Here is a 57,671-nt window from a genome sequence, read left to right as displayed (position 1 = left end):
GCCGCCGCGAAGACGGCATACGACGCCGCCGAAGCCAAACTCAAGGGTATCGACGTCAAGACGCCCAAGACCAAGCTCGACGCCGCCAAGGGCGAGGCCGCTACTGCCCAGGCAGCTCTCGATAAGGCAAACGCCACGCTTGCTGACAGCAAGACGAAGGCAGCCGAGGCCGCTGCTCACAAGGCGAAGGCTCGCAGCGCCCGCGACGCCGCCAAGGTAAAGTCCGATCAGGCCAACGAGGCGTATGACAACGCTACTGCTTCGGTCAAGGACCTTGCCGCCAAGTGCGATGCCGCCAAGACGGATCTTGCGAACAAGCAGGGCACGCTTAACGATGCCAAGAAGGCCGACGACACTGCCCAGGCTGGCGTTGACAAGGCTCAGGCCGCAGATGTGCACGCCGCGACCGCTCTTTCGGGCGCCAAGCAGGCAGTTGCCGCCAAGACGCAGATCCTGTCCGACGCGCAGGCGAAGGCCAAGGCCGCCGAGGACGAGCTTGCCACCGCAAACAAGGCCTTCGAGCGCTTCGCCGGTGCCCAGAAGGCGGTCGACGACGCCAAGGCCGCCTATGACGCTGCCGTCGCCGGTGTCGCCGATGCCCAGAAGCAGCTCGATGCCGCCAACGAAGCCGTCGTCGATGCGAACCTCGAGATCGTCAAGGCCAAGGCCGAGCTTGCCAACGACGAGGCGCTCAAGGCCGATCTTGAGGCTGTCGACCACAAGGCATCCCTTGCCGCGGGCACGACGGGCAACGAGAAGCTGGTCAAGCTGAACGCTGCCTACGCTCGCTATAAGGCCGCCGTCGATGCCGCCGCTGGCCTCAAGGCTGCTCTGAGCGATGCCGATGCCAAGCTGTCCGATGCCAACGACGCCTATGCCGCCGCGCTTGCCGAGCTTGGCGATGCCAAGGATGCCCTGGCTGCCGCGCAGGCCGAGTACGACAAGTATCATCCCAAGGCTGAGCCGCAGGCCAAGCCTCAGGTTGCGCAGGCTGCTGCAAAGGCTCCTGTCGCCAAGAAGAAGGCAACGTCGGCCGCACTCGCCCAGACCGGTGATGACTCCGCGCTTGCGGGCGAGGTCTTCGTTATCGGCGGTATTACGCTCGTGGCTGCGGGTGTGACGCTCGGCGATCGTCGTCGCAAGCAGATGTAGCGTTTCGAGCGTAGATTCTGCAACGAACTTCGGTTCATAGCAGGAACGCTTCGATAGCTTAACCGATAAGGCCGGCGCGCTGTTAAACGCAGCGCGCCGGTCTTTCTTTGCGTTGGTATCAAAAAGCCCGGTCGGTAGCCGCGAAAGCTACCGACCGGGCAAATCGTAGGCAATATGGTTGCTGTCGAGCAACTGCTCAGCTTATCCCAGCAGGCTCAGGCCCACGGAGACAAACGCCAGGATAACGCCGACGATGGACTCGCCGCCCAGCAGGCCGCTGGCAACGACCAGGCCCTGCTCCTGGAAGGCGGCGTCCTTGGCAGCCTTCTCCTCGTCAGAAAGACCAGCGGTGGCGTCGCGGTGTGCTGCCCACTTGTCGTAGGCGAGCTTGACGCAGGAGCCCAGGAATGCCGTGAGTGACATGTAGAACGGCAGGTACACGCCCAGGCCGATCATCATGGCCGGAATGCCGAGCCAGTACATGACGATGCCGGCGATAAAGCCGCCAACGAACCACGGCACGCTCGGGATGCCCGAGACCATGGTGGCGACCACACTTGCCTGCGCGGCAACAAAGCTCTTGTCGGGGCCAAAGGCGTCCGGACCATAGGCGGTGACGAGCGCGACCATGACGGCTGCGGCGACCAGGGCACCCACGATGCCGCCAATGGCCTGGCCGATCCACTGAGCACGCGGGTTGGTGCCCAGCACGGCGCCGGCCTTAAAGTCGTTCATGACGTCGCCCGCAAGGCCGCACGCCACGGCCACGATGCCGGCGATAAAGAACAGCTTGACCTGGGCGATCTGTGCGAAGGCGGCCACGATGAGCATAACGATGAGGCCAAAGATCTCCATGGGGTCGATGCCCGTCTGGCCGCAGCTCTGTGCGCTCATGATGGTGGTGACAAAGGTGAACAGCGTGACGATGACGGCCGGAACGGGGCCAAGGTCGAGCACGATGGCGATGATCACGGCGATGGCGGCAGCGCCCAGGCCGATGATACCGGCGTCGAGCTTAAGGGAACCCGAGATGAGCGACTGCTCGTCGGTGTCGGTGGAGCTGTCGGCGGCGAGGCCGCGGACGATACCGGCGACCTGCGGCAGGATGTCCTTGAGGACGACGGCGACACCAAAGCCCATCATGAGGCCCATACCCAGGGACTTGACGATGCCCTGCGCAGTCACAACGTCGAACAGACCGGCAGCGGTGCCGCCCACAATGATGCCAAAGTTGCCCAGCAGGGCGCCGGCAAACCAGAAGGCGACGGGGGCGAAGCCCACGAGGAAGCCGACGGAGAGCAGCATGGGCGAGTTGTAGATACCAAAGGTCACGCCGGGAATGTTGAGCGTGCACAGCATGCTGGGCACAATGCCCAGGGCGTCGCGCAGCACGCTATAGATGCCGGCGATGGCCATGGAGCCAAAGAGCTGCTTGCCGGTCTTGCCGCCGGCCTCGGTCGCGCGCAGGGTCTGAGCTGCGGCGTTGCCAGTGGGGAACTCAAGCGCGGCGTCCACGATAAAGTGACGGTGGATGAGTGCCGTGGCCAGCAGGCCCAGGATAGTGCCGGCGAGTGCCACGATAAACATATCGAGCCAGCTGATCTGGTTGGCATAGCCCAGCATCCAGGCGCCCGGGATGGTAAACGCCAGACCGCCGGCGACCATGGCGCCTGCGGACATGATGGTGTGGGTGACGTTTGCCTCGTTGAGGCTGGCGTTGCCCATGAGCTTAAGGAAGAACAGCGAGATGACGGCAGCGAAGACGATTGGCCAGGGGAGTGCGCCCATCTTGAGGGCGGTGTAGGCCGAGCTTGCCGTGATGATCACGCAGCCAAGGACGCCGATGACGACGCCGCGCAGCGTGAGTTGCCCGCGCATCGAAGCGCGGTTCGAGGGATTGCTCATATAGAACTCCTTTGCGTATATCCGCTTCCCCCGGGAGCGCCGCTACGGATACGGCGCGGGAAGTCGGGTTACCAAGGGCCGCCGCGTGAGCTCGCAAACGACCGCGCACCAGTATAGCCGCAAGCCAGTCATTTTGGGATGACTGGTTTAGGTAGGCGATATACTGCTGGACAGACGAAAGGAGCGCCGACGATGCTTAATGGGTGCGCATATATATTGACGGTCGACGTGGGTAACACGTTCATTCGCTTTGGCCTGTTTGCCGAGGATTCGGCCGCGGCGCAGGAGCGCCCGCTCGCGACGTGCGAGATCACGACGCCGTCGAGCATTACGGCCGACGAAGCGCGTATGCGTCTCGCGCAGGTCACGGCCGCGCTGGCGGCCGATGCGGGCATGCCGGGCGCGCTTGTGCCCACGGCTGCCGTGCTGAGCTGTGTGGTCCCGGCGCTCGAGCGCCCGTGGAAGGCAGCACTTTCCCGTACCTGCACGGGGCGCGTGCTCACGGTGGGGCCGGGCCTCAAGACCGGTATGCCCGTGCACTACGACGATCCAGCAGAGATCGGTCCCGACCGCATCGCCGACGCCGTGGCGGCACGCGCCGTCTACGGCTCTCCCTGCATCGTGATCGACTTGGGTACCACGACCAATATCGAGGTCATCGACGCGCGCGGCACCTTTGTGGGCGGCGTCATCGCGCCGGGTCTGGCGCTTGGCGCCCGCTCGCTTTCGGCTGCTGCGGCGCGTCTGCCGCAGGTCGAGCCCTCGGCACCCACGCATGTGATCGGTCGCAACACGCGCGAGGCCATGCGTTCGGGCGTGGTTCTGGGCGAGGTGGCCCGCATCGACGGCATGCTCGACATGGTGCTCGCCGAGATGCGCGCGACCAAGGCCGCGGGGGAGGGCGACGTGCCCATCGTCATTACCGGCGACGATGCCGAGGCGCTCGCGTCGCTGGTCGGCCACAGCCTGACGGTAGACGACGCGCTGACGTTGCGAGGACTCGCCGAGCTCTACCGCATCAACCAAAAGCCCCGCCGCGTGTAAAAGTGAGGGCGCCGGTGGGACAAACGCCCCCCCACCTTTCACCTGCTACAATGGGTCAAACTATTGCGATTACGGAGGTGTCTGCCATGTCGGACGATCTTCATCAAACTTCGTCAGGCAAGCGCCTGGACGTCATTAGCTGGGACGAGTTCTTTATGAGCGTGGCCATCGCCGCACAGCGCCGCAGCAAGGACCCCAACACGCAGGTGGGTGCGTGCATCGCCAGCACCAACCACCGTATCCTTTCGGTGGGCTACAACGGTACGCCCTCGGCGCTCAACGACGACTTTTTCCCGTGGGGTACGAGCGACGACCCGCTGCAGGACAAGCACAACTACGTGGTCCATGCCGAGGCCAACGCCGTGCTCAACTACCGTGGCTCGCTCAAGGACCTCGAGGGTTCCACGGTCTACGTCACGCTGTTCCCGTGCCACGACTGCGCCAAGATTTTGGCGCAGGTGGGTGTGGGCGAGGTTGTCTACCTGGACAACAAGTACGCCGACACCGACGACGGCCGCATCAGCCGCCGCATTCTCGACTCCTGCGGTATTAGCTACCGCCAGGTTATCGTCGATGTTCACATCGGTACCGAGGGGCAGGCTCAGCAGTAGCGCGTGACAATGCCAGCTGGTAACAACAGGCAGCTAAAAGATCCCCGTCCCAAATTGACTGCTCGTGAAAGTCGTGTCCGCGCGCATGGATGGCTCGTGAGCGGGTACATGGCTGTAGTAACATAGCCCCTGTCCGCGGGCGTGCCCGCGTTATTGTGAGAAAGGAGCCCCTGTGGCTGTTAACGAAGAGCTGCTTAAGAAGGTTCTTGAAGAGATTCGCCCCAACCTGCAGGCCGACGGCGGCGATATGGAGTATGTGGGTGTTGACGACGAGGGCGTCGTCAAACTGGAGCTGCAGGGTGCCTGCGCCGGCTGCCCTATGAGCGCGCTGACCCTGTCCATGGGTATCGAGCGTATCCTCAAGGAGCATGTGCCCGGCGTTACCCGTGTCGAGCAGGTTAATGCCTCCGGCGAGACCGACGACCTGTACGACGAGTACGCGCCGTTCTAAGATGCGAAAGCTGCGGACGGCATACTCCGCATAGACGTTACGCCCAAATATGCGGCTGCGAGCGCAAGGCCCGCGGCCGCATTTGTATGTAGGGAGTAGGAGGGTCGACATGCTCAACGACTTCTACCATATGCTTGATCCCGTCGCGATTTCGGCGGGGCCCATCACGATTTACTGGTATGGTCTGGCCTATGTGGTCGGTGCCCTGCTCACGGCGGTCGTCATGTACCGCACGCAGCGTCGCTGGGGCTTTAACATCACGATTGACGACCTGACGAGTGTCGTGGTCGGCGTGGTCTTTGGCCTTATCATCGGCGCCCGTCTGTTCTACGTCATTTTCTACGGCGACGGCTACTACTGGGCGCATCTGCTCGAGATCTTTGCCACCAACGAGGGCGGCATGAGCTTCCATGGCGGTTTGGTGGGCGGCATTATCGGCGGCATCATCGTGTGCCGCATGTATAAACTCGACGCATGGACTTTGGCAGACCTTGCCGTCATAGGCGCGCCGCTGGCCTTGTGCCTGGGCCGTTGTGCCAACTTTGTCAACGGTGAGCTGTGGGGCAAGCCGACCGATCTGCCCTGGGGCGTGGTCTTCGGTGGCACCGCGGGCGATATGCCGCGTCATCCCTCCCAGCTCTACGAGGCATTTCTTGAGGGCATTGTGCTCTTTTGCATTCTGCAGGTGCTCAGCCGCAAAAAGCCGCTGCTGCCCCAGGGCACGTTTATGGGCGTGTTTGTGATGGGTTACGGCATCGTCCGCTTCCTCGTCGAGTTCGTGCGCGTGCCCGACGCCCAGCTTGGCTATCTGCTGGGCGGCGTCATCACGATGGGTCAGCTGCTGAGCCTGCCGCTCGTAATCGCGGGCCTGGCGCTCATCATCTTTGCCCGTCGCCGCAACCGTCCCCAGCGCATCTACCTCGACGCCTAACCACCACATACCACCACAAAGGGGACAGACACCTTTGTGGTGGTTTTACCGGGCAACGATGACAGAACCGTAACGTTTCCCCAGATAAAACCTGCCAAAATAAACCTGTCCCTTTTTGGCAGGTTTCTAGAAAGGCTTTCGGACTGTGAAGGATTCCGATCTCTCCACAACGGCTGCGCGCGACGCGGCCCGCATCGTCTGGTTTAAGCGCTACCCCGCCAAGCAGACGCTCGCCGCATTTTTGCTCGCGCTGTTGGCGACCACGGCGTTTTCCATCGATCCCGCCCCGGTGTCGAGCAACGCAGTCTTGGCGATTGACCCCAAAGCCTCGGGCATGCTGTACGTGTGCTACGAGGTGCTCCTCTCGTTTGCCGGCCATACCGACGCGGTCATGCTGCTTGCGCTTGCCTGCCTGCTCACGCTGCCGTTTCGCTACGTATTCTTTGGCCGTGGCGACACCTGGCGCCCATCGATTATTCTGCCGTCGCTGTTTTTCGCCATCTGCATGGTGTTCGGCCGCAGCTACGACCTCGCCGACTCGGCCGAGATTGTTCTTGGCGACAAGGCCCGCATCATCTGCGCCTGGATTGGCGGCGCGGGCTGGATGCTCCTAGCGATCGTGGCCTTCTACCTTGCCTTTGAGTGCCTGGATTGGCTGAGCTCTCGGCGCATCCCGTTTTCCGAGGCGCACTTTGGCCGCATATGGCGTGTGGCTCACGCCGTGCTCTCGGTCCATCCCTTTGCCGGGCCCTTCCTGGTGCTTATGATCGCCTGGGCGCCCACGCTCATCGCTTCGCTGCCCGGCCTTTTTATGGGAGATACGGGTGCGCAGATTCGCCAGTGGTTCAACTATCCCAACGGCACGAGCGACTACCTGCGCCTACTCAACCCCAACGTGCTGCTCAACGGGCATCATCCCGTAGTGCACACGGCCATTATCGGCTCGTGCGTTCAACTGGGGCTTTCGCTGTTCAACAGCGCTAACGCGGGCCTCATCATCTATACCTGCGCTCAATTTGTCATCACGGCTGCCTGCATGGCCTATTCCATTTCGTCGCTGCGCAAACTGGGCGTGAGCCTGCCGGTTCGCGGTGCGATCCTGCTGTTCTTTGCGTTTATGCCGATGTTCTCTAACTACGCGGCGTTGCTCACCAAAGACGTGCTCTTTGCCGACGCGTTTTTGGTGCTGCTGGTACAGACCGTCAAGTTCGTGGCATGTGGCTTGCCCCGTCGTGATGCCAATGCCGAGCGTGCGGGCGAACAGAGGCCCGTGCTCTTTGCGCGCCATGACTGGCTGCTGCTCGCTCTGGGTGCCATGGGTTCCACGTTTCTGCGCAACGGCGGCCTGGTGTTTCCCCTGGCGGCATGCGTAATCGCGGCGGCGTTTTGCGCATGGGACGCGCATGTGGCTCGTCGTGCAGTCAAGCAGGCCGGTGCTGCGCCTTCGGGCGCCATCTCGCGTTTCCGCTGGGTGGGAGTTCTTGCGGTGCTTGGACTCTGCCTTGCCTCTAATATGTACTTCACCAAGGTCTTTATGCCGGCGCACGACATTACGCCTGGTTCCAAGCGCGAAATCCTCTCGATTCCGTTCCAGCAGACGGCTCGTTTCGTCCAAAAGCACGACGGCCTCAACTCGGGTGTCAACCCTACGGTTAAGGAGGACGGCACTATCGTGGAGGCTCCTTGCGACGGCTTGGTGACCGACGATGAGCGTGCCGTGATCGACCGTGTGCTCAAGTACGACAATCTGGGCCGCCGCTACAACCCGGATAAGTCGGACGCCGTCAAAAATTGCTTTAACGAGTACGCCTCGCAGGAGGACATCAAGGCCTATTTTGAGGTCTGGGCGCAGATGCTCAAAAAGGATCCCGAGTGCTACATCTCGGCGCTCATCAATAACTACTACGGCTACTTTTATCCGAGTGCCCGCGATGCGTGGGTCTACAGCACGGCGCGCAGTGCCGAGATTATGGCGAAGCCCGATAACCTCAAGTACTTTGACTTCCATCCGGTCGATAGCAAGGTTGTGCGCTGGTGCGACCACCTGATCAACCTGTATCGCGTGGCGGTGCAGCGCATTCCGTTTATCTCGCTCACCATGAGCTCGGCCACCTATGTGTGGATTATGATCGCCGTGGTGGTCTACCTGTTGCGCCGCCATTCGTGGCGCGGGCTGGCCATTTGGGTGCCGCTGCTGGGCGTGCTCGCCGTGTGCCTGATTGGTCCGTGCAACGGCTCGACCTACATGCGCTACCTGTATCCGGTCATCGCCTGCATGCCCTTCGCCATCGGCGCCACCGTCACCCGCAGCGACTTCCTCTGGTCCTAACTTGGTGCATTGGGGTCAGGTTTCTTTGCACCAAAGGGGACATCATCACGACGCCTTCATTTTGGGGTTTATCTCGCAGGCTAGTAGGTATATCATAACGACGTTTGTTTATATTGCCCGAGCATCTGCGCTGGGCTTTAGGTCGAAACCGATAGGAGACACGTATGTCCGGACACTCTAAGTGGGCCACAACCAAGCATCGTAAGGGCGCGCAGGACGCCAAGCGTTCCGCCCTCTTCTCCAAGCTCAGCCGCAACATCACCGTTGCTGCCCGTCTCGGCGGTGACCCGCTGCCCGAGAACAACGCCAGCCTCGCCGCTGCCGTTGCCAAGGCCAAGGCTCAGTCCATGCCTAAGGACAAGATCAAGTCCGCTATCGACAAGGCTTTTGGTTCGGGTGCTGACGCCGCCGTCTACGAGAACATCGTGTACGAGGGCTACGGTCCCGCCGGTGTCGCCGTCTACGTCGACTGCCTGACCGACAACCGCAACCGTACCGCCGCTGATGTCCGTTCCGCCTTCTCCCACGCTGGTGGCAACCTGGGCACCTCCGGCTCCGTCGCCTTCCAGTTTGAGCGCAAGGGCCAGATCGTCGTCGCCAAGGAGATCCTGGACGAGAACGCCAAGAAGGAGACCATGATCGCCAACGGTGCTGCCGGTGACGAGGATGAGTTCATGATGGCCATCGCCGAGGCCGGTGGCGAGGACTACGAGGATGCCGGCGAGGAGTGGATCGTCTGGACTACTGCCAACGAGGTCATGGCTGTCTCCAAGGCGCTCGAGGAGCAGGGCGTCCAGGTCAAGGGCTCCGAGACCACCATGGTCCCGACCACCCCGACCGAGGTCTCCGGCGCCGACGCCAAGAAGGTTCAGCGCCTCATCGACCGTCTTGAGGAGCTCGACGACGTCCAGGACGTCTACAGCACCATGGACATGACCGACGAGGTCATCGCTGCCCTCGAGGAGGAGTAGCGCTCGCACGGGTTAAGCCGTGCATATCTGGGCATAATGAAGCGAGCATGCAAGCCTCGTGGAATAGATGAGCCGGATCCGCGTGCGTAGAGCACCGGACCCGGCTCTTTTATAATGATGCGAACCGTTCTGCATTTCGAGAGCCGAGATTTGAAGGGAGCGCCGCGTGCGCGTACTCAAACGAGCCCTAGCGATCGTGTATCTTGCCGCCACCATCGTGGCGCTGGGTACGCTTGTCTGCCAGTTTTGGGGGCCGTATACGTATCGCTTTATGCTGCTGATGCGCGACCCCATGCCGCGCATCGTCGTCACGGCGTGCGCCGGCGTCGTGGCGATCGGCGTGCTGGTAAGCTTTTTCCGCCTGATGTTCGCCCGTCGCGAACCGTCCTGCGTGCATCCGGCGGGGGAGCGCAATATCGAGGTTACCCTTGCGGCGCTTTCTTCGTGCGCCAGGGCTGCTGCCGAGCGTGACGACCGCGTGATGGTCGAGCATGTCGAGGCTCGCGTCCAAGGTCCCGACGATTCGCACGTTCGTTTTAAGGTCGAGGCTATCGCGCTTGACGATAAGGACGTGGCATCTCTGGCTACCGCGATGCAGCAGCGCATCGAAGAAGCCTGCGATACCATGCTCGGCGCGCCGGGTACGACCGCGCGCGTCCGTTTTTTGCCGTCCAAGACTACCGTCCAGACCGTGGAGGTTTCCGGTGAGTGATACCAATCAAGATAAGACCGCTCGTACGCCGCGCCTGACGATTGACCAGAGCGCCACGTCGGCGAGCGAACCTGTTGATTCCAAAGCAGAGGCAACCGAGTTACAAGACGCGGCAGCCGCGGATTTTGACGAGGCTATGGGTCTCATCAAGGGTACGGGCGCTGCCATCTGGAGCTATGCTGTGCGTCATCCCAACACCACGCTCGGCGCCGTCGCCGGCTTTATCCTCGCCGTGTTGGTGCTCACGTTGGGCCTGTGGGACACGCTCGTCATTGCATTCTTCGTGCTGATCGGCGCTGTGATCGGCCAAATTCGCGACGGCGAGAACGGGATCGTCAACTTCTTCGGCCGTCTGTTTAGCGGCCGCTAATATGTATTCGACTGTCGCATCCGCGGCAGGCATAAGGAGGAACCATGGCTTTTAATACGAAGGTCGATGTAGCCGATACCGAGCTCGAGGAGAACGAGGCGGTCGTCGCCGAAGCTGAGGATGTGACGCTCGAGGATGAGGCTCTCGTCGAGGCCGAGTCCGATACGGATGAGGACGACGAGGAAGCGGATGAGTCCGAGGACTCGCTGACCTATTCCAACGGCGTGATCGAGAAGATCGTTGCCATGGCCACCCGCGAGGTTCCGCACGTTCTGGGCATGAAGGGTAACCTCATGCACTTTGTGCAGGAGCAGTTTGGTGCCGAGAATCTGACCAAGGGCGTGACGGTCGAGGTCACCGACGATAATCGCGTGGTCGTCAACATCTCCGTCATCATCGAGTACGGCGCCTATGCGCCCGCGATCTTCGACGATGTCAAGGCACGTGTCACCGAGCGCCTTGCCGCGATGACCGGCCTTGAGGTGGCGGGCGTCAATCTGCGCATCGAGGACGTCATCACCCCCGAGGAGTATGAGCACCGCACCAGCCAGCACGAATAACCTTCCAAAAAGGAACAGGTTTGTTTTGGCAGGTTTTATCTGCGAAAACGTTAAACGGCCGACCGCGCAAGCAAAAGCGTGGCCGGCCGTTTTTATACGCTCCCGATGTAGTCATACCGCTCGTCTAACTGGGGGTTGCAATCCCTACGTTCCGCGTTACTCTAATGGGCGCATTGTTTCCAAATTGTTAACGAGGAGTTGCCGTAATGGCCGACGAGCACGAAACAGAAAGCAAGGCATGGGCGATTGAGGCCGCTGCGGCAGAGGCGGCGTCGCGTGCTGCCGAGGAGGTGCATCGTCCTCCCGTGGTGCCGATGGAGCGCGTGGTCGATCGCGATGTTATCGAGCGGGGCGAGCGCGCTGGTCGCAAGCGCAGCCAGGAGCCGGGCTTTCCGCGCTTTTTTGCCGAGCTCAATTTGGGCCTGATCCTCACGGCCTTTGCCATCGTTGCGTTTAAAACCCCTAATCACTTTGCTTTTGGCGGCACCTCGGGCGTGTCGGTCATTCTGTCCACGCTGTTCCCGACCCTGCCCGTCGGCGTTTTTATGTGGATTATCAATGCGGTCCTGGTCGTTCTGGGCTTTATCTTTTTGGAGCGCAAGGCAATCCTGTGGAGCGTCTTCGCCTCGTTTGCGCTGTCCGCCTATGTTTCGCTGTTTGAGCTCTTTATTCCGACCGATGTCTCGATGACGGGCGATATGTGGCTCGACCTGTGCTTTGCCGTGATTCTGCCGGCGCTCGGCAGCGCCATCGTCTTTGATATTGGTGCCTCGACGGGCGGCACGGACATCCTCGCCATGATTCTCAAACGCCGCACCACGCTTGAGATCGGCCGTGCGCTGCTGTTGGTCGATATCGGCATCGTGACCATCGCGGCCTTCTTGTACGGTCCGCGCGTCGGTCTGTACTGCGTGCTCGGCCTGTTTGCCAAGACGCTTGTGGTCGACAAGGCCATCGAGAGCATTCACCTGCGCAAAGTCTGCACGGTCATTTGTTCCGAGCCCCTTAAGGTCGAGGAGTTTATCGTCAAGCATCTCAACCGTACGGCGACTATCAGCCGCGGCTACGGTGCTTTCTCGGGCAAGTGCGTGACGGTGATTATGAGCGTGCTGAGTCGTCGCGAGGCCGTGCAACTGCGTCGCTACGCGCGCGAGATCGATCCGGGTGCCTTTATCACGATTGTCGACAGCTCCGAGATCGTCGGCAAGGGTTTCCGCGGAACGAACTAACGCAGACGTATTCAACGAACCGCCTACTGGCGCCGTGTACCTTGCAAATCGGTCATCTTTGAGTATTTGACCCCACATTGGGCAATAATGATGCTAAAGACATCGTTTGCGATCCAAGTGATTCGCTCAAGATACGAAGGGATGATTCTATGTTCTGCTCGCAGTGTGGCGCCCCCATGGGCGATAACGACAAGTTCTGCGGCGCGTGTGGTGCTCCTAATGCCGGTGCCGCTGGACCCGCTCCCCAGGGACAGCCTCAGCCCCAGCAGTTTGTTCCGCAACCGCCCGTGGCGAATGCGCCAAAGGGCTGTGTGGCTCAGGCGTTCCAAGATATGACCAAGACTCCGGGTGTGCTTCAGCGTGTATGCCAAATCGCGTTTTTGCCGGCGCTGATTTGCGTTGTGTCGGTGCTCGTGTTGTTTATTCCCGTTATTGGCGGCATTGCGGCTGCCATCGGCTTTTTGGCAGCTTGCATTGCGAGCGTGTGTGGTTCCGGCTTTGGTATCGAGTGGGGCCGTGATCTTTCGCTCAAGGTCGATGACGGCATGGACCGTCCACTCATGCGTTCCACGTCGTTTGGTCTCGGAGTCTTTTCGGGCGTTATTTCGGTCGTGCTCGAGGTTATCGCTGCCATTCCCGTTATCGGTGTAGTGCTTTCGCTGGTGGAGAGCGTGGTAATTGGCGCCGCGGGCTCGTATTCTTATTACGGCTCTTATGCGCTCGAGGCTGCGCTGTTTGGCTCGCTTGGCCTGCTTGTCCTGGCTATGATTGCCACGGCGGTCTTGGGGGTCTTCTTTAAGATGTTTGCCGACATCGCCGTGATGCACTTTGCGGTGACCGGTCGTGTGGAGAGCGCGTTTTCGCTTGATAAGGTCTGGGCGGCCTTTAAGAACAATAAGACCAAGCTGTTCTGCGCTTCGTTCCTCCCCGAGTTTTTGACGGGTCTGGTCGCTAACGTTGTCACTTGGATTCTGACGTTCGTCTTTGGCACCATTGCCTCTGTCGGTATGTATAGCTACTACTACCGTCCTACGGCTATTGAGGCGCTTGTTACCGGCGGTGGCATTACGCTCGTATTGTTCTTGGTGCTGACGGCGTTTGTCACGGTATTTCTCACGGTCTTTGGCAAGATGCTCAAGCACCGTGCCGTTGGCTATTGGGTTGCGCGCTACGCAAGCGAGTGGGCCGACGAGGACAAGGACGACGTACTGACTTTTGTGCTGCCGTTTGAGAAGAAGTCTGCTCCGGCTGGTTTTAGCGCCGACGTAGCGCCCGTATCCGATTCCGCTGCGGCGCCGGCGCCTGCGCCCGAGCCCGAGCCCGAGCCCGAGCCCGAGCCTGAGTCTGAGCCTGAGCCTGAGCCTGAGCCTGAGCCTGAGCCCGCGCCCGTGCCCGTGCCTGAGCCCGAGCCTGCGCCAAGCTCCGACGAGGACCCGCAGGACGAGTAACCCTGCCACCTGCCATTTGGGGACGGGGTAGAAACGGTAGAAATAGCGCTTGACAAATGAGCGGGGGAGGACGTGTCGAAACGTCCGCCCCCGCTTTGATATCGCGATGTGGCTATGACTGCGAGATGGCCGCGAATCGACTACTCGCCGCGCTTCTCCTCGCGGCGAGCGGCGGCACGTGCATCGTGGATGCCCTTGATCGCGGCATGGCGTGCCGTGCGGGCGTCATGGATGGCGTCGCGAGCCTCGGCGGTCGTTGCCTTGGCAGAGCGCAACTTGGCGGCCAGGTCGGGGTTGGTTTCGGCGACCGCGGTGATCGCGGGGCCGTCGAGCTCCTCTTGTGTGGGCTCGGCCAAAAAGTCGATGGCATACTGGGCGGCCACCATGGAGCCCTTTGCCAGCACAGTCTCGTCGATCTTGTAGAAGCAGGAATGTTGGGCGTACGTGGCGCCAATCTTGGGGTTGCGCGTACCTACAAAGGCGAGCACGCCCGGTACGCGGCGCAGGTACTCCGAAAAATCCTCGCCCGAAAGCGTGCCGCGGTAATGGCCTTGGCCGGTGGGGCCCAAGCATTTGATTACTGCCTGGCGGCAGCGCTCGCTCGAGGCGGCATCGTTTTCGACCTTGTAGTTGGCGATGGTGTAGTCGGTGAGCTTTGCCTCGGCGCCCAAGGCGGCCGCGGTATGCTCCACGATGCGGCGCATGAGCTCCGGCATTTCCTCGTGGGTCGAATCGCCGTAGGTGCGCACCGTGCCGGCGAGGTAGGCCGTGCCGGCGATAACGTTGCGCGCGGTGCCGCCGTGCAGCTCGCCGACGGTAATGACGGCCGGCTCGTAGGGACTGATCTCGCGCGAAACGATGGTCTGCAGAGCGTTGACGATCTCGGCGGCAACCATAACGGCGTCGTGACCGCGCTGGGGCATGGCACCGTGGCACGAGGTGCCGCGGACGTCGATGCGGAACCAGTCGGTATTGGCCATGCGCGGCCCGGGCTCGCAGCTCACGGTGCCGGCGTCGACCTCACTCCAGATGTGCGCGGCGTAGGCGCCATCGACGCCGTCGAGCACGCCCGTGCCGATCATGAGCTTGGCGCCCTGGCCGTTTTCCTCGCTGGGTTGGAAGACGATGCGGACTTCGCCGTGGATGTCGTCGGTCATATGGCGCAGGATTTGCAGCGTGCCGAGCATCATGGCGATGTGGCAGTCGTGGCCGCAGGCGTGCATGCAGCCCTCGTTGACGCTGGCAAACTCCTCGCCGGTCTGCTCGGTGACGGGCAGGGCGTCGATGTCGGCGCGCAGCAGGATGCGGCGGCGTGGCGTGCCGTCCTCGCGATAGGCGTCGGGCGCGGTGCCGCGAAGGGTTGCCACAAGGCCCGTCTTAAGGGGACGCTCGTAGGGGATATTCATGGCGTCGAGCTGGTTGGCGATGTCAGAAGTCGTGCGCTCCTCGGCAAGGCTCAGCTCCGGGTGCTTATGGAAGTGGCGGCGCTGCTTGATGATATAGGGTTCAAACTCGGTAGCGATATCTTTGATGGCTGCGGTGACGTCGTCAGCCGCGCGAGCCTCGGTCGCCGCCATAATCTGCTGTGCCTTGGTCTTCGTCATGGTCGATTTGCTCCTTGCTGGGTTGATCGCAAAATCGTACAGGCTCTCTCCAGTATGCCACCTGCCGCTAGGGCTGGTAAAGTTGCCGTTTGCCGCTTGGGGTTTTGTTACAAGGGCGGGGGAGTACACTCGGGGGTGTTGAATTTCCTGCCAGAGATGGGGATGCCCATGCAACATATCGATCGGATTATCCGCTCTAAGAACGTCTTTACCGCGCAAGACGGCATCGATACCGCCCGCGAGCTGGCGATTGCCATCGCAGGCGACCGTATCGTCGCAGTCGGTGCGCCCGATGACGTGATTGCCGCCGCGCCTGCCGCCACGCCGGTTATCGACTACGGCGAGCAGTTTGTCTGCCCCGGTTTCCATGACGCGCACCTGCACTTTTTCCATACCTCGGTCGGCTCCTCGCCGTACATGCTCATGGATATGGGCACGTCAGAGGCGGCACTGGTGCAGCATGCGCGCGAGTTTTCCCAGGACCTGCCCGATGACGCTTGGGTTGTGACGCAGGGCTGGCGCGACTACCGTTGGGACCCGCCCGAGCATCCTAGCAAGGCGTCGCTCGATGTGGCATTCCCCGATCGTCCCTGCGTTATGTATTCGGGCGACGGGCACACGCTTTGGCTCAACAGCCGTGCACTCGAGGCGCTCGGCGTCACGCGCGACAGTGAGCCGCCGGCGGGCGGCAGCTACGACAAGGACGCAAACGGCGAGCTCACGGGCATTGCTCACGAGGCAGCTGCTATGCAGCTGCTACCGCGCTGCCTTGAGTGGCTGGGCGAGGATCGCATCGCAAGCGCTTACGCCGATCAAATGAGGCGGATGGCCGAGCAGGGCATCACCTCGATATGCGATATGTCGCTCATGCCCATGCCGGGCTGCGATTTTATCCGCGATGACGTCTACGACAAACTGCAGGCAGCTGGCAAACTGGGCATCCGTGCCCATCTGTTCCCCACGTTGCTGGATGACCAATCGCGCTTAGAAGAACTGCAGACCCGCTACGCGAACAACGCGCTGCTCTCGGCGCCTGGTTTTAAGCAGTTCTTCGACGGCGTCTCGAGCGAACACACGGCCTATCTCACCGATCCCTATACCAACCCGCGCTTCCCGGGCGATCAAGGTCGCCTGACGGTTCCCGTCGAGCGCATGCGCAAGCTGGTCCTGGCGGCAGCCGAGCGCGGCCACACCGTGCGCATCCACGTTATCGGCGACGGCGCCATCCATGCCGCACTCGATATCTTTGAGGAGGCGGCAGAGCTCTACGGCTTGCCCCAGCACGGCCATAATACGCTTGAGCATTTGGAGAATCTGCTGCCCGAGGACATCGATCGTCTGCGCAAACTCAACGTCATTGCCTCGAGCCAGCCCTGTCATATCACACTCGACCCGGGTGGTCCGGAGCGCGACCTGGGCTTGGAGCGTAGCCGCATCATGTGGCCGTTTGCGACCTATAAGCAGCGCGGCATCCGCCAAGCCTTCGGCACCGATAGCCCCATCACAGCCGTTACCAGCATGAACGTGCTCTACACGGCTATCACCCGCCAAGACCCCCGCAGCCACTGGCCCGAGGGCGGTTGGCTGCCGAGCGAGCGTATCGATGCGGCAACGGCTCTGCGCAACTACACCCTGGGCAGCGCCTATGCAGCGGGCGACGAGCAAAACCTCGGCAGCCTAGAACCCGGCAAATACGCCGACCTGGTAGTCCTGGACCAAAACCCACTCACCATCGACCCCCAAGAACTCCAAGCCACCAAAGTCCAAGCCACCTACCTAGCCGGCAACCTGATCTACGAGCGCTAAGTATTCATGTCTTACCGTTAAACGCGGCTCGGGCAGCTTATTTTGGGATGGCGCTCGAGCCGCGTTTGTTTGCAAATGGGGGGTTCGTTAGGAGCGTCCCCGCCCTGCTTGATTTGGGCGCGGGGCGGAGGCGCCGCCGCCCCGCGCCCAATTTGGACAGCAGCAATGCTATCTCTAGGTGTTTTGCATACTTTCCATTACGAATTGCATAAAAAGGCTGGGATGTTCTTCCGGATCCTGATGTACCACCGTCCGCGCCGTGCAAAAAACGGAGTGCGAGCTCTGCCTGTGCCGCTGCGGCTGAGTAACGTTGCAGAGATTGACGTCATTTTGTGCTCCGGTGCGGCGTGAGGCATGCCTTTCTGTCCTGACGGGGTTTGCCTGCCGACCAAAATCGCCGGCCGAAGGCGTCCTTGGGACCAATATGGTGTGTCCGGCACGTATGCAGCCGTCCTAGTCTGCTGAATACTCCCAAAAATGCACGGTGCTCCCCAGGGGACCCGTGCGCGCAGCGAAAACCATGCACATGTCGCTATCCGCATCGCCATTTTGCTGCACTGACTTTTCTGAATGCCGGGCCCGAATTAGTTAACCTGCCTCCCGTGTGGCTCCGGAGGGGCGGGGCATAAGGTTTATCGCGAGTTCCGCACGAGCCGAAGGCCACTTAATGTGGCCTTCGTGCGAGCAGGACTGCCCGAGCAGGAAACCTTATGCCCCGCCCCTCCGGAGCCACACGGGAGGCATCGCTAAGTTATCCCCCGGCATTCAGAAAATCTAAGTGCCAAAAAATAAGATTTTTTGACTCCGTGTTGTATAACCCGCCATTCGTGGGTACCATTCAACGCGTACGCAAACAAAAAGGGTTAATTCGCGCGGCATAACCGCGCGGCCCAAAAAGGAGGAAACAAGCATGTCGTCTTTGAAGCCGCTTGCAGATCGCGTCCTGGTCAAGCCCGACGAGGCCGAGCAGAAGACCGCTTCTGGTCTGTATATCGCCAGCAACGCTCAGGAGAAGCCGCAGCGCGGCACCATCGTTGCCGTTGGCGCCGGTAAGGTCAACGACAAGGGTGAGCGCATCCCTATGGACGTTCAGGTCGGCGACGTTGTCATCTACGGTAAGTTCGGCGGCAACGAGGTCAAGGTCGACGGCGAGAAGTATCTGCTGATGCGCGCCGACGACATCTACGCCGTCGTCGAGGCCTAGTCTCGTCAGAATCTCTGATTCGTCTTTGAACGCGCCCGCCGCATAGGACTCGGAAGCGGCGACGCGAGTCACATTTCTTTTGGAGGATTACCTACCATGGCAAAGAACATTACGTTCAACACCGATGCCCGCGCTAAGCTCGCCAAGGGCGTCAACACTCTGGCCGACGCCGTTACCGTCACCATGGGCCCCAAGGGCCGTTACGTCGCTCTGCAGCGCACGTTCGGTGCCCCGACCATCACCAACGACGGCGTTTCCGTCGCTAAGGAGATTGAGCTCGAGGACAACATCGAGAACATGGGCGCCCAGCTGGTGAAGGAGGTCGCCACCAAGACCAACGACACCGTGGGTGACGGCACCACCACCGCAACCCTGCTCGCTCAGGCTATCGTCAACGACGGTCTGCGCAACGTCGCCGCCGGCGCCAACCCGCTGGCCATCCGTCGCGGCATCGACAAGGCTGTAAACGCCGCCGTCGCCGAGATGAAGAAGCAGGCCAAGCCGGTCGAGACCAAGGAGCAGATCGCTTCTGTCGGCACCATCTCCGCTGGTGACCCCGAGGTTGGCGAGAAGATCGCCGAGGCCATGGAGGTCGTGGGCAAGGACGGCGTCATCACCGTCGAGGATTCCCAGACGTTCGACATCACCATCGACACCGTCGAGGGCATGCAGTTCGACAAGGGCTACGTCTCCGCTTACTTCGTCACGGACAACGACCGCATGGAGGCCGTGATGAAGGATCCGTACATCCTCATCACCGACCAGAAGATCTCCAGCGTCCAGGACATCATGCCTGTTCTCGAGGCTGTCCAGCGCGCCGGCCGTGGCCTGCTCATCATCGCTGAGGACATCGACGGCGAGGCTCTGCCGACCCTCGTCCTCAACAAGATCCGTGGCGCTCTCAACGTCTGCGCCGTCAAGGCCCCGGGCTACGGCGATCGCCGCAAGCGCATCCTCGAGGACATCGCCGTCCTCACCGGTGGTCAGGCTGCTCTGGACGAGCTGGGCGTGAAGGTCGCTGACATCACCGCCGATATGCTCGGTACCGCTAAGTCCGTCACCATTTCCAAGGACAACACCGTTGTCGTCGGCGGCGCTGGCTCCAAGGAGGCCATTGACGCCCGTATCGCTCAGATTAAGGGCGAGATGGAGAACACCACCTCTGACTTCGACCGTGAGAAGCTCCAGGAGCGCCTGGCCAAGCTCTCCGGTGGCGTTGCCGTCATCAAGGTCGGCGCTGCTACCGAGTCCGAGCTCAAGGAGATCAAGCACCGCGTTGAGGATGCCCTGCAGGCTACCCGCGCTGCTGTCGAGGAGGGCATCGTCGCCGGCGGTGGCGTCGCCTTCATGGACGCTGCTCCTGCGCTCGATGCTGTCGAGATCGACGACCCCGAGGAGAAGATCGGCGTCGACATCGTCAAGAAGGCTCTGACCGCTCCGGTCGCCACCATCGCCAAGAACGCTGGCTTTGAGGGCGCTGTCGTGGTCGACAAGGTTGCCGAGCTGCCTGCTGGCCAGGGTCTCAACTCTGCCAATGGTGAGTGGGGCGACATGATTGAGATGGGCGTCCTCGACCCCGTCAAGGTCAGCCGCGTCACCCTGCAGAACGCTGCTTCTGTCGCCAGCCTGATCCTCATCACCGAGGCCACCGTCTCCGATGTGCCCAAAAACACTCAGCTTGAGGACGCTATCGCTGCTGCTACCGCTGGTCAGCAGGGCGGCGGTATGTACTAAGGCCGACAAGGTCTAGAACTCCCACCGGGAATCCGGGGGCGTGACGGGGGCTTCTCTCCGGAACGTCCTCGGACATGCAAAGAGGCTCCGCATCGCGCTTCGCGCTGCGGAGCCTCTCTGCGTCCTGCGGAATGTTCCGGAGAGAAGCCCCCGTCACGCCCCCGGATTCCCTGCGTTTACGGCCTTGAGGTCGGCGTGGGCGGAGGACTTGGTTGTTGGGAATACGTGTCCCGGTCGCTGTTTCGCGGCTTTGCCGCGAAAGGCGCGCTACTTTGGGATGGGTGGGGAACGTGGTTGTTGTGGCAACTGATCCCCACCACAAATTACCCTCGGCATACTTGCGCGAACGATTGCTCGTGCTACACTTGCAAGTGCTGTTTCAGGGCGGGGTGGAATTCCCCACTGGCGGTAAATCGGGCGGTGCCAAAGGGGTGCCGCGGAGCAGGCGAGGCGTCTGCGACCGAGCCGATGAGTCCGCGACCCGAGCGTGTGTTGGTTCGCATGCCGGCTGAACTGGTGAGATTCCAGTACCAACGGTTAGAGTCCGGATGAAAGAGGCAGGTGATCTTATGTCTGAACAGTCGCAGCATATCCATTTTGAGAACACGAATAGGTGGAGCACCAAACAGCTCGTTACCATGGCGCTGATGTGCGCCTTGGGCGCCCTGTTTATGTATGTGCAGCTGCCCATCCTTCCTTCGGCGCCGTTTTTGACGTATGACCCGTCGCTGGTGCCGGCGATGGTGTGTGGATTTGCGTATGGCCCTGGCGCCGGCACTGCTGTTGCCGCTATGGCGATTGTTATCCATGCGCTTACCACGGGCGATTGGGTCGGCGCACTTATGAACCTGGTGGCTACGCTGGGCTACATTCTGCCCGCGGCTATCGTGTACCAGAAGATGCATACCTATAAGGGTGCCGTGATTGGCCTAGTGTTCGGTGTCATTGCCGCTACGGCGCTGTCTATGGTCGCTAACCTTACCATTGGCGTATGGTTCTGGTATGGCTCGGTCGATGTGATCGCCCCGCTCATGATTCCTGCCGTGCTGCCGTTCAACCTCATCAAGACCGTGCTCAACTCGGTGCTGACACTTGCGGTGTACAAGGCGGTCTCTAATCTCATCACGCCCAAGAAGGACCAGGTCAAAGGCCGCGCATGATTGAGTGTCGGGGCGTTTCCTTTAGCTATGACGGTGCCACACCGGCACTCGACGGCATCGATCTGAACATCGAGGATGGCGAGTTTTTTTGCATCCTCGGCGGCAACGGGTCGGGCAAGTCGACGTTCGCCAAGCATTTGAACGCGCTGCTGCAGCCCGATACGGGAACGGTGCGCGTCAACGGCATGGTCGCGTCCGATCCCGAGCTGGTCTACGACATTCGCTCGACCGCGGGCATGGTATTCCAGAACCCGGATGATCAGCTGGTGGCGACGCTTGTCGAGGACGATGTTGCCTTTGGTCCCGAAAACCTTGGGGTGGAATCGGCCCAGATCGCGCAGCGCGTACGCGAGGCACTGAAGGGCGTGGGTTTGGTGGGCTTCGAGCGCCACGAGACCCATGCACTTTCGGGCGGACAAAAGCAGCGCGTGGCGCTTGCCGGCGTGCTCGCCATGGAACCGCGCGTGCTCATTTTGGACGAGGCGTCCTCGATGCTCGATCCGCGCGGGCGCAAGGGCCTTATGAAGGCCTGTCACGCGCTGCACGAACGCGGCATGACCATCGTGATGATTACGCACTTTATGGAAGAGGCAGCCGAGGCCGATCGCGTTGCTGTCTTCCAGGCGGGCCGTGTTGCCATGTTCGGTACGCCCGAGGAAATCTTGACGCGGGCGGACGAACTCGCGCGGCTGAACCTGGATATGCCGGCATCGTGCTGTCTTGGCAGGGCGCTTCGCGCGAAGGGCGTGCCCATTTGCGCACAGGTGCGTGAGGCGGATATGGTCGCCGATATAGCGCAGGCTTATGCCGAGCGGAGTTGGACAGGCATCACCGGGCGGCCTTTCGCATCCCAGTTGGAAATCGCTGACGGCGCTGTTCCGGCAGACAACGAGGACAACGCGTCGGAGCCCGTCATCGAGCTATCCCATGTTTCGTACAGCTATTCGCTGAGCGCCCGAGATCGTCGCCGTTGGCACAAGCGCTCAGCCATCGAGGGCGCATCGAACAAACAGGCCCTCTGGGGCAACGACCCTAGCAGCCCCTGGGCGTTGCGCAATGTGTCGCTAACGGTGCGTCGCGGCGAGTTCCTGGGCCTTGCGGGCCATACCGGTTCGGGTAAGTCGACGCTGGTTCAGCATCTCAACGGCCTGATTCGTCCCCAGGAGGGTTCCGTTTACGCGTTGGGGCTCGACCTGGCAAACAAGAAAGATGCTGCCGCGGTTAAGGCAAAGGTCGGCGTGGTGTTTCAATATCCCGAGCGTCAGCTGTTTGCCGAGACCGTGGCACAGGACGTGGCATTTGGTCCGCATAACCTTGGCTTGTCGCAGGCCGAGGTTGCCCGCCGCGTTGAGTCATCGCTCGAGCGCGTGGGCCTCGACCTGGCTACGGTGGGCGACAAGAGCCCCTTTGAGCTTTCGGGTGGCCAACAGCGGCGCGTGGCGTTTGCCGGCGTGCTTGCCATGGAGCCCGAGATCCTGGTACTCGATGAACCCATGGCGGGGCTCGATCCGGCTGCGCGCAGGGATTTCCTTGAGCTTATCGGTCGACTTCACCGCGATGGCCTGACCGTTGTCATGGTTTCGCATAGTATGGATGACCTGGCCAACTGCTGCGACCGTATTGTCGTGATGAACGAGGGCGCGGTGTTTGCCGAGGGCACGCCCGCTCAGGTTTTTGCGCATGCGGATGAGCTCAAGTCGATCGGCTTGGGCGTTCCCGCCGCCCAGCGCATGGCGTTGGCGCTCGCGGAAGCGGGCGTGCCGCTGCGCTTTGACGGCCTCTATACGGTTGAGTCGCTGGCAGACGAGTTGGTGGACCTGCTAATCGGTCGCTCGGGCGGTCCTTCTAACGTCGCGGACATTGCTAAATCCAAGACGGTTGCGCGAGAGGAGGGCTGCTAATGGAGGCGTTTTCGTTTGGCAGCTACTATCCCGGCGATAGTGCGATCCACCGCCTGGACCCGCGAACTAAGTTGCTCTTGGGCTTTGTGTTTCTGATCACGACGCTCACGGTCAGCAGCTTCCGCGGACTGGCCCCGGTCGCAATCTTCGTTGTCCTGATCTATACCGTGTCCCGGGTGCCGTTGCGCCGGGTCCTATCATCGATGGCACCATTGCTGGCGATTGTCGTGGTGGTCGCAGTGCTCAACCTGTTTTCCGACCAGAGCGGGCGCATTCTGTGGCAGCTTGGCTTTTTGCAGATAAGCGAGGGCTCGCTGCATTCCGCCGCCTTTATGGCGTGCCGCCTGAGCTTGATGATGGCCGGCATGAGCGCCATTACGCTCACCACGCCCACGCTCGACCTCACCGTGGGCTTTGAGCGTCTGCTCGCACCGTTTGCGCGTGTGGGACTTCCTGCACACGAGCTCGGCATGATTATGGGTATCGCGCTGCGCTTTATGCCGCAGTTTGCCACCGAGATGAAGCAGACGGCCGATGCGCAGGCGAGCCGCGGTGCGCGCGTGACGGGAGGCCCGCTCGGCGGCGTGCGTATGCTCGGCAGTGTGGCGATCCCGCTGTTCACGGGTGTGTTCCGCCATGCCGAGACGCTGTCTGCTGCCATGGATACACGCTGCTATCACGGCGAGCAGGGCCGCACGCGCCTGCATGCGCTTGCATTTCGCCGCGGGGATGCGCTGGCTGCGGTGGTGACGGCGCTGCTGCTCGCGTGTGTCATCGTCATCAACCTTCAACTTGTTTAGGCGCGATTCGAGCGCAAGAAAGGGGTCCCTATGACCGACAACGACCGCATGGCTCAGCTCGAGCGCGCCTGTTCGTATCTCAGGCGCATTCCGGCGTGGTATCTTGCCACGACCGATGCGAGCGACGGGCATCAGCCCCGCGTGAGGCCGTTTTCGTTTGCCATGGTCGATGACGGTAAGCTGTGGTTTTGCACGTCGCGCGACAAGGACGTGTGGGCGGAGTTGAGCGCGAATCCCAAGTTTGAGCTCTCGGGCTGGAAGCCGGGGGAATGTTGGATCGTATTGACCGGCGAAGCCGCACTTGAGGACGACGCAGTTGCGAGCGACAAGGTGCGTCAAGCGGGTTTTAAGCACATGGTGGGCATCGGCGAGGAACACGAGAGTGCCAACGACGGCCGCCTTGCTTTCTTTTCGGTCCGCAACATTGCCGCCCGCTTCTGCGATATCGACGGCAGCGAAGAGCATCTGGAGCTCTAGCGCGTCTCAAATTAACTACCCGTTCCAAATTGGCTAGTGGCAGGAGGACGCATGGACGGATTGAATACGGTGTTGGAGTATCTGACGTCGGTGCCGGCATGGTATTTGGCGACGAGCGTTGACGGACAGCCTCATGTGCGTCCGTTTTCGTTTGCGCAGATCCAGGATGGCAAGCTGTGGTTTGTAACAGCGCGCACCAAAGATGTGTGGCAAGAGCTGCTGCAAAACCAGCGCTTTGAGGCCACGAGTTGGTGGCCGGGCCATGGCTGGCTCATCTTGCGCGGGCGTGCCGGCTTGGATGACCGGGCTTTAGGCGAAATGCGCGAAGCCGGGTGGAAGCATCTAGAGCACCTGGGCGAGCACTATGAGGGGCCTAACGACCCCACGCTCGTCTTCTTTAGCGTCGAGGATCCCGAGGCTTTTATCTGCAATCACGACGAATGGGTGCCGGTCGAGCTCTAGCCAGCTGGCTCATCCTAACAACTTGGTTTTCGCATGGGCGGGCCCCGTATTGCCCGGCGCCGTTAGGAGCGCCGGTCAATACGGGGCCCGCTCCATTTGTCAATTCCTTCAAGCGAATGTGTCGGGAATGTTTCAATGCATGAATATGCAAGCCATTTACGTAGTCATGCATCTTTTGGTGCTAAAGTTTCAACCCACTTCATAACGACCGCTGTGAAATGCGCATCGGTGCATAAATCGCAGACAAGGAGTCTGATATGTCTTTGAAGGTTGGAATCGTCGGCGCGGCTGGATATGCCGGAGCCGAGCTCATTCGCCTCGTCCTCGGTCATCCCGAGTTTGAACTTGCTGCCATTACGTCCAACGCCGATGCCGGCCAGCCGTTGTCTGCGGTGTACCCGAGCTTCACCGGCGTAAGCGATCTTGTCTTTACGACGCATGATGCCCCCGAGCTCAAGAACTGCGACGCGGTCTTTTTGGCCGTGCCGCACACGGCTGCCATGGCACAGGTGCCCGCGCTGCTTGCATCGGGCGTCTCCTGCTTTGATCTTTCGGCCGACTACCGTCTGAACGACGCGTCCGTTTTTGAGGCTTGGTATGCCGCCGAGCATACGAGCCCCGAGCTGCTCAAGACCCGTGCCTTCGGTCTGCCCGAGCTGTTCTGCCAGGACTTGGAGACCGCCGCATCCGACCATGCCGACGGCAAACCCGTGCTGGTCGCCTGCGCCGGTTGCTATCCCACCGCAACGAGCCTTGCCGCCGCGCCCGCCGTGCGCGCGGGCTGGGTGGCCGAGAACGGTCCCGTGATTGTCGATGCCATTAGCGGCGTGACGGGCGCCGGTAAGTCCTGCAACGCCCGCACCCATTTTTGCAGCGCCGACGAGAACTTGGAGGCCTACGGCGTGGGCAAGCATCGCCACACGCCCGAGATTGAGCAAATCCTTGGCCTGACCGATCGCGTCGTCTTTACCCCGCACCTGGCACCGCTCAAGCGCGGTCTGCTCTCCACGGTGACGCTGCCGCTCGCGCCGCAGGCTCTCGACACGCTGGCTCTTGAGGATGTCGTCGACCATTACAAGCAGTTCTACGCCGGTCGCACCTTTGTGCGCGTGCTCGATGCCGGCCAGCAGCCCAAGACGGCTTCGGTCGTCGGCACCAACGCTGCCCAGATTGGCCTCGCGCTCAACAAGCGCGCGGGCGTGCTGGTGGCGACGGGCGCCATCGACAATCTGTGCAAGGGCGCTGCGGGCCAAGCAGTCCAGTGCGCCAATATCGTCTTTGGCTTTGACGAGCGACGAGGCTTGCCTACAGTGGCGTGCCCGGTGTAGCACATTCGATTGTTAACGATTTGGTAGTCGGGCATCGAATGGGGCGCCACTCTTAAGCTGGTCTCATGATCACGACTGGCATGGCGCACCAACCGATGTCCGTTTTTTTGTTTGACATAAGGAGTCATAAAGACGATGGATACCGAGCTGTTTGATATCAAGATTCGCGCCGTCGAGGGTGGCGTTACGGCTGCGGCTGGTTTTAAAGCTGCAGGCATCCACGCTGGGTTCCGCAAGAACCCCGAGCGTCTGGATTACGCGCTCGTCGTGCCCGATAAACCCTGTCCCGGTGCCGGCGTGTTTACCACCAATCGCTTTTGCGCGGCGCCCGTGCAGGTGAGCCGTGCCAACCTGGGCGGTGCCGACAAGGGCTACGGTATCATCGCCGGTGTTTCGGTCAACTCTGGCAATGCCAACGCCGCCACGGGTGAGACCGGCCTTGCCTGCGCGCGCGAGACGTGCAGCATCGCATCGCAGGTCATCGGCTGCGAGCCCCAGCAGATTCTGGTTGCCTCCACGGGTGTGATTGGCCAGATTCTGCCGATCGACACGTTTGAGACCGCCATTCCTGCTGCCTACGAGGTACTTTCCGCCCACGGTGGCGCCGATGCCGCTCGCGCCATCATGACGACCGACACGCACTCCAAGGAGTACGCCGTATCCTACGTCAGTGAGGCTGCGGGTCATGCGGGCAATGTCTATACGGTAGGCGGAATGTGCAAGGGCTCGGGTATGATCATGCCCAACATGGCCACCATGATCGCAGTTATCACCACCGATGCCCCCGTCGAGCCTGCGGCACTTCATGCCCTGCTGCTCTCGACCGTCAAGCAGACCTTTAACAAGGTAACGGTCGATTCCGACACCTCGACCAACGACACCTGCATCATGCTTGCCTCCGGCGCCGCTGCCGCAGATGCCGAGCCTATCGTCGAGGGCTCCGATGCCTTTGACGAGTTGGCATTTGCCGTGCACGAGGTGTGCGAGAGCCTGGCGCGCAATATCGCCGCCGATGGTGAGGGCGCATCTAAGCTTGTTACGGTCAACGTTACCGGCGCCGTGAACGACGAGGAGGCCGATATCGCCGCCCGTGCCGTTGCCAACTCGCCGCTCGTTAAGACCTGCATCGCCGGCCACGACTGCAACTGGGGCCGCGTTGCTATGGCGCTTGGCAAGTGCGGCGTGAAGTTTAATCAGGAAGACGTTTCCATCGACATGATGGGCATGCCTGTCTGTCGCGATGGTCTGACTGTTCCCTTTGACGAGGACGAGGCTCTACGACGTTTCGAGGCGCCCGAGATCGTGATCTCGGCCGACCTGGGCGCAGGCGACGCGGCAACGACCGTGTGGACCTGCGACCTCACGCATGAGTACATCTCCATTAACGGCGACTACCGTTCCTAGATTCCAGGCACGCTGCGCATCTTGCCGCGATTGCGGACAGCGGAGCACGGCGCGATAACGATACGAAAGACGAGGCAGATTATGAAATTCGCACGCGATTGTCGTTCGAACGAATCCAACGAAGCAACCGCGCAGCTGCTGTTCGAAGCGCTGCCGTGGATTAAGAACCTGACCGGTAAGACGGTTGTTATCAAATATGGCGGAGCCGCCATGGTTGATGAGCAGCTGCGCCGCGACGTGATGAGCGACATCGTGCTGCTCAAGATCATCGGCATGCGCCCTGTTATCGTGCACGGTGGCGGCAAGGCCATCAACGAGGCGCTGAGCCACTACGACATCCCCGTCGAGTTTAAGAACGGCCAGCGCGTGACCACGCCGGCGACTATGGATATCGTGCGCGAGGTGCTGGGCGGCAAGGTTAACCAGGAGCTGGTTGCCGCCATCAACCACCACGGCAACCTGGCCGTGGGCGTGTCGGGCAGCGATGCTGGCACGCTCATCGCCGAGCCGCTCGACCCCGAGCTCGGTCGCGTGGGCAAAGTGACGCACGTTAACACCGACTATATCGAGCGCTTACTCGATAGCGAGTACATCCCCGTTATCGCTACCGTCGCGGCGGGGGAGGACGGCGGTTTCTTCAACATCAACGCCGATACCGCCGCCGGTGCCGTTGCGGCAGCGCTCCACGCGCACAAGGCGATCTTTTTGACCGACGTCGACGGCCTGTACAAGGACTTTAGCGATAAAGACTCACTCATCTCCAACCTAACACTCGACGAGGTTAACGAAATGCTCTACGGCGGCGAGGTCGATAAGGGCATGATTCCCAAGCTGCGCGCGGCCGTCGATGCGCTTGCCGGCGGCGTATTTCGCGCTCACATCATCAACGGCACCACGCCGCATTCGCTGCTGCTGGAGCTGCTGACCGATGCCGGCGTCGGTACCGTGATCCATTCCACCGAGACGGCTTACGAGTTCGATACGCATCCGCATCCGCTTTCGACGTTTGCTGCGCGTCTGACCGAGAATCTTGACGAGGTCGAGAAGCTTCAGACGGTCTAGCTGACCCTCAGCCGCCCCATTCCTACACCCATAGGCCTGCGCCGTCCGGCGCTCAACGAAAGGCATCCCATGTCACTTGCAGCTCAGCAATCGCTTGAATCCCATTACGTTATGCATACCTTTGGCCGCTCTCCGGTCGAGTTTGTCGAGGGTCACGGCATGAAGCTCACCGGCGACGATGGCCGTGAGTACCTCGACTTTCTTGCCGGCATCGGCGTGTGCAGCCTAGGTCATGGCGACCCGGCTGTGCTCTCGGCGCTCGAGGCACAGACCAAAAAGCTCATGCATGTCTCCAATTACTTCTACATTGAGCAGCGCGGACAGGTCGCGGCGCTGCTGTCCAAGCTTGCTAACGACGACGTAGATGGTGCGCGCGTGCTTGCCGATGCCATTGCCGCCGGCGATGAGACCACGGCAGCTGCTCTTGGTGCCCCGGCTGCGGATGAGCAGGTTTGGGAGACCTTCTTTGCCAACTCTGGCGCCGAGGCCAACGAGGGCTCGATGAAGCTCGCGCGCCTGTACGCCAAGCGTGCCGGTAATGGCGGCAACACCATCGTGTGCATGCGCGGCGGCTTCCACGGCCGTACGCTCGAGACCATTGCCGCCACCATGCAGGATTGGCTGCAGGACAGCTTCCGCCCGCTGCCGGGTGGCTTTGTGGCCTGCACGCCCAACGATGTGGATGAGCTGCGTGCGATCTTTAAGCAGCTGGGGAGCGAAATTTGTGCCGTGATGCTCGAGCCGATCCAGGGTGAGAGCGGTGTGCATCCCATGACCGAGGAGTTTATGGCTACGGCGCGCGACCTGGCACACGAAGTGGGCGCCGTGCTTATCGCCGACGAGGTCCAGTGCGGCATCTTCCGCTCCGGCAAGCCGTTTGCGTTCCAGACCTATGGCGTGGAGCCCGACATCATGAGCCTTGCCAAGGGCATTGCTGATGGCGTGCCCATGGGTGCCGTCGTGGCGAAGAAGGAGATTGCCGACGTGTTTAAGCCGGGCGACCACGGCTCGACCTTTGGCGGTAGCTGCTTGGCCATCGCGGCGTGTGCCGCGACGCTCTCCGCGCTTGTGCGTGGCGATTATGCCGAGCATGCTGCCAAGGTGGGTGCCTATATGGAGGCAAAGCTCGCCAAGCTGCCGCACGTGACCGAGGTACGTGGTCGCGGCTTGATGCTCGGCTGTGATTTGGATGATGCCGCGGGCGACGCGCATGGTGTTGTTGCCCGCGCGCTGGCCGCCGGTGCCGTGATCAACGCTACGGGTGCGCATACGCTGCGTTTCCTGCCGCCACTCGTCTGCGAGGAAGCCGACGTGGACAGTCTGATCGAGATCCTGTCGGGTGTTTTGGGCTAACGCGGCGCAATAACTCAATTTGGACCGAGTTCCGGACTGCGGACGTGCCCTATGCGGCATGATTCAGCGGTCTGGAGCCCGTTTTGCCTTAGATTTGCTAAGGCAGGGAGACCTGCTGGTCAAAAAACATCAAATATGAGTACTGTTACCGATTTGGTAGCAGCAATTTTGGACTAATAAGGCCAGATGGCAAGTCGAAATGGCGATGAATACACGATTTTGATCTGACTGTTAGTCCTTATAATGGACATATGTTGCGTAACCTAAGCAAACACTATCTGTTTATATGTTGCAAGCAAAGTAGCAGTACTCATTTTTGCCATTATTTGGCCACGGCCTTTGTGACAGATGTGCTGGCGGGTTCGAATCCCATGCGCTGGGCCCAAAAAAGAAAGGCTCCCATTGCTGGGAGCCTATCAAATCAGTGGTGGGCGATGAGGGATGTCGCGTGCGGCTGACGCCGCCCGCTTTCGCTTCGGGCCTACGGCCCTCGCGTGCTGCGCTGGAAAACGCTTCGCGTTTCCTCAGCTCCGCACCCTTTCGGGTTCGAATCCCATGCGCTGGGCCCAAACAAAAACGGTCCCCTTGCGAGGACCGTTTCCAATTCAATGGTGGGCGATGAGGGATTCGAACCCCCAGCCTTGTGCGTGTAAAGCACCTGCGCTAACCGTTGCGCCAATCGCCCGTGCGGAGAGAGTATAGCAAAACAATCGCCCCATTCACCTCATATCCATTAAAGGTAACCGGCGCGTGTCACAGCGGAGCTGATTCAGTTGAGATTGCCTGAACATTCCGCCCCTCTTTACGCCCTCGGGTATACTCAAAAGCTACTGATTCGATTTGATGCCCAGCAACAGCAGAGGGGATAGTATATGTGCGGTTTTGTCGGTTTTGTCGGTGGGACGGATAACCAATCCGAGGTGCTCACCAAGATGATGGACCGCATCGTCCATCGCGGTCCCGACATGGGCGGTCAGTTTATCGACGGCCGCGTTGCCCTGGGCTTCCGCCGCCTGTCGATCCTCGACCTGACCGAGGCCGGCGCTCAGCCCATGGCCAATGAGGACGGCAGCGTCGTCATTGTCTTCAACGGCGAGATCTACAACTTCCAAGAACTCCGTTCCGAGCTCGAGGCCAAGGGCTACAAGTTCCACTGCGGCGCCGACACCGAGAGCCTCCTGCACGGCTACGAGGAGTGGGGCGAGGCCGTACTCGATCGTCTGCGCGGTATGTACGCCTTCGTCATCTGGGACAAAAAGAAGAACAAGCTTTTTGGCGCCCGCGACATCTTTGGCATCAAGCCGCTCTACTACTATCCCATGGCCGATGCGGGCGACGGCGCTCCGGGCGTGCTCTTTGGTTCCGAGATCAAGAGCTTCCTGGACTACCCGCACTTCCACAAGGCGGTCAACAAAAAGGCTCTGCGTCCGTACATGACGCTGCAGTATTCGGCGACTGAGGAGACCTTCTTCGAGGGTGTCTACAAGCTGCCGCCGGCGCACTACTTTACCGTCGATATCCCGACCGGCAAGATGAACATCGAGCGCTACTGGGATTGCGATTACTCTGCCGTCGAGAAGCCGTTCGAAGAGTATGTCGATGAGCTGGACGAGGTCGTGCACGAGAGTGTCGAGGCCCATCGCATCGCCGACGTCAAGGTCGCGTCGTTCCTCTCCGGTGGCGTCGACTCCAGCTACATCGCCGCTTGCCTCATGCCCGACAAGACCTTCTCGGTGGGCTTTGACTACAAGAACTTCAACGAGACCAACTACGCCAAGGAACTTTCCGATAAGCTCGGCGTCGAGAACGTTCGCAAGATGATTACCGCCGACGAGTTCTTCGGCGCGCTCGAGGACATCCAGTATCACATGGACGAGCCGCAGTCCAACCTGTCTTCCGTGCCGCTGTGGTTCTTGGCCGAGATGGCCCGCAAGGACGTTACCGTCGTGCTTTCGGGCGAAGGCGCCGACGAGCTCTTTGGCGGCTACGCCTACTACGAGGACACGGTCCCGGTGCGCAAGTACAAAAAGATGGTGCCGCTGCCCATCCGTCGCGCGCTCGGTAACCTGGCGCTGCATATGCCGTACTTCAAGGGACATAACTTCCTGGTCAAGGGTGCCGAGATCCCCGAGAAGTCGTTCCTGGGACAGGCTCTGGTATGGCCGGAGCGCGAGGTCGACGGCGTGCTCAAGCCCGAGTACAACACCGGCGATGGCGCCTTTGAGCTCGCTGCACCCATCTACGCACGCGTGAAGGGTCAGCCCGAACTGGTCAAGAAGCAGTACCTGGACATGAACATGTGGCTCCCGGGCGACATTCTGCTCAAGGCCGACAAGATGTGCATGGCGCACTCGCTGGAGCTGCGCGTGCCCTTCCTGGACCGCAAAGTCATGGAGTTCGCCGAGCACATTCCCGATCGCTACCGCATCAACGAGAACGGCAACAAGCAGGTACTCCGCCACGCTGCCAACAAGTCGCTGCCCGATGAGTGGGCCACCCGTCCCAAGGTGGGCTTCCCGGTGCCGATTGTCTACTGGCTGCGCGAGCAAAAGTGGTACGACTATGTCAAGGAGTACTTCACCGCGCCGTGGGCAAGCGAGTTCTTCAATACCGACGAGCTCATGCACCTGCTCGATCTGCACTTTGCGGGCAAGGGCGATTTCCAGCGCAAGATCTATACGCCGCTCGTGTTCCTAGTGTGGTACAAGCGCTTCTTTATCGACGAGGACCAGCCCGCTGTTCAGGCTGCCTAGCCTCGGCTTACGAACGCCTGCGCGTAACGGCTCCTCCGGGAGCCGTTTTTGCGTGGGTGCGTTTCAGTTACTATAAAACCGTCCCTGCCAAATGGCTGAGAAAGGTGAAAGATGCACCATTCGGATTCCGCGACCGTGACCACGGTCGATACGCTTGCCAAGCTTCTCGATGTGTGCGGCGAGCTGCGCGCATCAGAGCAGGTTGACGAGCGCGCCGTGACCGGCTGCTCGTTTGATTCGCGCGCGGTCTCGGCAGGTGACGTATTCTTTTGCAAAGGTGCTGCCTTTAAGCCCGCGTTTTTGAGCATGGCGCTCGATGCGGGCGCCGTCGCATTTGTGTGCGAGGAGTCGCTGGTCGAGTCTCTGGAGCCGCTGGCGCAGGAGAGCGGTGCTGCGATGCTGGTTGTTGATAGTGTTCGCACGGCCATGGCCCTGTTGCCGCCGGAGGTCTACGACCGTCCCGACCACGACGTCAAGATCGTGGGCATCACCGGCACCAAGGGAAAGACCACGGCCGCTTTTATGCTCCAGTCCATCATCAAGGCGGCGGGCGAGTCCTGCGGCATGATCGGCTCGGTGAGTACCGACGATGGTATCGAGTGCTACGAGAGCACCAACACCACGCCCGAGGCCCCCGAGGTTTGGCGCCATATCGCCAACTGCCGCACGTCCGGTCGCCAGTCCATGGTCATGGAGGTCTCGAGCCAGGCGCTCAAGTACCAACGCGTCGAGAATCTGCCGTTTGACGTGGCGTGCTTCCTCAACATCGGCCGCGACCACATCTCGCCGATCGAACACCCCACGTTTGAGGATTATTTTGAGAGCAAGCTTAGGATCTTTGACCAGGCAAAGACCGCCGTGGTGAATCTGGGCACCGATGAGGTTGACCGTGTGCTAGAGGCAGCGTCGACGGCCGAGCGCTTGGTGACCGTTGGCGTCGAGCATCCCGAGGCAAGCCTGTGGGCGAGCGATGTCCGCATGCTCGGCTTTAACATCGAGTTCAACTTGCACGGCATGAGCGCCGACGAGCCCGAGGCGGGGGAGAAGGTCCTGCTGGGTATCGCGGGCGACTTTAACGTGGAAAACGCGCTGGTCGCTATCGCCGCTGCGCGCGAGATCGGCATCGGTATCGAGGCTATCAAGAAGGGCCTCTCCAAACTGCGTGTGCCGGGCCGCATGGAGGTCGTGGAGTCGAAGGACGGCCGCGTGATCTGCGTCGTTGACTATGCGCACAACCAGCTTTCGTTCCGTTCGCTTTTCTCGTCGGTCAAGCGCGCGTTTCCCGCTAGCCCCGTCATTGCGCTGTTTGGCGCCGCCGGCGGCAAGGCGCAGGAGCGCCGCGAGCAATTGCCACGCGAGGCCGCACCGTATTCCGACCTGATGATCTTTACGAACGAGGATCCAGCTCACGAGGACCCGATGAAGGTCTGTCGCGAGCTTGCCGAGCATGTTCCCGACGATACGCCGAACAAGATCATCCTCGACCGCGAAGCCGCTGTGCATGCGGCGTTCAAGGCGGCGCGCGAGGAGTACGTCAACCCCGATGCTCCCACCATTGTCTTGCTGCTGGCAAAGGGTGACGAGGAGCTCATGCACGTGGGCGACGAGTTCGTGCCCATCGAGAGCGACCTTTCGCTGGCCAATCGCCTGATCGATGTTACCCAGTTTGACTAATGAACCATGATGGCGGCGGCGCCCTGAGTGCGCTGTCGCCATAAGCGTGTTCCCTCAATCAAAACATGCCGTCCAAGTCCAAACCCTTCTACGTAAACGGAGTAACCATGTCCCACAACACCTTGCCGACCGTTGCCGAGCTTTCGGGCGAGATGCGCGAGCGCTTGGCCAAGGTCAAGTACGTCTTTACCGACCTGGATGCCACGATGCTCGCGCCCGGCTCGTGCGTGCTGCGCGACAACGACGACAACCCCTCGACCAAACTCGTCGAGGCCGTCGTGGCGCTCGCTCGCGCTGGCATTCAGGTGGTTCCCACCTCGGGCCGCAACCGTACCATGATCCACGAGGACGCGCGCGTGCTCGGCCTCAACTCCTACATTGGTGAGATGGGCGGCCTGGTCATGTACGACCTCAAAGCCAACGATTGGGAGTATCTGACTGGCGACATGCCTTACGACCCCGCCTGCGGCCTTACTCCGCACCAGGTGATCGAGCAGACCGGCGTGTGCGAGAAGATTCTTGCCCGCTGGCCGCACAAGATCGAGTATCACAACGACATGTCGACCGGCTACAAGTACCGCGAGGTCACCGTCGGCATGCGCGGCGATGTGCCCGACAATGAGGTCCAGGCCATCCTGGACGAGGCCGGCTGCGGCCTGGTGTGGGCCTGTAACGGTCACCTGACGCATCTGTCCAAGCCGACGACGCTCGAGCTCGATCGCGTCGAGGACGGTCGCGCGTTTAACATCAATCCCGCCGGCCTCAACAAGGGCGTTGCCATCGCGCGCTTCTGCGAGCACCTGGGGATCGAGCGCGAGGAGACGCTCGCGCTCGGCGATTCCGAGTCCGACTTCTACATGGCCGATCACGTGGGCACGTTCTGCCTGGTCGAGAATGGCCTGACGAGCGCCGGTGCGCCCGAGTTCCTGGCTGCTTGCGAGAACGCTTTCGTTACGCGCGGCAAAATTGTCGACGGTTGGGCGGCGACGGCAGAGCTGCTGGTCGCGGCGCGTTCGTAGCGCGGCGTCGCCGCACTTGGACATGTCTTTTCGAGAGAGACTGGTGAGGTAATGTCCGATATCGAGAATCCGACAGGCGACACGCGCCCGATTGGCGTGTTCGATTCTGGTTTGGGCGGTCTGACGGTTGCGCGCGCCATCGCGACGGTGCTGCCGCGCGAGTCCGTCTACTACTTCGGCGACACCAAACGCTGCCCCTACGGCACGCGCACCGAGGATGAGGTGCGCTCGTTTGCGTTGCAGGCGGGCCGTTGGCTGTCGAAGCACGACGTCAAGATTATGGTCATCGCCTGCAACACGGCGACAGCTGCGGCCTTGCGTCTGGCCCAGCAGGTGCTCGACGTTCCCGTGATCGGCGTGATCGCGCCGGGTGCCCGTGCGGCAATCAACAGCACCCGCACGCGTCGCGTGGGCGTGCTCGCCACCAACCTCACCATTCGCTCGGGCGCTTACACGCGCGCCATTCAGGACCTAGATGCCGGCGTCGACGTATACGGCTGCCCCGCCTCGAGCTTTGTCGAGGTTGTCGAACACGAGCTCGCCTCGGGTGCGCATCTGCAAGAGCAGTGGCTTGAGAACGAGGACATCTTCGATACGCCTGCCGTGCGTGCGCTGGTGGGTGCCACGGTTGAGCCACTGCGCGACCACGGTATCGATACCGTGGTGCTCGGCTGTACGCATTTTCCGCTGTTGGTGGGACCTATCCGCCATGCGCTGGGGCCTGGGGTACGCGTCGTGAGTTCCGCCGAGGAGACCACGCGCGAGCTGACCGATATCCTCACGCGCCGCGAGCAGCTGGCGGGCGTCGCCGCCGAGCCGCAGCATCGTTTTGCCACGACGGCCGATAACATTGCCGAGTTTGCGGTGGCGGGCAGCTTTATCTTTGGTCAGCCGCTCAAGAGCATTGAGCATATCGATATCGATGAGCTGAAATAGATGTAAGGCCGCCGTCAGAGCCTTCGCCACACCTTTTGCCGAAAGGATTTTTCTATGGAGTACATGCAGGTCAACCGCGCCAACGGTCGCGCCGCCAACGAGTTGCGCCCCGTTGAGCTCACCCGTGGCGTCATGAAGCACGCCCACGGCTCGTGTTTTGCCGAGTTCGGTGACACGCGCGTGTTGTGCGCCGCCACCATCGAGGAGGGCGTGCCGGGCTGGCGAAAGGGAGCTAAGGTCGGCTGGGTGACCGCGGAATACGCCATGCTGCCGGCGTCGACCGGCAAGCGCTGCAAGCGCGAGCACGCCAACCGCAAGGGTCGCTCCATGGAGATCGAGCGCCTCATTGGCCGCAGCCTGCGTACCGTCGTCAACATGAAGGCGCTCGGCGAGTACACCGTCACCGTCGACTGCGATGTGATTCAGGCCGATGGCGGCACGCGTACAGCGAGCATCACCGGCGCCTGGGTGGCGCTGCACGACGCCCTCGCCATGTGGGTCGAGGCGGGCAAGATCGAGCGCATCCCGCTTACCGGCCAGGTGGCTGCAATCTCCATGGGCGTTGTCGACGGCAATACGCTGCTTGACCTCGATTATTCCGAGGACAGCCATGCCGAAGTCGACATGAACCTCGTCGCCACCGACACCGGTGAGATGATCGAGCTCCAGGGCACTGGCGAGCAGGCGCCCTTTGACCGTAAGCGCCTCAACGCCCTGCTCGACCTGGGCGACAAAGGCATCGCCGAGCTCATCGAGCTTCAGCGCCAAGCCATCGCCTAACCTGCCAAAAAGGGACAGGTTTATTTTGGCAGGTTTTATCTGGGAAAACGTCGAAGTATAAGACTGCCGTTGATTGAGAGGGGAGAGGCGGAGGCCCTCGTCGCCCTCGGCGCGGCATTGCTATAGAGACAAGGAGACCACTCATGGCACTTGAGAAGATCGACATCGACACCCTCGACCCGGCGGCGACCATTGTCGTGGCAACGGGCAACGCCCATAAGCTCACCGAGATCGAGGCCATTTTAGGCAAGGTCATGCCCGAGGTTCGCTTTGTGGCGCTCGGCCAGCTGGGCGATTTTGAGGACCCCGAGGAAAACGGCACGACGTTTTTGGAGAACGCCATCATCAAGGCGCAGGCTGCCGTCGAAGAGACGGGGCTCATGGCCATCGCCGACGATTCTGGCTTGGTCGTCGACGCGCTTGACGGCGAGCCGGGCGTGTATAGCGCGCGCTATGCGGGCGTGCACGGAGACGATGCCGCCAACAACGCCAAGCTTCTCGTTAACCTGGAAGGCGTGGCGGACGAGGACCGCACCGCGCGCTTTATGAGCGTCGTTGCGCTTATCGACACGGATGGTCTGGTCACCTATGGCGAGGGCGCCTGCGAGGGCGTTATCGCACACGAGGGCCGCGGCGATCACGGCTTTGGCTATGACCCGCTGTTCCTGCCGGTCGACACGCCGGGCAAGACCATGGCCGAGCTGACGGCGGACGAGAAGAACGCCATCAGCCATCGTTTCCACGCGCTCGAGCATCTGTCCGCCAAACTGACGGGCGAGGAGTAGGCCGTGCGTGCGGTGGTGCAGCGCGTACTCAACGCCGGCGTGACGGTCGACGGCGAGTGCGTGGGCAAAATTGGGCGCGGCTATCTGGTGCTGCTGGGCGTGGGCCACGGCGACACGCGCGCCGAGGCCGATAAGCTGTGGGGCAAGCTCCGCGGCTTGCGCATTAACGAGGACGAGAACGGCAAGACCAACCTGGCACTTGCCGATGTCGACGGCGAGGTTCTCGTAGTGTCGCAGTTCACGCTGTTCGCCGATTGCCGTCACGGCCGCCGCCCATCGTTTACGGATGCCGGCGCCCCCGATGTCGCCAACGAGCTCTACGAGTACTTCCTGACGCTCGTTCGTCAAGATGTCGAACACGTGGCGCATGGCATCTTTGGCGCCGATATGAAAGTCGACCTCGTCAACGACGGCCCATTCACCATCGTCCTCGATACCGACAATCTGTAAGTAGCCAAATTAGCTACTTGCGCGTGGTCGCAACAGGGTGCTATAGTATTAGAGTTTTGTCTATCTTAGGGGTATTATCCCCTTTTTGAATTGCACCTTCTGGAGGCCCTGTTCATGGAAGAGATGGAAGTCAATCACGTCGACGACATCCACGAGAAGCTGACCGATATGGTGGGCGATCGCGTCAAGGTGAAGGCCAACATGGGCCGCACCCGCGTCGTCGAGCGCATGGGCACCATCAAGAGCGTCCACCCCGCCGTCTTTATCGTCGAGGTTGACGAACGTCGCGGCCGCAAGTCGCGTCAGTCCTACCAGTATATCGATGTCCTCACCGGGCAGGTCGAGCTGTTCGACCCCGAGAGCGGTGAGCACATTTTTACCCCGCTCGGCAATCAGCTCGAGGAGCACTAACGGTGACCGATCGGTCCCTGACTCTTTCCGCGCCGGCAAAGATTAACCTCTACCTGGGGGTTCATACCGAGCGCGATGACCGCGGCTACCACAGGGTCGATTCCCTGATGGCAGCCGTCGGTCTTTCCGATTCCGTGACGGTCGCGCCGGCGCAGGCGCTGACCGTCCAGACGGTTCCGGCATCAGATTTTCCCATGCAAAAGAATACGGCGTATCGGGCTGCGGTTGCTATGGCCGAGCATTATGGTTGCGAGGCAAACATCTGCGTGACGATTGAGAAGCGCATTCCATTGTGCGCCGGCTTGGGCGGCCCCTCGACGGACGCGGCCGCGGTCATTGTCGCCTTGGCGGAGCTCTGGGGAATTGATCGCACCGACCCCGCGCTCGACGACATTGCGCGGGGTATTGGTGCTGACGTCCCGTTCTTTTTGCACGCGAGCCTTGCGTTCTACGTAGGTGGGGGAGACGTGCTGGCAACTGAGTATCCCGCGCTGCCCGCAACGCCCGTCGTGTTGGTCAAGCCGCGCGAGGCAAGCGTTTCAACAATTGAAGCCTATCGACGTTTTGACGAGGCTCCGGTGCCTGCAGACAAGCCCGGCGCGATAGCTTCTGCCTTGCATGCTGGTGATGCCGAGACGGCATATGCGCTCATCCATAACAACCTAGGTGTCATTTCCGCACAGATGGAGCCGCAGATTCAAACGGTTCTCGATTGGCTGCGTAAACAGGACGGCACCGTTGCTGTAGATGTGTGCGGATCGGGTGCCTGCTCATTTGCCATTTGCGACACCGCCGCCACGGCCGAAAGGCTTGCCGACGCTGCCCTGCAAAACGGCTGGTGGTCCTGCGCGACGGAGCTCATTCCCAACACGGTTCGCATCGAAGTGCCAAAGAAGTAAAAATTTCTCTAGCACACGACGGAAATCTTTGTTACTATAGTCGAGCTAACGGGTTGTGGCTCAGTTTGGTAGAGCACTGCGTTCGGGACGCAGGGGTCGCTGGTTCAAATCCAGTCAACCCGACCAGAGCATGAGGAGGGACCGCTTCTTGCGGTCCCTTTTTTTAGCTATTGTTGTGATACCGCGATACCCGCGGTATACTCATTCGAGCTTGTCTCGCTGTATTGTGGAGGTCTACATGTTTGGACTGAGGGCTCCTGAGCTCATCATTATTCTCGTCGTTGTCCTGATTATCTTCGGGCCCAAGAACCTGCCGAAGCTCGGCAAGTCCCTCGGCTCTACCGTCAAGAATATCCGCGAGGGTATGGAGGGCGACGATAAGGCCGAGACCAAGCAGGCCGAGGAGGTCGTGGTCGAGCAGTCCGAGGAGGACAAGGAGATCGCTGAGCTCGAGGCCAAGCTCGCTGCTGCCAAGAAGAAGCAGGCAGAGGACAGCGACGCGGACGCAGAGTAGTCCCATCCCTTTGGGGTGAGCACCTGACCGGCTTGCCCGCAGGCTAGCCGGTCTTTTTCGTTTTGTTGACAGTTGATTGTTTGATCAGAGTTGGGGAGATATCCGTATGGACGCAAGCCAGATCGTACTGACCGCTGAGGGCCGCCAGAAGCTCGTCGAGGAGCTCGCTTGGCGTGAGGGCGATTACGCCAAGGAGATCGTCGAGGACATCAAGGAAGCCCGCGCGTTCGGCGACCTTTCGGAGAACTCCGAGTACGATGCCGCCAAGGACAAGCAGGCCCAGAACGCCGCTCGTATTGCCGAGATCCAGGCCATCCTTGCCAACGCTCAGGTTGCTGCCACCACAGGTGATCTGACCGTCTCCATCGGTTCCACCGTTTCTCTGATTGATCCCAACGGTGAGGTCATGGAAGTCACGCTCGTCGGTACCACCGAGACCAACTCGCTCGAGCACAAGATTTCCAACGAGTCTCCGGTCGGCCACGCCATCATCGGTCACGGCGAGGGCGACTCCGTCGAGGTCGTTACGCCTTCCGGCAAGACTCGCGTCTACACCATCGCCAAGATTGCACGCTAGACCACGGTCCCGCGTAAAGGTATGTTTTCGCTCCCTGGGACCGAATCCTGGGGAGCGTTTTAGTTTGAGGAGCTAACTTATGGCAGAGAACCAGAACGCCGCAGATCAGGCATCGACGCTCAACGACGAGCGCGCCACCCGCCTGGCCAAGCGCGCCGCCCTGTTCGAGGCGGGCCAGAACCCCTATCCCGAGCACTCTGAGCTTGAGGACTACGTTGCCGATATCGAGGCTAAGTACGCCGAGCTTGCCGATGGCGAGGACACCGAGGACGTCGTGAAGATCGCCGGCCGCGTGGTCGCCAAGCGCGGTCAGGGCAAGATCATGTTCATCGTCGTGCGCGATGCGACTGCCGAGATTCAGCTGTTCTGCCGCATCAACGACATGGACGAGGCTGCATGGAATACGCTCAAGTCCCTCGACCTGGGCGACATCCTGGGCGTGACCGGCGTGGTTGTGCGCACCCAGCGCGGCCAGCTCTCCGTTGCCCCTAAGAGCGCGACCCTGCTTGCCAAGGCCGTTCGTCCGCTGCCCGAGAAGTTCCACGGTCTTTCCGACAAGGAGACCCGTTATCGTCAGCGCTACGTCGACCTGATCGCCAACGACGATGTCCGCGAGACCTTCCGCAAGCGTTCGCAGATTCTCTCCACCTTCCGCCGCTTCATGGAGTCCGACGGCTACATGGAAGTCGAGACCCCCATCCTGCAGACTATCCAGGGCGGCGCCACGGCTAAGCCGTTCATCACGCACTTCAACGCGCTCGACCAGGAGTGCTATCTGCGCATTGCTACCGAGCTGCATCTCAAGCGCTGCATCGTCGGCGGCTTTGAGCGCGTGTTCGAGATTGGCCGCATCTTCCGCAACGAGGGCATGGACCTCACCCACAACCCCGAGTTCACCACGATGGAGGCCTACCGTGCCTTCTCCGATCTCGAGGGCATGAAGGCGCTTGCCCAGGGCGTCATCAAGGCTGCCAACAAGGCCATCGGCAACCCCGAGGTCATCGAGTACCAGGGCCAGACCATCGATCTTTCCGGTGAGTGGGCAAGCCGCCCCATGACTGATATTGTCTCTGACGTGCTCGGCAAGAAAGTCACCATCGACACGCCGGTCGAGGAGCTTGCTGCCGCCGCGCGCGAGAAGGGCCTGGAGATCAAGCCCGAGTGGACTGCTGGCAAGATCATCGCCGAGATTTACGATGAGCTGGGCGAGGACACCATCGTCAACCCGACCTTCGTGTGCGATTACCCCATCGAGGTCAGCCCGCTTGCCAAGCGTTTTGAGGACGACCCGCGTCTGACGCACCGCTTTGAGCTGGTTATCGCCGGTCACGAGTACGCTAACGCGTTCTCCGAGCTCAACGACCCGGTCGACCAGGCCGAGCGCTTTGCCGCTCAGATGGCCGAGAAGGCTGGCGGTGACGACGAGGCCATGGAGTACGACGAGGACTACGTGCGCGCCCTCGAGTACGGCATGCCTCCCGCGGGCGGCATCGGCATCGGTATCGACCGCGTGGTCATGCTGCTCACCAACCAGGCCTCCATCCGCGACGTCCTGCTGTTCCCGCACATGAAGCCCGAGAAGGGTTTCCAGTCCGGTGCTGCTGCCGCCAAGGCCGCCGAGGCCGGCAACGCCTCGAGCCCGTTCGTCAAATCGCTCAAGCCTACGCTCGATTACTCTAAGATCGCCGTCGAGCCGCTGTTCGAGGAGTTTGTCGACTTTGATACCTTCTCCAAGAGCGATTTCCGCGCCGTGAAGGTCAAGGCGTGCGAAGCCGTCAAGAAGTCCAAGAAGCTGCTGAACTTTACGCTCGACGACGGTACCGGTACCGACCGCACCATCCTTTCCGGCATCCATGAATACTATGAGCCCGAGGACTTGGTCGGCAAGACCCTGCTCGCCATCACCAACCTTCCTCCGCGCAAGATGATGGGCATTCCCAGCTGCGGCATGCTGATCAGCGCTATTCACGAGGAGGAGGGCGAGGAGCGCCTCAATCTGATTCAGCTCGACGCTTCCATCCCCGCCGGCGCAAAGATGTGCTAACTAGTTACGCGGTTCTACGAACCACGTAACGGCTCGACGCTGCGCGCCGCCCAGGGCGACAATTTGTCATTCAAAAGGTAAGGCATGACCAGAAGGTCTATGTCTTGCCTTTTTCATGCCAACTTGTTCGCCCTGGACGTCGCTCGCTGTCCGTCCTCTACCTGCGGCGTTGCCTTGGTTGGCACTTAGGGACGTTCTTAAACGACTAGCCATTCAAGAACGTCCCCAACGACTACCTAACGGCTATTGCGTACATGACTCACATGACAGTTGTCTCTTTTATGTTTCCTTTAGCCGTCGCTGCCTAGGATGGGAGTTAGTCGGCAGGAAGGGAGCGTCTGTATGGACGATGCGAGCGAGCGCGCGATCGAAGAGGACATGCTCGATCAGTTCAATTACTTTGATGATGAGGACGAGGAGCTGATCGACCGTCGCGAGCCAGCGCCGCTTGATTCCTTTGATCTGGTCGATGAAGAGGCTGATGAGGTTGAGGATGAATCGACGGAACCCCCACAGCCTTCGCGCCTTGACTCACTGCCTTCGAGAGCCCCCATGCACCACGGTGTCCGTGCCGGCGCGCTCCATATGAAAACTGACTGGCGCCAGATCGTGACCGCGGGCGATGAGCTTGCCGTCGATGCGCCACTTACCGACAAATCATCCATCATCTGCCGCACCGGTATGCTTATGCTCGCGAGCGGAACGGGTGCCTGGCGTGTACGCGATACCATGAACCGCGTCGCCGCCGTACTCGGTGTCACCATCCACGTTGACTTAAGTCTCCTGTCGTTTGAGTGCACCTGCATCGAAGGCGGCCACTGCTTTAACGAGGTCGTCAGCCTGCCAACAACGGGCGTCAACACTCATCGCATTTGGATGATGGAGAGCTTCCTAAAGGAAATCGAGACTTATGGGCGCCGGTTTACCGTGCATGAGTATCACGAGATGCTCAAGACCGTTGAGAGTTCAAAACCTGATTACGCGCCTTGGCAACAGGGCCTTGCGGCGGCCTGCGCCTGTGGCGCCTTTGTCTTTTTACTTGGTGGCGGTCCCATTGAGATGGCATGTGCGTTCGTGGGCGCGGGCGTCGGCAACTTTGCCCGTTCTCATATCCTCAAGCAGGGCCTCGGCCAGTTTAGCGCGTTGACGATTGGCGTCGCGCTGGCCTGTATCTCGTATTTACTGGCGTTGCTCGGCCTTGGCCAGGTCATTCCGGGGGCAATGTCGCACCAAGAAGGCTATATCGGCGCCATGCTCTTTGTCATCCCCGGCTTTCCCCTCATTACGGCAGGCCTCGACATCGCAAAGCTCGATATGCGAAGCGGCATCGAGCGTCTTTCGTATGCTGTGTCAATTATTGTGATGGCGACCCTCGTAGGCTGGATGGTTGCCGAGTGTGTGGGACTGGCGCCGGATGACTTCGCCCCGCTCGGCCTCTCACCGTTGGCTCTTACGCTCTTGCGCATACTGATGAGCTTTATCGGTGTATTTGGCTTCTCGGTTATGTTCAACAGTCCGATAAAGATGGCCGCGGCGGCTGGGCTCATCGGTGCCGTGTCTAATACCTTGCGCCTTACGCTCGTCGATGCGCCGACGCTGTTTCCCTTTCTGGGCCTGAGTGCAGGCATGCCTCCCGAGGCGGCGGCGTTTATCGGCGCGCTGGTGTCGGGACTGCTTGCGAGCCTGGCCGAAATCAAGCTCACGTACCCGCGCATCGCCCTCACGGTGCCATCGATTGTCATCATGGTGCCGGGACTGTATCTGTATCGCTCGATGTACTACATGTGCACGTTTGACACGGTTAATATGCTTGGCTGGTTTGTGCGTGCGGTGCTCATCGTGGCGTTCCTTCCCGTCGGCCTGAGCGTAGCGAGAACTCTCACCGATCCCCGCTGGCGCCACACCAGCTAATTGGTGCAAGGGGGACAGGTTACTTTGCACCAATACGCCGAGCATCTCCACAAACTCAACGCTTACGAAGCGCGTGTTGTTCGTGTTAGGGTAGTTCCACCACATAAGTAGTCGCAGACGCACGTACCGCGGGCGGGCGAGATGAAGTCCCAGTAACTCCATCTCGCCTGCCCGTTTTTTTGCACGCGCCGCGGCGTAACACAGAAAGGATTTCGCCCTTTATGCCTATCAACAAACGAGAGAGCCTGCTGTTCACCTTTATCATGTGTTTTTGTATGGTGCTCTGGATGAGCATCTACAACGTTGCCCTGCAGCATGGGGCCATCAACGGCGAGGTTGTTGCCGCTGCATGGCTTGGCTTCCCCGTTGCCTACGTCTTTGCCATGTGCTGCGACTGGTTTATCGCCAGCCCGCCAGCCAAAGGCTTCGCCTTCAAGTTCCTGGTTACTCCGGGCAAGAGCTCGCCGCTCGCTATGACGCTCGCCGTCAGCTCCTGCATAGTCGTCCCCATGGTCATCATCATGTCGCTCTACGGCGCCTGCGAGGGCCTGTTCCATATGCCCGGCGGCCCGCTTGCCAATTTGCAGGCGCTGCCGATGATGTGGCTCGTCAACATTCCGCGCAACTTTATCATGGCCCTGCCCTGGAACCTGCTGGTGGCCGGTCCGGTTGCCCGGTTTGTCTTCCGTCGCGCCTTCCCCATGGGCACGGTCTTTGCCGAGCCGCACATGGAGCTCGTGCACATGCCGGGTGCTCCCGCTGCCGAGGAGGTTGCCAACATTTCCGAGGGCATGGACGTCGAGCCTGCCTGCTAGGCAACGCTCAGAACCAGACCCCCAAACAGACCGGAGCGATTCCTTTTTTGTAGACGTTGTCGTATGGCTCCGTGCGGAAAAGGTCCCAACGGTTAACATATACTCCATATGGGTAAAGAGACCAAAGCGCTGCCGCGGGGCGGCGCTTTGCGTTTGAAAAAACTAGCTCGTCTAAGAGGAACTAGCATGTTAGACCGTTTTACCGATCGCGCGCGCAAGGTCATGTCCATGGCCAAGCAAGAGGCGCTCGATCTACACTCAAATAAAGTGGGTACCGAGCATCTGCTGCTCGCGCTCGCTAAGGAGGACGAGGGCATTGCCGCCGAGGCACTGCGCTCGCTCGATATCTCCTACGACGACATCATGGACACCCTCAAGGAGGTCCAGACCACCGTTCCCGAGCCCAGCGAGGAGACCGAGGCCGCCAAGCTCGCCTTTACGCCGCTCGTCATTAGCGTGATGGAGCGTTCCTTCCGTGTGGCGCGCGAGAACAACCAGACCTATGTGTCGACCGAGCACCTGCTCATCGGTATCGTCGAAGAGGGCAACGGAATGGCCATGGACATCCTCATGCGCCTGGGTGTTTCGTCCGCTTCTATCAAAAAGGCCATCGAAAAGCTCACCGCCAAGGACCAGGACAAGAAGCGTCCGCTCGCCGGAGCTGGCGCCGGCCGCCCCGGTGCGGGCCTGCCGTTCTTTAGCGGCTCGGACGCCTCACAGCAAAAGGGGGACGGCACCGACACGCTCAAGCAGTTCGCCACCAACCTCACACAGAAGGCGCGCGACGGCAAGCTCGATCCCGTGATCGGTCGCGAAAAGGAAGTCCAGCGCATGATGGAGATCCTTTCGCGCCGCACCAAGAACAACCCGCTTATCTTGGGTGATCCCGGCGTGGGCAAGACAGCCATCGTCGAGGGCCTGGCTCAGCAGATTGCCGCCGGCAACGTGCCCGAGAACCTCATGAACCAGAATATCTGGACACTCGACCTGCCGGGTCTTGTTGCGGGCGCCAAGTATCGCGGCGAGTTCGAGGAGCGTCTCAAGAACGTGATCCAGGAGGCGACCGAAGCCGACGACGTTATCTTGTTTATCGACGAGATGCACACCATCATCGGTGCCGGCTCTGCTGAGGGTTCTATCGATGCGAGCTCCATGCTCAAGCCCGTTCTCGCACGCGGTGCCTTCCAGATCATCGGCGCCACCACGGCCGAGGAGTTCCGCAAGTACCTCACCAAGGATCCGGCCTTTGAGCGTCGCTTCCAGACAATCGATGTCGAGGAGCCGAGCGTCGAGGACACGGTCAAGATCCTGACCGCGCTCAAGCCGCGCTACGAGGAGCACCACCATGTGCGTTACACACAGGGTGCTATCGAGGCCGCCGCGAACCTCTCCAACCGCTACATTCAGGACCGCTTCCTGCCCGATAAGGCCATCGACCTTATCGACGAGGCCGGTGCCCGCGCCCGCATCGCCGCTAACCGCGCGCCCGAGCCGGTGCGCGAGGCCGAGCATCGCGTCGAAGAGCTCAAGGCTGCCGCACAGGAGGCCACCGAGAGCGACGACATGAACAAGGCTGCCGAGATCACTGAGCAGCAAAAGGCTGCCGAGATTGAGGTTGCCGAGGCCAAGGCTGCCTGGACGGCCGAGCTCGACGCGAGCCCGCTCACCATCGACGTCGCCCAGATCGCCGACATCGTCTCCGTGACCTCGGGTGTGCCGGTGTCTTCGCTCACCGAGAGCGAGAGCCGTCGCCTGCTGCAGACCGAAAGCGTGCTCAAGACCCGCATTATCGGCCAGGACGAGGCAGTCGAGGCCGTTGCCAAGGCCGTGCGCCGCAGTCGCTCGCCGCTCAAGGACCCGCGTCGCCCCGGCGGCAGCTTTATCTTCCTGGGTCCCACCGGCACGGGCAAGACCGAGCTCGCCAAGACGCTTGCCGAGTATCTCTTTGGCAGCAAGGACGCGCTCATCAGCTTCGACATGTCGGAGTTTGGCAGCGAGTTCGAGGTCTCCAAGCTTATCGGTAGCCCCCCGGGCTACGTTGGCCATGACGAGGGCGGTCAGCTCACCAAGGCCGTGCGCCGTCATCCGTACTCGGTTGTGCTGTTTGACGAGATCGAGAAGGCGCACCCCGATATCTTCAACATTCTGCTGCAGGTGCTGGAGGAGGGCCGCCTGACCGATAGCCAAGGCAAGACGGTCGACTTCCGCAATACCGTGATCATCATGACGTCCAACGTGGGCGCCCGCGAGATTGCGCAGGATGCGAGCGTTGGCTTTGGCACCACCGGCGAGCACGGCCTTACCTCGAGCGAGATTAAGGGCCGTGCGATGGGCGAACTCAAGCGCCTGTTCCGCCCCGAGCTGCTCAACCGTATCGACGACATCGTGGTGTTCCAGAAGCTTTCGGGCGAGAATCTGACCAAGATCGCGCACCTGCTGGTGGACGACTTGCGTCAACGCCTGATTGCCAACGGCATGAACATCAAGCTCACCGATGCGGCCTACGACAAGATTGTGGCCGAGGGCACCGACCTCACCAATGGCGCGCGTCCGCTGCGCCGCGCCATCCAAAAGCTCATTGAGGACCCGCTGTCCGAGGAGCTGCTGGCCGGCGAGTGGGGCGAGGGCGATACCGTCCTGTGCGATGTGGCCGACGGCAAGTTTGTCTTTAGCCACGGCACGGGCGAGATTCCGGCACCGCGTCCGGTCGGCGCGCTCGGCGGCGATACCGCTCCGGCGGCGCCGCACACCGGCAACGCCACGCCCGTAAGCGGCGGCGTGACCTCGGGCCCCGGCGGCATGATGCAAGCCGGCTCTGGCGCGCTGTAAAGTGTGAAATAGTCTGAATGAAGGGGATGTTCCAGCTGGGACGTCCCCTTTCTGGTAAAGGCGGCATTCATCCTAAATGCTATACTAAGTAAAGGAAAGCGTATAGCAAAAGGAGCCAACATGTCTATGTCGATACTAGACTCACGGCCGGTTCAGATGAACGTGCGCATGGATCGCCAACTCAAGGATGCCGGGGACGCCGTTTTGGCACAGATTGGCATGACGCCGTCGCAAGCCGTTCGGACACTTTGGGAGTATCTGGTCGTTAACGGACATATGCCCTCGAAGGGAGACGCGGCGGCTCCAGTTTCTGACGGAGTGGAGCCCCGGCGCATGGAGTCAAGGGCCGCGCAAGGCAGCCATATCGTTCGCGATTCGTGCCTCAAATACGGCATCCCCATCCCTGAGTTCTCGGGAGACTATGACGACCTCTATGAGGAGGCCATGGCGGAGCGCTATCCCGAGTGGGTGGAACTATGAGCACAGAAGGCGTCCTCAAGCTGTTAATCGATACCAACGTATGGATGGATTATTTTTCTGGCAGGTCCGACCGTACGGCAAATGTCGCCCATCTGATCGAGATTGCCGACGCCTCGGAGCGGATTGCCCTGTTTGCCTCGTCGCTTTCGGTCAAAGACGTTTCATATCTTGTCTCGGCGGCAATCAAGCAGGAGTGCCGAAGAAAGACTGGCTCACTGAGCGATAACGCCATTGCGGCGGCAGACGAAACGGCCTGGGCATGCGTTCGACAGATGCGCGAGCTAGCCCTCATCGCCCCGGTCGGTGCAGATGAGGTCTTCGACTCCTTTGTGTTCAAGTATCATCACAACGACTTTGAGGACGACCTGATACTGGGCGTCGCTAATCGCATTGATGCCGATTACGTCGTGACGGAGGACAAAAACCTCATTAAACATACCAATGGCGTATGCATAAACGTTGATCAAGCTTTGAGGTTGGTTGAAGGGTCCAACGCCCCTTCGGTGCGGCCCGTCTAACCTGCTTTATCTTAATAAAGTAGCGTTTCCCCGCCGTTAGCCGATGATGCGAGGGCGCTCGGCGTTTTCGACTGGTTTATGCACGCAAAGTCTGGGAATATACAAGGCGCATGTCTTACTGTCTAACCAGTTGCGCCAAGGAGGCACCATGGATTACAAGATTACCGGCTACGAGCCCGCCCAGCTGTTCCATTTCTTTGAGGAGGTCAGCGCGATCCCCCGTGGGTCTGGCAACGAGAAGGGCATCAGCGATTTCCTGGTTGCGTTTGCCAAGGAGCGCGGCCTCGATGTGTACCAGGACGAGGTCTACAACGTCATCATTCGCAAGCCCGCTTCTGCCGGCGCCGAGAATGCTCCGGCCGTGATGCTGCAGGGCCACATCGATATGGTGTGCGACAAGTTGGGCTCCGTTGAGCACGACTTTACGACCGACGGTATCGACCTGGTCGTCAAGGACGGCGTCCTCACCGCTAACGGCACCACCCTGGGTGCCGACAACGGCATTGCTGTCGCTCTGATGCTCACTGTTCTCGATGACGATTCGATCGTTCACCCCGCCCTCGAGTGCGTATTCACCACCGACGAGGAGACTGGCCTGGTCGGTGCCGAGACGCTCGACAAGTCCCAGATTAGCGCCCGCACCATGATTAACCTTGACTCCGAGGAAGAGGGCGTTGCCACCGTCAGCTGCGCCGGCGGCGTCGTTGTTACCTACGCCTGCCCCATCGTGCGCGAGCACAAGACCGGCAGCACCCTCACGCTCGACATCTCCGGCCTACTGGGTGGTCATTCCGGCAACGATATCAACCTAGAGCGCGGCAACGGCAACCTCATCATGGCCCGCATCATCGACCGCCTGATGGTTGCCGGCGAGCCCGCCATCGTTAGCTTTAACGGCGGCACCAAGGACAACGCCATCAACCGTGAGTGCAAGGCTGTTCTGGTCTACGCCGACCACGCTGCCGCCGAGGCCGCGGCCCAGATCGCAAAGGGCATCATCGCCGACGTCACTGCCGAGCTCGAGGTCTTCGACCCCGGCTTTACCTGCACCGTCGAGATTGCCGATAACGCTGAGGTCGAGGCCATGGACCAGAAGTCCGCGCTTGCCCTCATCCGCGCCCTGCGTCTTGCCCCTAACGGCGTGATTCGCCGCAACGTCGCCACCGACGGCTCCGTCGAGGTTTCCTCCAACATCGGTGTGGTTGCCACTTCTGACGACGAGGTCAAGATCATGCTGTCCCCGCGCTCCTCGATCACCTCGCTGCAGGACGAGTTCAAGGACCGCCTGCAGACGCTGGCCGATGTCCTGGGCTTCGACGCCAAGTTTGAGTTCGAGTATCCCGGCTGGAGCTATGCCGAGCATTCGCCGGTCCGCGACGTCTTTGTCGAGAGCTATCGTGAGCTCTTTGGCTCCGAGCTGCGCATCGAGTCCATTCACGCCGGCCTTGAGTGCGGCCTGTTTGCCGAGGCCCTGCACGGTCTGGACGCCATCGCCGTGGGCCCGACGCTCTCCGATGTCCACACCCCGGACGAGAGCATGGAGCTCGCTTCTGCCGAGCGCTTCTACGAGCTGCTCATCGACGTCCTCAAGCGCCTTGCCGCGTAAAGGTCACGCCGGCAGCGGTCCGAGCCACGTGCTAGCGGATTGCAAATGACATTACGAGAGGGGACACCCGGTCTTTTGCGACAGGTGCCCCCTCTCTTCTTTTAAGAAATGGGAAATTGCCTGGCGTCTAACCCATATCACCCTTTAGTCAATTTGGAACGTGTCTCTATAGTTTTGTCCACTCTCCCGGGACGACCCCGCCTTCCTTGAGGCGCGTCGGGAGGCTCGGCGTTACAGAGACGGCAAGGCCGGACGGGGATTACCTCTTCGCGATGGAGGGGAACCCCCGGCGCTGGAGGGCGACGGGGAAGAGCCATGCGATCAAAACGGGGAGCAGCGACTGCCGAAAGTTGATCGTCTCGCACAAGCGCCAGCACGACATTCGGGCTTTCGGATCCTAGGGAGCGGATGGCCGGGGCGGAGATTCCGGTTCAGAGTCAGAGAAGAAGAGGTGAAGGCTTGAGCCCCGGTGGAGGGAATTAGTGCCTTCCCGGGCGTAGCGCCATGTCTCCTCCACGGTATCGCCCGGAACCTTTACGTCCCCGCTTCGGAGCAGATTGATGAAACCCTCGGGGTCGTTCCGGTATTTCTTGCCGAAGGCTGCGGAAAGCTGCCTCTTCTCGTCATCGCTGAATTCGCGTACGGAGCCGTAGAGCGCATGCTCGAGGTTGCGGGACATGAAGTAGACTCTGTAGGGGACTGCGTGTTTTCTGTGCTTGAGCTCGCGCGTGCCCGCGAGCTCAAGCAGCGCGGCAGACTTTCTCTCGTTTCTGTCTACCACCCTAGCGGTGTCCCGGGCGGTGATAGAGTCGCGGCCATAGACGAATCCATCGCAGTCCCCCTCGACGATGCACTCGTTCGGTATGAAGGCGCCGTCCAGGTCGACGATGTGGATGATCCGGTCGAGGTCGGTCCATTCGTACTCGTGCCGCGACGCGATGCGGTCGACGACGAACTGGCGCACGGTGTCGCGCACCCTGTCCTTGACGGCGAAGGAGGCCTCCCGTGAGAAGGGTCGCACCGTGGTAACGTCGCAGTGGAAGGCGAGCGCCCTCGCCTCGGGCGGTGCACCGTTTGCGGCGAAGTTGAGCGCGGCCTGCATGGGCTCGAGGAGCGCGTTTTCATCGCTCGGCCCCTCCACGAGAATCAGGACGACCCGCTTCTCCCTTGCCATGGTCACTCGCCTCCCATGGAGGACAGAAGGGAGTCGAAGTCGAGGGCCTGGGGGCTTCCAGCCTCAAGGAGGGCGGAGCCTATCGCGGAGGTTCTGGTCGGCTCGTACAGCTGTTCCTTCTGCCCCCCGAGGTTGATGGCTCTCAGGTATTGGTTCCTGAGGTTGTTCGAGGGTGCCATGCCCCGGAACCCGATGTAGCGGTTGTTGGGGTTGGAGGTCGAGAAGACGAGGCATCCGACCGGGAGACATTCAAGCGCTCGCAGGTTGTGAGCGGTGAAGATGAGCTGGCCCTTGCCCTGCTCGGTCACGACTTCGAGGAGCTCGCCGAGCAGGAACTCGAACACTCCGGAGTCGATCTCGTCAACGACGAGACAGGCGCTGTCGTCATTGAAGACGTTTATCAGCCAGCCGAGCATCGATGCGATCTTCTTGATTCCTTCCGATTCTGTTCTGAAGGGGACGCGTACCCCCTGCCGGCATGATAGGAGCTCGACGCGCTCGCCCGGTGTGCCGTCTTCCATCGTTTCGCCGTGGAGGGTGTTCACTTGGATGCTGAGTCCCGGAACGATTGCCCCAAGCGCGCAGTTGATGGTCTCGACGGTCTTGCGGACCGAGTCGCAGACTTCTGAGGGGAGGACCGTTGTCTGATCGATAGGGAGTGACACGTCGCGGATGACAGGGGCCTTTCCGGCCTCCTCGGGTGACCATCCGCCTGTGCTGCTGCCCGGGGAGGCGAGGAGGAAGATGTTGAACGCCAGCGCCGCGCTTCGGCGCGTGTCACAGACCCTCATCTTATCGTCGGCGAACCTGTTCAGGAGCGTCGTGGAGTCCATGAGTGGAACCAATACGCTCTCGTACGCCGTCCTCGCCGCCTCGGATAGGGAGTTATTTCCGAGGCGCTCGAGATAGGACTTTCTCGCGGCGACCGCGAAGGCGACCATGGCGTTCGAGAACAGCTTCGAGGAGCCCTGCAGGTCGGGGGAGCGCCGTGCGACGGTGAGGTCGAGGTCGGCCTCCCTTCCGGCGAGATTTCTGAGTGCCCGCCACCTGTTGACGGGCTTCAGGTTCTGGCTGTCCTCGGTATCGGCCGCATCGTAGGCGGCGAGCCTTCTCTTGACGAGCCCCTCGGCGCGGACGGAGAGGTCCTCGGAGAGGAGGCGCGGTCTGTCGTCGAGCCTGTCGAAGGAGAACGAGTAGCAAACTGTGAAGGGCTTCCCGGCCGCTACGGTGCCGCCGAGCCCGCCTACGAAGCCGAGCGAGGAAGGGGAACCCTCCGTCACCTCGACCTCGATGCTGATTTTGGCGCACTCGGCAGAGGGGCCGATCAGATCGACGCTTTCACGGTCGAGCGGAAAGCCGCACATCAAATCCTGGACTCGCGCGAGGGATTCGACGACGGCGGTCTTGCCCGATCCGTTCTGACCGTATATTCCCATCACGCTGGAACCGAAGGGGCTGTCCTTGAAGCCGATCGTGCCGTTAGCAACGTTTTTCACATTTGAGAGCTCTATGGAGCGAATACGGATCATGGTGCCCTCCTTGAACACAATTTATATTACTATATATCGAATAATCGATATAAAATCAAGATAACAATTATTAAGAATGGAAATGAGATCAACCAATAATTAAAACAAATTTGCATTTAAGCTATTATTTTTACTTGATTTAAGACGGAGTGGAATGTGAGCGCACAAGGAGATGCGGAATCGATGAGAGCCTCGAAAAAAATTACTGCAGTGTTATCATCTTTCATCCTCTCTATTCTTCCATTTCTGATTCTATGGGCGGCTTGGTCAGCCCTCCCTGATACAATTCCCGCTCATTGGAGTGGGGGTGTGGTTGATCGATGGGGTAATAAGCTTGAATTGCTGGTTGTTCCGCTGTTTTCTCTGATTGGTTCTATTGCAATTTCTGTGTACCTTATTGTTTCCACGCGGCGAAGAGAGTTCGCGGATTTCTCTGTTCGAATGCGACGGGACTTTCTTGCGTGCTATATTTCTAGCCTTCTTTTATCGACAACCTGCTCAGTGATAATTGCCGTTTGGGTTCAGTTGATTCTTACGCAAAACACTGCGGTTGATGGGGGGCTTGGACTATCGATCCTGTATTCCCTTCCCGGGCTATATGTGATCTTGTGCGCTTTGCCGCCTTTTTATGCGAGCGGCGAGAGCAAAAAGGCAGAGCGCCTGATAACAGTTCTTATTGGCGGCGCGGAGATTGTTCTTTGTGGAATAGTGTTTGAAGGTTCGGCTGCCTCTTATGCGATGATTGGACTGATGATTCTGTTCTGTGCGTTTGAGATTGTGTCACAGGTAAGGGATAACCGGTCCTTATGAGTTGAATTACGCGCGTGCGGATATAAAGGTTGGCATGTTAAGCTGGTCGTTTTCTCGTTCTGGGACATTTGCAGTAGGATGAGTGGGACTAGGCGCGCTGCGGTGTGATGGTTGAGACTTGTATCGCTGCAATTCCGCTGATGCACATTTTGCTATTGGGCTTGAAGGTGGGACCGACAGGCCTTTGTTTGGGATGTTCTGGTCGTCCAACGCGTGTTGCACGGCTTTATATTGTTACGCTCGTTCGGCGCTCCGTTGGAGCATTTCCGGGTTTGTCGGCATCATGACTTGACCAAGTGACACGCTTGCCGGGACGGTTGTAACGCCGCGCCGGTTCCGTGTGCTCCTTCGTTGTTGGCCTGTCCAGCCGGGGGCGGATTCGGCCTCATGTTGTGGCGCACGGCCTTCAGGGGCTTCCCCTGGCGAGCTATGTTCGTCCGTATGGGTAAGGGTCGGTTTGAGCTGACAATCCCGTGCCGGAAGAGGCTTGCACCATGCGTACGATGATAGAGATTGAGTGGCTGGACGGCCGTATGACGAAGGTGCCGGAGCTCGTCCTGGGCGATGCGTTCGGCGAGAGCGTCCAGGCGGAGCTCGATTTCGGGTTCGATGACGTGTCGGAGGGCCTTTGGGTCGAGGTGCGCCATCACGAGCCGGATGAGGGCTCGGGCGGCGACCCGCGCGGGAGGGGCTGCGCGCTGTACGCGGACTGCCGGTGCAGCCTGGTCGAACCGTCGGACCTCGAGCGCGTCTTCTGCATCCTTTACGAGGGGCAGCCGAGGGTCTGCCGCGTCGCGGGGGAGCTAGGGGTCCCCGTGTCGGCGGTGAACGCGGCCGCTGCGTGGGAATCCGGGATGGGGGCGGGTTTCGAAACGCCTGCGGAGGGGAGAACCCCGTTGGGCGGGGACTATTCGTGATGCTACTGGCGTTGAGTTTTGAGCGATTGCGTTTGGCGTTACAGCGCCAAAATCCCCAGATGCTCAAGCAAGATCTTAAGCCCGATGAGGATGAGCACGATGCCGCCCACGATGGTGGCAGGTTTTTCGTAGCGCGCGCCAAAGGTGTGGCCGATCGCTACGCCGGCGATGGAGAAGATAAACGTTGTGACGCCGATAAGCGATACAGCGGGAACGATGTCAACCGAGAGCGCCGCAAATGAGATGCCTACGGCTAGGGCGTCGATTGAGGTGGCGATGGCGAGGATCAGGTACTCGCCCAGGTCAATCTTTTCGGCATCCTTGCCGTCGCCTTCATTCTCGTCCTCGGTAAAGGCTTCCCACAGCATTTTGCCGCCGATAAAGGCCAAAAGGATAAAGGCGATCCAATGGTCGATGGGTCCGATGATGCCCATGAATTGACTGCCAAGCGCCCATCCGATTACGGGCATGCCGGCCTGAAAGCCGCCAAAGAACAGGCCGAGCACCGCGGCGACTTTAAGGTCGATCTTCTTCATGCCAAGGCCCTTGCAGATGGATACGGCAAAGGCGTCCATCGAAAGGCCAACGGCGAGCAGCACGAGCTCTGCGAGTCCCATAGTCTGACTCCCTCTCTGCGGGCGGGCCCGCGTGTACCTCTTGGGGGAGTAACAAAAAAGACCCGTGGCGTACGCGTTGCGCGCACAGCCACGAGTCTCGTTCATTAAGGCAAGCCAGGCCGCATCGGCCAGTGTGTTGACTTACCGCGCCACCGGAGGCGAACCCGGTCACGCGACTACTCCCTCATTCATGTGAATCCCGATGCTACCACATAAGCAGCTCATTTGGGTTGGGGCTCTTTTGACTACCCCAGCGGTGTTCGCTCATTCTGTAAGCATCGGATTTCGCAAGCGCTGCGGGGGCAAACCGTGAGAAACTATTTAGCGTTTATGGAGCGTATACGATGGGAGCGATGCCTTGGATAAGAACGAGCTGCAAAAGCGTATGGAACAGGCTATTCGCCTGACTGCCCCCGGCCAGCCGATCCGCACCGCCCTCGACATGATCATTGCTGGTCACCTGGGCGCTCTTATTTGCGTCGGCGACACCGAAAACGTACTCGCTGCCGGTAACGACGGCTTCCCGCTCAACATTTCGTTTACCTCGAACCGCCTGTTCGAGCTTTCCAAGATGGACGGTGCCATCGTCATCGATGGCGACCTCACCCAGATCCTGCGCGCCAACTTCCACCTCAATCCCGATCCCTCGCTCGCCACGAGTGAAACGGGCATGCGTCACCGTACTGCCGCTCGCATGTCGGTGCTCACCGACGCCATCGTGATCTCGGTTTCGGCCCGTCGTGCCGTCGTCAACGTGTACGTTCACGGCAAGAGCTACGAGATCCAGCCCGTCACCACCATCATGAGCTCGGTCAACCAGCTCGTCGCCACGCTCCAGACTACCCGTCAGTCGCTCGATCGCTCCCTGCTGCGCCTGACAGCCCTCGAGCTCGACGACTACGTTACGCTCGCCGACATTACCGGTATTTTCTCGAGCTTCGAGATCATGCAGCAGGCAAAGACCGAGCTTAAGGATTGCATCGTCAAGTTGGGCAACCAGGGCAAGCTCGTGCAGATGCAGCTCGAGCAGCTCGCGGGCTCCAGCATGGATACCGAGTATGACCTGATGATCCGCGACTACGCAAGTGATTCTTCCGAGGCTAATGCCGAGAAGATTCGCGCCAACCTAAGCCGTATGACACCTAAGGACCTGTCCGACCCACAGCATGTGGCGGCGGTTCTGGGTTACGACGACCTGGACGAGGACTCCGTCATGACGCCACTGGGCCTGCGCACGCTTTCGCGCGTGTCCGTCGTGCGCGACGGCGTGGCCGAGAAGATCGTCGACGAGTACGGCTCGTTGCAGGAGCTCATGGACGACATCAGCGAGGATCCGGAGCGCCTGGGCGACTTTGGCGTCAACAACCCTGCCATTCTTGCGGACTCGCTGTACCGCATGAAGGGCACCAAACAGGGGAACGCATAATGGCGCCCGTATGCGCCGTGGTCGTTGCCGGCGGCAGCGGCCAGCGCTTTGGAAATCCCGGCGGCAAGCAGCTCGTTAACGTGGCGGGCCGTCCGCTCATGAGCTGGTCTATCCGCGCGTTCGATCGTAGCGACAAGGTCGGCCACATCGTGGTGGTGTGCCCTGCCGAGCGCCGTGCCGAGATGCGCC

51 protein-coding genes, 2 tRNA genes and 1 riboswitch (2 of these 54 cut by a window edge) are annotated in these 57,671 nt (G+C 60.7%); of the genes, 47 read left to right on the top strand and 6 right to left on the bottom strand.

Annotation, left to right across the window (positions count from 1 at the left end; genetic code table 11):
- A protein-coding gene (locus ACRX4W_RS01305; RefSeq protein ID WP_432298933.1) for a CAP domain-containing protein crosses the window boundary here: on the top strand, positions 1–1,152 show its end. It extends 2,304 nt beyond the left edge of the window; 1,152 of the gene's 3,456 nt are visible here — the last part of the coding sequence; the start codon falls outside the window, past its left edge; the stop codon is at positions 1,150–1,152.
- Positions 1,153–1,353: 201 nt separating this feature from the next.
- On the opposite strand, the gene ACRX4W_RS01300 is transcribed toward ACRX4W_RS01305, so the two are convergent.
- The gene (locus tag ACRX4W_RS01300) at positions 1,354–3,057 is read right to left on the bottom strand and encodes an OPT/YSL family transporter (protein ID WP_117840021.1); all 1,704 of its coding nucleotides are present in this window, start codon (positions 3,055–3,057) and stop codon (positions 1,354–1,356) included.
- A 192-nt stretch (positions 3,058–3,249) separates the two neighbouring features.
- On the opposite strand from ACRX4W_RS01300, the gene ACRX4W_RS01295 reads away from it, so the two are divergent.
- From ACRX4W_RS01295 to ACRX4W_RS01245, 11 genes are all read left to right on the top strand, one after another.
- On the top strand, positions 3,250–4,101 hold the full coding sequence (locus ACRX4W_RS01295; protein WP_117840020.1) for a type III pantothenate kinase: 852 nt from the start codon (positions 3,250–3,252) through the stop codon (positions 4,099–4,101).
- An 86-nt stretch (positions 4,102–4,187) separates the two neighbouring features.
- Complete coding sequence (locus ACRX4W_RS01290) at positions 4,188–4,712, top strand: deoxycytidylate deaminase (RefSeq protein ID WP_099432128.1); 525 nt, start codon at positions 4,188–4,190, stop codon at positions 4,710–4,712.
- Between the two features lie 172 nt (positions 4,713–4,884).
- Positions 4,885–5,163, top strand: a complete 279-nt coding sequence (locus tag ACRX4W_RS01285) for a NifU family protein (RefSeq protein ID WP_117637654.1) — start codon at positions 4,885–4,887, stop codon at positions 5,161–5,163.
- A 109-nt stretch (positions 5,164–5,272) separates the two neighbouring features.
- Positions 5,273–6,094, top strand: coding sequence for a prolipoprotein diacylglyceryl transferase (gene lgt / locus ACRX4W_RS01280; RefSeq protein ID WP_117840019.1), 822 nt, complete (start codon positions 5,273–5,275; stop codon positions 6,092–6,094).
- Between the two features lie 145 nt (positions 6,095–6,239).
- Positions 6,240–8,423, top strand: coding sequence for a DUF6020 family protein (locus ACRX4W_RS01275; RefSeq protein ID WP_338400700.1), 2,184 nt, complete (start codon positions 6,240–6,242; stop codon positions 8,421–8,423).
- Between the two features lie 164 nt (positions 8,424–8,587).
- Positions 8,588–9,394, top strand: coding sequence for a YebC/PmpR family DNA-binding transcriptional regulator (locus ACRX4W_RS01270; protein ID WP_006234926.1), 807 nt, complete (start codon positions 8,588–8,590; stop codon positions 9,392–9,394).
- A gap of 166 nt (positions 9,395–9,560) precedes the next feature.
- Positions 9,561–10,106: an Asp23/Gls24 family envelope stress response protein gene (locus tag ACRX4W_RS01265; protein ID WP_432298932.1), complete on the top strand. Its 546-nt coding sequence runs from the start codon at positions 9,561–9,563 to the stop codon at positions 10,104–10,106.
- Positions 10,099–10,476: a DUF2273 domain-containing protein gene (locus tag ACRX4W_RS01260; protein WP_231500738.1), complete on the top strand. Its 378-nt coding sequence runs from the start codon at positions 10,099–10,101 to the stop codon at positions 10,474–10,476. Before ACRX4W_RS01265 ends, ACRX4W_RS01260 begins: the two co-directional genes overlap by 8 nt.
- 44 nt (positions 10,477–10,520) lie before the next feature.
- Positions 10,521–11,036 carry an Asp23/Gls24 family envelope stress response protein gene (locus ACRX4W_RS01255; RefSeq protein WP_055251999.1) on the top strand — a complete coding sequence of 172 codons (516 nt, stop codon included), beginning with the start codon at positions 10,521–10,523 and terminating at the stop codon, positions 11,034–11,036.
- A gap of 206 nt (positions 11,037–11,242) precedes the next feature.
- Complete coding sequence (locus tag ACRX4W_RS01250; protein WP_082435553.1) at positions 11,243–12,265, top strand: YitT family protein; 1,023 nt, start codon at positions 11,243–11,245, stop codon at positions 12,263–12,265.
- 149 nt (positions 12,266–12,414) lie between these two features.
- Positions 12,415–13,713 carry a DUF4013 domain-containing protein gene (locus tag ACRX4W_RS01245; protein WP_432298931.1) on the top strand — a complete coding sequence of 433 codons (1,299 nt, stop codon included), beginning with the start codon at positions 12,415–12,417 and terminating at the stop codon, positions 13,711–13,713.
- 140 nt (positions 13,714–13,853) lie between these two features.
- Here the strand turns inward: ACRX4W_RS01245 and ACRX4W_RS01240 are convergent, their stop codons facing one another.
- The gene (locus ACRX4W_RS01240) at positions 13,854–15,317 is read right to left on the bottom strand and encodes a M20 family metallopeptidase (RefSeq protein ID WP_117774048.1); all 1,464 of its coding nucleotides are present in this window, start codon (positions 15,315–15,317) and stop codon (positions 13,854–13,856) included.
- A gap of 168 nt (positions 15,318–15,485) precedes the next feature.
- On the opposite strand from ACRX4W_RS01240, the gene ACRX4W_RS01235 reads away from it, so the two are divergent.
- The 12 genes from ACRX4W_RS01235 to ACRX4W_RS01180 all read left to right on the top strand — a co-directional run bounded on the left by ACRX4W_RS01235 (position 15,486) and on the right by ACRX4W_RS01180 (position 30,008).
- Complete coding sequence (locus ACRX4W_RS01235; protein ID WP_233545836.1) at positions 15,486–17,123, top strand: amidohydrolase; 1,638 nt, start codon at positions 15,486–15,488, stop codon at positions 17,121–17,123.
- A gap of 910 nt (positions 17,124–18,033) precedes the next feature.
- Positions 18,034–18,327: a co-chaperone GroES gene (gene groES, locus ACRX4W_RS01230; protein WP_040358989.1), complete on the top strand. Its 294-nt coding sequence runs from the start codon at positions 18,034–18,036 to the stop codon at positions 18,325–18,327.
- 96 nt (positions 18,328–18,423) lie between these two features.
- The gene (groL, locus tag ACRX4W_RS01225; protein WP_006234938.1) at positions 18,424–20,061 is read left to right on the top strand and encodes a chaperonin GroEL; all 1,638 of its coding nucleotides are present in this window, start codon (positions 18,424–18,426) and stop codon (positions 20,059–20,061) included.
- 371 nt (positions 20,062–20,432) lie between these two features.
- Positions 20,433–20,625: riboswitch (FMN riboswitch) on the top strand.
- Between the two features lie 5 nt (positions 20,626–20,630).
- Positions 20,631–21,221 (top strand): ECF transporter S component, encoded by a 591-nt coding sequence (locus ACRX4W_RS01220; protein WP_117563816.1) that lies wholly within the window; start codon positions 20,631–20,633, stop codon positions 21,219–21,221.
- A complete protein-coding gene (locus ACRX4W_RS01215; RefSeq protein WP_117646037.1) occupies positions 21,218–23,122 on the top strand; it encodes an energy-coupling factor transporter ATPase in 1,905 nt (634 codons plus the stop codon). Before ACRX4W_RS01220 ends, ACRX4W_RS01215 begins: the two co-directional genes overlap by 4 nt.
- On the top strand, positions 23,122–23,922 hold the full coding sequence (locus tag ACRX4W_RS01210) for an energy-coupling factor transporter transmembrane component T family protein (RefSeq protein ID WP_117641050.1): 801 nt from the start codon (positions 23,122–23,124) through the stop codon (positions 23,920–23,922). Before ACRX4W_RS01215 ends, ACRX4W_RS01210 begins: the two co-directional genes overlap by 1 nt.
- A gap of 30 nt (positions 23,923–23,952) precedes the next feature.
- On the top strand, positions 23,953–24,399 hold the full coding sequence (locus ACRX4W_RS01205) for a pyridoxamine 5'-phosphate oxidase family protein (protein ID WP_117641049.1): 447 nt from the start codon (positions 23,953–23,955) through the stop codon (positions 24,397–24,399).
- A gap of 51 nt (positions 24,400–24,450) precedes the next feature.
- The gene (locus ACRX4W_RS01200; protein ID WP_055252303.1) at positions 24,451–24,861 is read left to right on the top strand and encodes a pyridoxamine 5'-phosphate oxidase family protein; all 411 of its coding nucleotides are present in this window, start codon (positions 24,451–24,453) and stop codon (positions 24,859–24,861) included.
- A 257-nt stretch (positions 24,862–25,118) separates the two neighbouring features.
- Positions 25,119–26,189 carry an N-acetyl-gamma-glutamyl-phosphate reductase gene (gene argC, locus ACRX4W_RS01195; RefSeq protein ID WP_055252304.1) on the top strand — a complete coding sequence of 357 codons (1,071 nt, stop codon included), beginning with the start codon at positions 25,119–25,121 and terminating at the stop codon, positions 26,187–26,189.
- 135 nt (positions 26,190–26,324) lie between these two features.
- Positions 26,325–27,593, top strand: a complete 1,269-nt coding sequence (gene argJ / locus ACRX4W_RS01190; RefSeq protein WP_432298930.1) for a bifunctional glutamate N-acetyltransferase/amino-acid acetyltransferase ArgJ — start codon at positions 26,325–26,327, stop codon at positions 27,591–27,593.
- An 81-nt stretch (positions 27,594–27,674) separates the two neighbouring features.
- Positions 27,675–28,655: an acetylglutamate kinase gene (argB, locus tag ACRX4W_RS01185; protein ID WP_117648252.1), complete on the top strand. Its 981-nt coding sequence runs from the start codon at positions 27,675–27,677 to the stop codon at positions 28,653–28,655.
- Positions 28,656–28,724: 69 nt separating this feature from the next.
- The gene (locus ACRX4W_RS01180) at positions 28,725–30,008 is read left to right on the top strand and encodes an aminotransferase class III-fold pyridoxal phosphate-dependent enzyme (RefSeq protein WP_117745772.1); all 1,284 of its coding nucleotides are present in this window, start codon (positions 28,725–28,727) and stop codon (positions 30,006–30,008) included.
- A 609-nt stretch (positions 30,009–30,617) separates the two neighbouring features.
- Here the strand turns inward: ACRX4W_RS01180 and ACRX4W_RS01175 are convergent.
- Positions 30,618–30,693 (bottom strand) — tRNA-Val (locus tag ACRX4W_RS01175).
- A 187-nt stretch (positions 30,694–30,880) separates the two neighbouring features.
- Here ACRX4W_RS01175 and asnB point away from each other — a divergent pair.
- The 19 genes from asnB (at position 30,881) to ACRX4W_RS01080 (ending at position 51,009) form a co-directional block, all read left to right on the top strand.
- The gene (gene asnB / locus ACRX4W_RS01170; RefSeq protein ID WP_117745773.1) at positions 30,881–32,761 is read left to right on the top strand and encodes an asparagine synthase (glutamine-hydrolyzing); all 1,881 of its coding nucleotides are present in this window, start codon (positions 30,881–30,883) and stop codon (positions 32,759–32,761) included.
- A 111-nt stretch (positions 32,762–32,872) separates the two neighbouring features.
- Complete coding sequence (locus ACRX4W_RS01165; protein WP_117774379.1) at positions 32,873–34,435, top strand: Mur ligase family protein; 1,563 nt, start codon at positions 32,873–32,875, stop codon at positions 34,433–34,435.
- 107 nt (positions 34,436–34,542) lie between these two features.
- The gene (locus tag ACRX4W_RS01160; RefSeq protein ID WP_117774378.1) at positions 34,543–35,454 is read left to right on the top strand and encodes an HAD family hydrolase; all 912 of its coding nucleotides are present in this window, start codon (positions 34,543–34,545) and stop codon (positions 35,452–35,454) included.
- A 51-nt stretch (positions 35,455–35,505) separates the two neighbouring features.
- Positions 35,506–36,390: a glutamate racemase gene (murI, locus tag ACRX4W_RS01155; RefSeq protein ID WP_117774377.1), complete on the top strand. Its 885-nt coding sequence runs from the start codon at positions 35,506–35,508 to the stop codon at positions 36,388–36,390.
- Between the two features lie 54 nt (positions 36,391–36,444).
- Entirely contained in the window at positions 36,445–37,170 is a 726-nt protein-coding gene (gene rph / locus ACRX4W_RS01150) for a ribonuclease PH (RefSeq protein WP_432298929.1), read from the top strand.
- 143 nt (positions 37,171–37,313) lie between these two features.
- Complete coding sequence (gene rdgB, locus ACRX4W_RS01145; protein ID WP_022094898.1) at positions 37,314–37,955, top strand: RdgB/HAM1 family non-canonical purine NTP pyrophosphatase; 642 nt, start codon at positions 37,314–37,316, stop codon at positions 37,953–37,955.
- 3 nt (positions 37,956–37,958) lie between these two features.
- Entirely contained in the window at positions 37,959–38,405 is a 447-nt protein-coding gene (gene dtd / locus ACRX4W_RS01140) for a D-aminoacyl-tRNA deacylase (RefSeq protein WP_089572532.1), read from the top strand.
- A gap of 114 nt (positions 38,406–38,519) precedes the next feature.
- Positions 38,520–38,816 (top strand): Veg family protein, encoded by a 297-nt coding sequence (locus ACRX4W_RS01135; RefSeq protein ID WP_006234957.1) that lies wholly within the window; start codon positions 38,520–38,522, stop codon positions 38,814–38,816.
- A gap of 2 nt (positions 38,817–38,818) precedes the next feature.
- The gene (ispE, locus tag ACRX4W_RS01130; RefSeq protein WP_117774375.1) at positions 38,819–39,715 is read left to right on the top strand and encodes a 4-(cytidine 5'-diphospho)-2-C-methyl-D-erythritol kinase; all 897 of its coding nucleotides are present in this window, start codon (positions 38,819–38,821) and stop codon (positions 39,713–39,715) included.
- A 49-nt stretch (positions 39,716–39,764) separates the two neighbouring features.
- Positions 39,765–39,841 (top strand) — tRNA-Pro (locus tag ACRX4W_RS01125).
- Positions 39,842–39,953: 112 nt separating this feature from the next.
- Positions 39,954–40,229, top strand: coding sequence for a twin-arginine translocase TatA/TatE family subunit (gene tatA, locus ACRX4W_RS01120; protein WP_022094895.1), 276 nt, complete (start codon positions 39,954–39,956; stop codon positions 40,227–40,229).
- Between the two features lie 106 nt (positions 40,230–40,335).
- Positions 40,336–40,806 carry a transcription elongation factor GreA gene (gene greA, locus ACRX4W_RS01115; protein ID WP_006234960.1) on the top strand — a complete coding sequence of 157 codons (471 nt, stop codon included), beginning with the start codon at positions 40,336–40,338 and terminating at the stop codon, positions 40,804–40,806.
- 79 nt (positions 40,807–40,885) lie between these two features.
- Entirely contained in the window at positions 40,886–42,850 is a 1,965-nt protein-coding gene (gene lysS, locus ACRX4W_RS01110) for a lysine--tRNA ligase (RefSeq protein WP_117840013.1), read from the top strand.
- Between the two features lie 342 nt (positions 42,851–43,192).
- A complete protein-coding gene (locus tag ACRX4W_RS01105) occupies positions 43,193–44,761 on the top strand; it encodes a threonine/serine exporter family protein (protein WP_231500736.1) in 1,569 nt (522 codons plus the stop codon).
- A gap of 221 nt (positions 44,762–44,982) precedes the next feature.
- Positions 44,983–45,576 carry a DUF2798 domain-containing protein gene (locus ACRX4W_RS01100; RefSeq protein WP_432298928.1) on the top strand — a complete coding sequence of 198 codons (594 nt, stop codon included), beginning with the start codon at positions 44,983–44,985 and terminating at the stop codon, positions 45,574–45,576.
- Between the two features lie 186 nt (positions 45,577–45,762).
- Positions 45,763–48,405, top strand: a complete 2,643-nt coding sequence (locus ACRX4W_RS01095) for an ATP-dependent Clp protease ATP-binding subunit (protein ID WP_117840011.1) — start codon at positions 45,763–45,765, stop codon at positions 48,403–48,405.
- Positions 48,406–48,525: 120 nt separating this feature from the next.
- Complete coding sequence (locus ACRX4W_RS01090) at positions 48,526–48,885, top strand: type II toxin-antitoxin system RelB/DinJ family antitoxin (protein ID WP_197032147.1); 360 nt, start codon at positions 48,526–48,528, stop codon at positions 48,883–48,885.
- Complete coding sequence (locus ACRX4W_RS01085; protein WP_117773490.1) at positions 48,882–49,403, top strand: PIN domain-containing protein; 522 nt, start codon at positions 48,882–48,884, stop codon at positions 49,401–49,403. The genes ACRX4W_RS01090 and ACRX4W_RS01085 overlap by 4 nt, the downstream gene beginning before the upstream one ends.
- A 148-nt stretch (positions 49,404–49,551) precedes the next feature.
- The gene (locus ACRX4W_RS01080; RefSeq protein ID WP_117773489.1) at positions 49,552–51,009 is read left to right on the top strand and encodes an aminoacyl-histidine dipeptidase; all 1,458 of its coding nucleotides are present in this window, start codon (positions 49,552–49,554) and stop codon (positions 51,007–51,009) included.
- Between the two features lie 397 nt (positions 51,010–51,406).
- Here the strand turns inward: ACRX4W_RS01080 and ACRX4W_RS01075 are convergent, their stop codons facing one another.
- Positions 51,407–52,183: a hypothetical protein gene (locus ACRX4W_RS01075; protein WP_432298927.1), complete on the bottom strand. Its 777-nt coding sequence runs from the start codon at positions 52,181–52,183 to the stop codon at positions 51,407–51,409.
- A 2-nt stretch (positions 52,184–52,185) separates the two neighbouring features.
- A complete protein-coding gene (locus ACRX4W_RS01070) occupies positions 52,186–53,712 on the bottom strand; it encodes a hypothetical protein (RefSeq protein ID WP_117773487.1) in 1,527 nt (508 codons plus the stop codon).
- Between the two features lie 156 nt (positions 53,713–53,868).
- Between ACRX4W_RS01070 and ACRX4W_RS01065 the strand changes: the two genes are divergently transcribed.
- A complete protein-coding gene (locus ACRX4W_RS01065) occupies positions 53,869–54,522 on the top strand; it encodes a DUF1648 domain-containing protein (protein ID WP_124785975.1) in 654 nt (217 codons plus the stop codon).
- A 494-nt stretch (positions 54,523–55,016) separates the two neighbouring features.
- Entirely contained in the window at positions 55,017–55,439 is a 423-nt protein-coding gene (locus ACRX4W_RS01060) for a hypothetical protein (RefSeq protein WP_117773485.1), read from the top strand.
- A gap of 38 nt (positions 55,440–55,477) precedes the next feature.
- On the opposite strand, the gene ACRX4W_RS01055 is transcribed toward ACRX4W_RS01060, so the two are convergent.
- Complete coding sequence (locus tag ACRX4W_RS01055) at positions 55,478–56,056, bottom strand: manganese efflux pump MntP (RefSeq protein ID WP_117773484.1); 579 nt, start codon at positions 56,054–56,056, stop codon at positions 55,478–55,480.
- Between the two features lie 385 nt (positions 56,057–56,441).
- Between ACRX4W_RS01055 and disA the strand changes: the two genes are divergently transcribed.
- Together disA and ispD are read left to right on the top strand one after the other, a co-directional pair.
- Positions 56,442–57,482, top strand: a complete 1,041-nt coding sequence (gene disA / locus ACRX4W_RS01050) for a DNA integrity scanning diadenylate cyclase DisA (RefSeq protein ID WP_369831362.1) — start codon at positions 56,442–56,444, stop codon at positions 57,480–57,482.
- Positions 57,482–57,671 carry the 5' portion of a 2-C-methyl-D-erythritol 4-phosphate cytidylyltransferase gene (gene ispD, locus ACRX4W_RS01045; RefSeq protein ID WP_432298926.1) on the top strand. Its footprint extends 539 nt past the window's final position, so the window shows 190 of its 729 coding nt (coding positions 1–190); its start codon is at positions 57,482–57,484; the stop codon falls past the right edge of the window. The genes disA and ispD overlap by 1 nt, the downstream gene beginning before the upstream one ends.

The sequence above is a fragment of the Collinsella aerofaciens genome (assembly GCF_964283865.1).
Lineage (GTDB): Bacteria > Actinomycetota > Coriobacteriia > Coriobacteriales > Coriobacteriaceae > Collinsella.
Note: the sequence above shows the minus strand (reverse complement) of the source record. Positions and strands in the feature narration are given on the sequence as shown.

Bases quoted from the DNA above. Each gene is read 5' to 3' on its own strand.
- groES (WP_040358989.1), top strand. From the start codon at position 18,034: ATGTCGTCTTTGAAGCCGCTTGCAGATCGCGTCCTGGTCAAGCCCGAC.
- ACRX4W_RS01250 (WP_082435553.1), top strand. From the start codon at position 11,243: ATGGCCGACGAGCACGAAACAGAAAGCAAGGCATGGGCGATTGAGGCC.
- ACRX4W_RS01215 (WP_117646037.1), top strand. From the start codon at position 21,218: ATGATTGAGTGTCGGGGCGTTTCCTTTAGCTATGACGGTGCCACACCG.
- ACRX4W_RS01160 (WP_117774378.1), top strand. From the start codon at position 34,543: ATGTCCCACAACACCTTGCCGACCGTTGCCGAGCTTTCGGGCGAGATG.
- ACRX4W_RS01135 (WP_006234957.1), top strand. From the start codon at position 38,520: ATGGAAGAGATGGAAGTCAATCACGTCGACGACATCCACGAGAAGCTG.
- ACRX4W_RS01055 (WP_117773484.1), bottom strand. From the start codon at position 56,056: ATGGGACTCGCAGAGCTCGTGCTGCTCGCCGTTGGCCTTTCGATGGAC.
- ACRX4W_RS01075 (WP_432298927.1), bottom strand. From the start codon at position 52,183: ATGGCAAGGGAGAAGCGGGTCGTCCTGATTCTCGTGGAGGGGCCGAGC.
- ACRX4W_RS01085 (WP_117773490.1), top strand. From the start codon at position 48,882: ATGAGCACAGAAGGCGTCCTCAAGCTGTTAATCGATACCAACGTATGG.
- ACRX4W_RS01235 (WP_233545836.1), top strand. From the start codon at position 15,486: ATGCAACATATCGATCGGATTATCCGCTCTAAGAACGTCTTTACCGCG.
- tatA (WP_022094895.1), top strand. From the start codon at position 39,954: ATGTTTGGACTGAGGGCTCCTGAGCTCATCATTATTCTCGTCGTTGTC.
- lysS (WP_117840013.1), top strand. From the start codon at position 40,886: ATGGCAGAGAACCAGAACGCCGCAGATCAGGCATCGACGCTCAACGAC.
- ACRX4W_RS01300 (WP_117840021.1), bottom strand. From the start codon at position 3,057: ATGAGCAATCCCTCGAACCGCGCTTCGATGCGCGGGCAACTCACGCTG.
- ACRX4W_RS01205 (WP_117641049.1), top strand. From the start codon at position 23,953: ATGACCGACAACGACCGCATGGCTCAGCTCGAGCGCGCCTGTTCGTAT.
- ACRX4W_RS01080 (WP_117773489.1), top strand. From the start codon at position 49,552: ATGGATTACAAGATTACCGGCTACGAGCCCGCCCAGCTGTTCCATTTC.
- ACRX4W_RS01165 (WP_117774379.1), top strand. From the start codon at position 32,873: ATGCACCATTCGGATTCCGCGACCGTGACCACGGTCGATACGCTTGCC.
- argB (WP_117648252.1), top strand. From the start codon at position 27,675: ATGAAATTCGCACGCGATTGTCGTTCGAACGAATCCAACGAAGCAACC.
- ACRX4W_RS01245 (WP_432298931.1), top strand. From the start codon at position 12,415: ATGTTCTGCTCGCAGTGTGGCGCCCCCATGGGCGATAACGACAAGTTC.
- lgt (WP_117840019.1), top strand. From the start codon at position 5,273: ATGCTCAACGACTTCTACCATATGCTTGATCCCGTCGCGATTTCGGCG.
- ACRX4W_RS01270 (WP_006234926.1), top strand. From the start codon at position 8,588: ATGTCCGGACACTCTAAGTGGGCCACAACCAAGCATCGTAAGGGCGCG.
- ACRX4W_RS01290 (WP_099432128.1), top strand. From the start codon at position 4,188: ATGTCGGACGATCTTCATCAAACTTCGTCAGGCAAGCGCCTGGACGTC.
- ACRX4W_RS01180 (WP_117745772.1), top strand. From the start codon at position 28,725: ATGTCACTTGCAGCTCAGCAATCGCTTGAATCCCATTACGTTATGCAT.
- argJ (WP_432298930.1), top strand. From the start codon at position 26,325: ATGGATACCGAGCTGTTTGATATCAAGATTCGCGCCGTCGAGGGTGGC.
- ACRX4W_RS01095 (WP_117840011.1), top strand. From the start codon at position 45,763: ATGTTAGACCGTTTTACCGATCGCGCGCGCAAGGTCATGTCCATGGCC.
- rph (WP_432298929.1), top strand. From the start codon at position 36,445: ATGGAGTACATGCAGGTCAACCGCGCCAACGGTCGCGCCGCCAACGAG.
- greA (WP_006234960.1), top strand. From the start codon at position 40,336: ATGGACGCAAGCCAGATCGTACTGACCGCTGAGGGCCGCCAGAAGCTC.
- disA (WP_369831362.1), top strand. From the start codon at position 56,442: ATGGAACAGGCTATTCGCCTGACTGCCCCCGGCCAGCCGATCCGCACC.
- ACRX4W_RS01060 (WP_117773485.1), top strand. From the start codon at position 55,017: ATGCGTACGATGATAGAGATTGAGTGGCTGGACGGCCGTATGACGAAG.
- rdgB (WP_022094898.1), top strand. From the start codon at position 37,314: ATGGCACTTGAGAAGATCGACATCGACACCCTCGACCCGGCGGCGACC.
- ACRX4W_RS01255 (WP_055251999.1), top strand. From the start codon at position 10,521: ATGGCTTTTAATACGAAGGTCGATGTAGCCGATACCGAGCTCGAGGAG.
- ACRX4W_RS01070 (WP_117773487.1), bottom strand. From the start codon at position 53,712: ATGATCCGTATTCGCTCCATAGAGCTCTCAAATGTGAAAAACGTTGCT.
- ACRX4W_RS01295 (WP_117840020.1), top strand. From the start codon at position 3,250: ATGCTTAATGGGTGCGCATATATATTGACGGTCGACGTGGGTAACACG.
- argC (WP_055252304.1), top strand. From the start codon at position 25,119: ATGTCTTTGAAGGTTGGAATCGTCGGCGCGGCTGGATATGCCGGAGCC.
- ACRX4W_RS01240 (WP_117774048.1), bottom strand. From the start codon at position 15,317: ATGACGAAGACCAAGGCACAGCAGATTATGGCGGCGACCGAGGCTCGC.
- ACRX4W_RS01100 (WP_432298928.1), top strand. From the start codon at position 44,983: ATGCCTATCAACAAACGAGAGAGCCTGCTGTTCACCTTTATCATGTGT.
- ACRX4W_RS01220 (WP_117563816.1), top strand. From the start codon at position 20,631: ATGTCTGAACAGTCGCAGCATATCCATTTTGAGAACACGAATAGGTGG.
- murI (WP_117774377.1), top strand. From the start codon at position 35,506: ATGTCCGATATCGAGAATCCGACAGGCGACACGCGCCCGATTGGCGTG.
- ACRX4W_RS01090 (WP_197032147.1), top strand. From the start codon at position 48,526: ATGTCTATGTCGATACTAGACTCACGGCCGGTTCAGATGAACGTGCGC.
- ACRX4W_RS01200 (WP_055252303.1), top strand. From the start codon at position 24,451: ATGGACGGATTGAATACGGTGTTGGAGTATCTGACGTCGGTGCCGGCA.
- asnB (WP_117745773.1), top strand. From the start codon at position 30,881: ATGTGCGGTTTTGTCGGTTTTGTCGGTGGGACGGATAACCAATCCGAG.
- ACRX4W_RS01105 (WP_231500736.1), top strand. From the start codon at position 43,193: ATGGACGATGCGAGCGAGCGCGCGATCGAAGAGGACATGCTCGATCAG.
- groL (WP_006234938.1), top strand. From the start codon at position 18,424: ATGGCAAAGAACATTACGTTCAACACCGATGCCCGCGCTAAGCTCGCC.
- ACRX4W_RS01210 (WP_117641050.1), top strand. From the start codon at position 23,122: ATGGAGGCGTTTTCGTTTGGCAGCTACTATCCCGGCGATAGTGCGATC.